The 56,659-nt window shown below is 68.7% G+C and carries 50 protein-coding genes and 2 pseudogenes (2 of these 52 cut by a window edge); 27 read left to right on the forward strand and 25 right to left on the reverse strand.

Annotated features, from left to right (window positions below):
- On the reverse strand, positions 1-904 hold the 5' portion of the coding sequence (locus ACXJKQ_RS04770; RefSeq protein WP_457104618.1) for a class I SAM-dependent methyltransferase. 506 nt of this gene lie to the left of the window's left edge; 904 of the gene's 1,410 nt are visible here — the first part of the coding sequence; it begins with the start codon at positions 902-904; its stop codon lies beyond the left edge, outside the window.
- Between the two features lie 562 nt (positions 905-1,466).
- On the opposite strand from ACXJKQ_RS04770, the gene mdcB reads away from it, so the two are divergent.
- Positions 1,467-2,309 carry a triphosphoribosyl-dephospho-CoA synthase MdcB gene (gene mdcB, locus ACXJKQ_RS04775; RefSeq protein ID WP_457104704.1) on the forward strand — a complete coding sequence of 281 codons (843 nt, stop codon included), beginning with the start codon at positions 1,467-1,469 and terminating at the stop codon, positions 2,307-2,309.
- Positions 2,310-2,398: 89 nt separating this feature from the next.
- The gene (locus ACXJKQ_RS04780; protein ID WP_457104619.1) at positions 2,399-3,133 is read left to right on the forward strand and encodes a DUF3750 domain-containing protein; all 735 of its coding nucleotides are present in this window, start codon (positions 2,399-2,401) and stop codon (positions 3,131-3,133) included.
- 195 nt (positions 3,134-3,328) lie between these two features.
- Here the strand turns inward: ACXJKQ_RS04780 and ACXJKQ_RS04785 are convergent, their stop codons facing one another.
- Positions 3,329-4,435: a tlde1 domain-containing protein gene (locus ACXJKQ_RS04785; RefSeq protein WP_457104620.1), complete on the reverse strand. Its 1,107-nt coding sequence runs from the start codon at positions 4,433-4,435 to the stop codon at positions 3,329-3,331.
- Between ACXJKQ_RS04785 and ACXJKQ_RS04790 the strand changes: the two genes are divergently transcribed.
- Entirely contained in the window at positions 4,434-4,661 is a 228-nt protein-coding gene (locus ACXJKQ_RS04790) for a hypothetical protein (RefSeq protein WP_457104621.1), read from the forward strand. The genes ACXJKQ_RS04785 and ACXJKQ_RS04790 overlap by 2 nt on opposite strands.
- A gap of 4 nt (positions 4,662-4,665) precedes the next feature.
- Here the strand turns inward: ACXJKQ_RS04790 and ACXJKQ_RS04795 are convergent, their stop codons facing one another.
- Positions 4,666-5,460: a lytic murein transglycosylase gene (locus ACXJKQ_RS04795; RefSeq protein WP_457104622.1), complete on the reverse strand. Its 795-nt coding sequence runs from the start codon at positions 5,458-5,460 to the stop codon at positions 4,666-4,668.
- A gap of 709 nt (positions 5,461-6,169) precedes the next feature.
- Between ACXJKQ_RS04795 and ACXJKQ_RS04800 the strand changes: the two genes are divergently transcribed.
- Positions 6,170-6,856: a class I SAM-dependent methyltransferase gene (locus ACXJKQ_RS04800; protein ID WP_457104623.1), complete on the forward strand. Its 687-nt coding sequence runs from the start codon at positions 6,170-6,172 to the stop codon at positions 6,854-6,856.
- 51 nt (positions 6,857-6,907) lie between these two features.
- Positions 6,908-7,519, forward strand: a complete 612-nt coding sequence (locus ACXJKQ_RS04805) for a hypothetical protein (RefSeq protein ID WP_457104624.1) — start codon at positions 6,908-6,910, stop codon at positions 7,517-7,519.
- A 38-nt stretch (positions 7,520-7,557) separates the two neighbouring features.
- Here the strand turns inward: ACXJKQ_RS04805 and ACXJKQ_RS04810 are convergent, their stop codons facing one another.
- Positions 7,558-9,246, reverse strand: coding sequence for an aminotransferase class III-fold pyridoxal phosphate-dependent enzyme (locus ACXJKQ_RS04810; RefSeq protein WP_457104625.1), 1,689 nt, complete (start codon positions 9,244-9,246; stop codon positions 7,558-7,560).
- 32 nt (positions 9,247-9,278) lie between these two features.
- Here ACXJKQ_RS04810 and asd point away from each other — a divergent pair, with 32 nt between their 5' ends.
- The 3 genes from asd (at position 9,279) to ACXJKQ_RS04825 (ending at position 14,807) form a co-directional block, all read left to right on the forward strand.
- Positions 9,279-10,190, forward strand: coding sequence for an archaetidylserine decarboxylase (asd, locus tag ACXJKQ_RS04815; protein WP_457104626.1), 912 nt, complete (start codon positions 9,279-9,281; stop codon positions 10,188-10,190).
- A 364-nt stretch (positions 10,191-10,554) separates the two neighbouring features.
- Positions 10,555-13,209 carry a magnesium-translocating P-type ATPase gene (gene mgtA, locus ACXJKQ_RS04820; RefSeq protein ID WP_457104627.1) on the forward strand — a complete coding sequence of 885 codons (2,655 nt, stop codon included), beginning with the start codon at positions 10,555-10,557 and terminating at the stop codon, positions 13,207-13,209.
- Positions 13,210-13,229: 20 nt separating this feature from the next.
- The gene (locus ACXJKQ_RS04825) at positions 13,230-14,807 is read left to right on the forward strand and encodes a bifunctional aminoglycoside phosphotransferase/ATP-binding protein (RefSeq protein WP_457104628.1); all 1,578 of its coding nucleotides are present in this window, start codon (positions 13,230-13,232) and stop codon (positions 14,805-14,807) included.
- Between the two features lie 5 nt (positions 14,808-14,812).
- Here ACXJKQ_RS04825 and ACXJKQ_RS04830 read toward each other — a convergent pair whose 3' ends face one another.
- Positions 14,813-16,210, reverse strand: coding sequence for a bifunctional enoyl-CoA hydratase/phosphate acetyltransferase (locus ACXJKQ_RS04830; RefSeq protein ID WP_457104629.1), 1,398 nt, complete (start codon positions 16,208-16,210; stop codon positions 14,813-14,815).
- A 12-nt stretch (positions 16,211-16,222) separates the two neighbouring features.
- A complete protein-coding gene (locus ACXJKQ_RS04835; protein ID WP_457104630.1) occupies positions 16,223-18,079 on the reverse strand; it encodes a PHA/PHB synthase family protein in 1,857 nt (618 codons plus the stop codon).
- A gap of 278 nt (positions 18,080-18,357) precedes the next feature.
- On the opposite strand from ACXJKQ_RS04835, the gene ACXJKQ_RS04840 reads away from it, so the two are divergent.
- The 4 genes and pseudogenes from ACXJKQ_RS04840 to ACXJKQ_RS04855 all read left to right on the forward strand — a co-directional run bounded on the left by ACXJKQ_RS04840 (position 18,358) and on the right by ACXJKQ_RS04855 (position 19,959).
- On the forward strand, positions 18,358-19,170 hold the full coding sequence (locus ACXJKQ_RS04840; RefSeq protein ID WP_457104631.1) for a universal stress protein: 813 nt from the start codon (positions 18,358-18,360) through the stop codon (positions 19,168-19,170).
- Positions 19,170-19,496 (forward strand): c-type cytochrome, encoded by a 327-nt coding sequence (locus tag ACXJKQ_RS04845; protein WP_457104632.1) that lies wholly within the window; start codon positions 19,170-19,172, stop codon positions 19,494-19,496. The genes ACXJKQ_RS04840 and ACXJKQ_RS04845 overlap by 1 nt, the downstream gene beginning before the upstream one ends.
- A gap of 65 nt (positions 19,497-19,561) precedes the next feature.
- A pseudogene (locus ACXJKQ_RS04850) lies at positions 19,562-19,708 on the forward strand (BLUF domain-containing protein); the annotation flags it as partial.
- Between the two features lie 65 nt (positions 19,709-19,773).
- Positions 19,774-19,959: a hypothetical protein gene (locus tag ACXJKQ_RS04855; protein ID WP_457104707.1), complete on the forward strand. Its 186-nt coding sequence runs from the start codon at positions 19,774-19,776 to the stop codon at positions 19,957-19,959.
- A 278-nt stretch (positions 19,960-20,237) separates the two neighbouring features.
- Here ACXJKQ_RS04855 and ACXJKQ_RS04860 read toward each other — a convergent pair whose 3' ends face one another.
- The 7 genes from ACXJKQ_RS04860 to ACXJKQ_RS04890 form a co-directional block, all read right to left on the reverse strand.
- Entirely contained in the window at positions 20,238-21,098 is an 861-nt protein-coding gene (locus tag ACXJKQ_RS04860; RefSeq protein WP_457104633.1) for a universal stress protein, read from the reverse strand.
- Positions 21,099-21,304: 206 nt separating this feature from the next.
- Positions 21,305-21,826: a hypothetical protein gene (locus tag ACXJKQ_RS04865; RefSeq protein ID WP_457104634.1), complete on the reverse strand. Its 522-nt coding sequence runs from the start codon at positions 21,824-21,826 to the stop codon at positions 21,305-21,307.
- Between the two features lie 204 nt (positions 21,827-22,030).
- Positions 22,031-22,426: a response regulator transcription factor gene (locus tag ACXJKQ_RS04870; RefSeq protein ID WP_457104635.1), complete on the reverse strand. Its 396-nt coding sequence runs from the start codon at positions 22,424-22,426 to the stop codon at positions 22,031-22,033.
- Between the two features lie 470 nt (positions 22,427-22,896).
- Positions 22,897-23,937, reverse strand: a complete 1,041-nt coding sequence (locus tag ACXJKQ_RS04875) for an ABC transporter ATP-binding protein (protein ID WP_457104636.1) — start codon at positions 23,935-23,937, stop codon at positions 22,897-22,899.
- Between the two features lie 432 nt (positions 23,938-24,369).
- Positions 24,370-24,699, reverse strand: coding sequence for a hypothetical protein (locus ACXJKQ_RS04880; RefSeq protein WP_457104637.1), 330 nt, complete (start codon positions 24,697-24,699; stop codon positions 24,370-24,372).
- A 312-nt stretch (positions 24,700-25,011) separates the two neighbouring features.
- Entirely contained in the window at positions 25,012-25,458 is a 447-nt protein-coding gene (locus tag ACXJKQ_RS04885) for a host attachment protein (protein WP_457104638.1), read from the reverse strand.
- A 21-nt stretch (positions 25,459-25,479) separates the two neighbouring features.
- Positions 25,480-26,289 carry a universal stress protein gene (locus ACXJKQ_RS04890; RefSeq protein WP_457104639.1) on the reverse strand — a complete coding sequence of 270 codons (810 nt, stop codon included), beginning with the start codon at positions 26,287-26,289 and terminating at the stop codon, positions 25,480-25,482.
- 599 nt (positions 26,290-26,888) lie between these two features.
- Between ACXJKQ_RS04890 and ACXJKQ_RS04895 the strand changes: the two genes are divergently transcribed.
- From ACXJKQ_RS04895 to ACXJKQ_RS04905, 3 genes are all read left to right on the forward strand, one after another.
- Complete coding sequence (locus tag ACXJKQ_RS04895; protein WP_457104640.1) at positions 26,889-27,128, forward strand: biotin/lipoyl-containing protein; 240 nt, start codon at positions 26,889-26,891, stop codon at positions 27,126-27,128.
- A gap of 71 nt (positions 27,129-27,199) precedes the next feature.
- Complete coding sequence (locus ACXJKQ_RS04900; RefSeq protein ID WP_457104641.1) at positions 27,200-27,574, forward strand: SPW repeat protein; 375 nt, start codon at positions 27,200-27,202, stop codon at positions 27,572-27,574.
- Positions 27,571-27,921: a c-type cytochrome gene (locus tag ACXJKQ_RS04905; protein WP_457104642.1), complete on the forward strand. Its 351-nt coding sequence runs from the start codon at positions 27,571-27,573 to the stop codon at positions 27,919-27,921. Before ACXJKQ_RS04900 ends, ACXJKQ_RS04905 begins: the two co-directional genes overlap by 4 nt.
- Before the next feature lie 19 nt (positions 27,922-27,940).
- On the opposite strand, the gene gyrB is transcribed toward ACXJKQ_RS04905, so the two are convergent.
- From gyrB to ACXJKQ_RS04930, 5 genes are all read right to left on the reverse strand, one after another.
- The gene (gene gyrB, locus ACXJKQ_RS04910) at positions 27,941-30,385 is read right to left on the reverse strand and encodes a DNA topoisomerase (ATP-hydrolyzing) subunit B (RefSeq protein WP_457104643.1); all 2,445 of its coding nucleotides are present in this window, start codon (positions 30,383-30,385) and stop codon (positions 27,941-27,943) included.
- A 179-nt stretch (positions 30,386-30,564) separates the two neighbouring features.
- Positions 30,565-31,527, reverse strand: coding sequence for an aldo/keto reductase (locus tag ACXJKQ_RS04915; protein ID WP_457104644.1), 963 nt, complete (start codon positions 31,525-31,527; stop codon positions 30,565-30,567).
- A gap of 4 nt (positions 31,528-31,531) precedes the next feature.
- Positions 31,532-32,176: an MBL fold metallo-hydrolase gene (locus ACXJKQ_RS04920; protein WP_457104645.1), complete on the reverse strand. Its 645-nt coding sequence runs from the start codon at positions 32,174-32,176 to the stop codon at positions 31,532-31,534.
- Between the two features lie 89 nt (positions 32,177-32,265).
- Entirely contained in the window at positions 32,266-32,649 is a 384-nt protein-coding gene (locus ACXJKQ_RS04925; protein ID WP_457104646.1) for a hypothetical protein, read from the reverse strand.
- A 66-nt stretch (positions 32,650-32,715) separates the two neighbouring features.
- On the reverse strand, positions 32,716-34,383 hold the full coding sequence (locus ACXJKQ_RS04930; RefSeq protein ID WP_457104647.1) for an alpha-amylase family protein: 1,668 nt from the start codon (positions 34,381-34,383) through the stop codon (positions 32,716-32,718).
- Positions 34,384-34,538: 155 nt separating this feature from the next.
- Between ACXJKQ_RS04930 and ACXJKQ_RS04935 the strand changes: the two genes are divergently transcribed.
- Positions 34,539-37,574 carry a penicillin-binding protein 1A gene (locus tag ACXJKQ_RS04935; RefSeq protein WP_457104648.1) on the forward strand — a complete coding sequence of 1,012 codons (3,036 nt, stop codon included), beginning with the start codon at positions 34,539-34,541 and terminating at the stop codon, positions 37,572-37,574.
- 28 nt (positions 37,575-37,602) lie between these two features.
- Positions 37,603-38,664, forward strand: coding sequence for a hypothetical protein (locus tag ACXJKQ_RS04940; RefSeq protein ID WP_457104649.1), 1,062 nt, complete (start codon positions 37,603-37,605; stop codon positions 38,662-38,664).
- Between the two features lie 19 nt (positions 38,665-38,683).
- Here ACXJKQ_RS04940 and ACXJKQ_RS04945 read toward each other — a convergent pair whose 3' ends face one another.
- Entirely contained in the window at positions 38,684-38,902 is a 219-nt protein-coding gene (locus ACXJKQ_RS04945) for a hypothetical protein (protein WP_457104650.1), read from the reverse strand.
- Between the two features lie 270 nt (positions 38,903-39,172).
- On the opposite strand from ACXJKQ_RS04945, the gene ACXJKQ_RS04950 reads away from it, so the two are divergent.
- Positions 39,173-39,421, forward strand: a complete 249-nt coding sequence (locus tag ACXJKQ_RS04950) for a hypothetical protein (protein ID WP_457104651.1) — start codon at positions 39,173-39,175, stop codon at positions 39,419-39,421.
- Positions 39,422-39,607: 186 nt separating this feature from the next.
- Positions 39,608-40,246: a hypothetical protein gene (locus ACXJKQ_RS04955; RefSeq protein ID WP_457104652.1), complete on the forward strand. Its 639-nt coding sequence runs from the start codon at positions 39,608-39,610 to the stop codon at positions 40,244-40,246.
- Between the two features lie 16 nt (positions 40,247-40,262).
- On the opposite strand, the gene ACXJKQ_RS04960 is transcribed toward ACXJKQ_RS04955, so the two are convergent.
- Complete coding sequence (locus ACXJKQ_RS04960; RefSeq protein ID WP_457104653.1) at positions 40,263-40,841, reverse strand: polysaccharide biosynthesis/export family protein; 579 nt, start codon at positions 40,839-40,841, stop codon at positions 40,263-40,265.
- Between the two features lie 189 nt (positions 40,842-41,030).
- On the opposite strand from ACXJKQ_RS04960, the gene ACXJKQ_RS04965 reads away from it, so the two are divergent.
- Entirely contained in the window at positions 41,031-43,250 is a 2,220-nt protein-coding gene (locus ACXJKQ_RS04965; protein ID WP_457104654.1) for a GumC family protein, read from the forward strand.
- A 43-nt stretch (positions 43,251-43,293) separates the two neighbouring features.
- On the opposite strand, the gene ACXJKQ_RS04970 is transcribed toward ACXJKQ_RS04965, so the two are convergent.
- Complete coding sequence (locus ACXJKQ_RS04970; protein WP_457104655.1) at positions 43,294-44,478, reverse strand: GNAT family N-acetyltransferase; 1,185 nt, start codon at positions 44,476-44,478, stop codon at positions 43,294-43,296.
- Positions 44,479-44,722: 244 nt separating this feature from the next.
- Here ACXJKQ_RS04970 and ACXJKQ_RS04975 point away from each other — a divergent pair, with 244 nt between their 5' ends.
- Positions 44,723-45,784, forward strand: coding sequence for a polysaccharide deacetylase family protein (locus tag ACXJKQ_RS04975; RefSeq protein WP_457104656.1), 1,062 nt, complete (start codon positions 44,723-44,725; stop codon positions 45,782-45,784).
- An 84-nt stretch (positions 45,785-45,868) separates the two neighbouring features.
- On the opposite strand, the gene ACXJKQ_RS04980 is transcribed toward ACXJKQ_RS04975, so the two are convergent.
- Both ACXJKQ_RS04980 and ACXJKQ_RS04985 read right to left on the reverse strand, forming a co-directional pair.
- Complete coding sequence (locus ACXJKQ_RS04980; protein WP_457104657.1) at positions 45,869-46,525, reverse strand: DUF2155 domain-containing protein; 657 nt, start codon at positions 46,523-46,525, stop codon at positions 45,869-45,871.
- A 148-nt stretch (positions 46,526-46,673) separates the two neighbouring features.
- Positions 46,674-47,090 carry an NADH:ubiquinone oxidoreductase subunit NDUFA12 gene (locus tag ACXJKQ_RS04985; protein WP_457104658.1) on the reverse strand — a complete coding sequence of 139 codons (417 nt, stop codon included), beginning with the start codon at positions 47,088-47,090 and terminating at the stop codon, positions 46,674-46,676.
- A gap of 513 nt (positions 47,091-47,603) precedes the next feature.
- Here ACXJKQ_RS04985 and ACXJKQ_RS04990 point away from each other — a divergent pair.
- Positions 47,604-51,335 carry a vitamin B12-dependent ribonucleotide reductase gene (locus ACXJKQ_RS04990; RefSeq protein ID WP_457104659.1) on the forward strand — a complete coding sequence of 1,244 codons (3,732 nt, stop codon included), beginning with the start codon at positions 47,604-47,606 and terminating at the stop codon, positions 51,333-51,335.
- A gap of 353 nt (positions 51,336-51,688) precedes the next feature.
- A complete protein-coding gene (locus ACXJKQ_RS04995; RefSeq protein ID WP_457104660.1) occupies positions 51,689-51,988 on the forward strand; it encodes a hypothetical protein in 300 nt (99 codons plus the stop codon).
- A 310-nt stretch (positions 51,989-52,298) separates the two neighbouring features.
- On the opposite strand, the gene ACXJKQ_RS05000 is transcribed toward ACXJKQ_RS04995, so the two are convergent.
- Positions 52,299-53,207, reverse strand: coding sequence for a zinc-dependent alcohol dehydrogenase family protein (locus tag ACXJKQ_RS05000; protein WP_457104661.1), 909 nt, complete (start codon positions 53,205-53,207; stop codon positions 52,299-52,301).
- 312 nt (positions 53,208-53,519) lie between these two features.
- On the opposite strand from ACXJKQ_RS05000, the gene ACXJKQ_RS05005 reads away from it, so the two are divergent.
- The gene (locus ACXJKQ_RS05005) at positions 53,520-53,966 is read left to right on the forward strand and encodes a MarR family winged helix-turn-helix transcriptional regulator (RefSeq protein ID WP_457104662.1); all 447 of its coding nucleotides are present in this window, start codon (positions 53,520-53,522) and stop codon (positions 53,964-53,966) included.
- 156 nt (positions 53,967-54,122) lie between these two features.
- Here the strand turns inward: ACXJKQ_RS05005 and ACXJKQ_RS05010 are convergent, their stop codons facing one another.
- The gene (locus ACXJKQ_RS05010; protein WP_457104663.1) at positions 54,123-54,587 is read right to left on the reverse strand and encodes a winged helix-turn-helix transcriptional regulator; all 465 of its coding nucleotides are present in this window, start codon (positions 54,585-54,587) and stop codon (positions 54,123-54,125) included.
- Between the two features lie 249 nt (positions 54,588-54,836).
- Between ACXJKQ_RS05010 and ACXJKQ_RS05015 the strand changes: the two genes are divergently transcribed.
- From ACXJKQ_RS05015 to ACXJKQ_RS05025, 3 genes and pseudogenes are all read left to right on the forward strand, one after another.
- Entirely contained in the window at positions 54,837-55,397 is a 561-nt protein-coding gene (locus ACXJKQ_RS05015) for an NmrA family NAD(P)-binding protein (RefSeq protein WP_457104664.1), read from the forward strand.
- A gap of 126 nt (positions 55,398-55,523) precedes the next feature.
- Entirely contained in the window at positions 55,524-56,060 is a 537-nt protein-coding gene (locus tag ACXJKQ_RS05020) for a hypothetical protein (RefSeq protein WP_457104665.1), read from the forward strand.
- Positions 56,057-56,659, forward strand: a pseudogene (locus ACXJKQ_RS05025) (thiolase family protein); it runs 582 nt beyond the window's last position. The gene ACXJKQ_RS05020 and the pseudogene ACXJKQ_RS05025 overlap by 4 nt, the downstream one beginning before the upstream one ends.

Below are 56,659 nucleotides of genomic sequence, written 5' to 3' on the forward strand. Positions count from 1 at the left end.
AGGCCGCCTCCAGGATCTGGTCCCGCAATCCGGCCGCCGAGGCCAATTGGAGAAACGCATCGTCCGGCAATTGCCGCTTTTGATCCGCCAGCTCGACGATCACCCGATGCATGAGGGTCGACCGCCGGCTGCGGGTCTGGTCCGGCGGAAGGCGCCGGGCTCCCTTGCGGAGCCAGACGAAGAATTCCGTCGCTTCCATTTCGAGGGAATCTTCGACGCGCAGGTCGAGATAGCCGAGCTGTGACAGCTCGAGGATCATGAGAGAGAAGCTCGACGGCACGAACACCCAGGCATGCGCATCGACGTAATCGGGCGCCTGCGCGGCAGCACGCCATTGCGCCTCGTCGGTGAGCGGGTTCACCGGAATCGCCGGGCGCCTGTCGGCACCCGACCAAGCTCCGGCGGATCCATCCTTGAGCGCCATGTTCAGGCCGTAGTCGATCTGCGTGCGAAGCGAGTGACGGTCCCGCTTCTCCAGGAAGGCCGCGATGGCGTCGGCCGTACCGGTAAGGCTGCGGAAGACGTCGAAACATTTGCGCTTGTCGGGCACCGCCAGGATCACGACGCCGTCCGGTCGCAACAGGGTTTCGGCGGCACGCAGGAACGAGACGATGTCGGGCGTGTGCTCGATGACGTGGCTGGCAATGAACGCATCGAAACTGCCGTGCCGGTCCACCGGAACGGCATCGGCGATCGACCCGCCCGTCCAGACGCAATCGACCGCCTCGATCCGGTCGATCGTCTGGTCATGGTACTTCCTGATCAGCTCTTCGCGGGGGACGTGATCGATGACGAAGGTCTTCCAGCCGTCACGCTTGGGTGCAAGCGGACTGAAGCTCGGGCCGATCTCGACGATACGGGCGTCCTTGGACAGCGACCGGAGAAGTTGCTGCGCTCGGTTCATTCCATCTCGACTCCATGCACGTGCTTCGCGAATGCGATCACTGTCGGAACGAAGTGAAGTATTTAAAACTTTCAGTCGTCAAATTTGTAAATAAAAGCCGATCAATAATAAGTTCAAGCGGCGTCCGCCGGGCCGCCTGATCTGCGATTGCGCGAATGCCCGATCGTTCCCGAAGACGTTCGGATCCCGAAGCCAGGGTCCGCCTATTTCATGCACGAGTACGCGCCGTCGTTTGCGGCCGCAGCAATCGGCCTCCCCACGCGTCGGGATATCCGGGCGTGTTCAATCAAACTCAAATATGGTCTCCCTGAGGTGTCCGAGCATCGATAGGCCGATCGAAGTCGCGGCGCGCCCAACGATGCGCCATGGCGCCTGCCGCTGACGCCCCTCATCCCCGTTCGCGACGCCCCAGCCTGCCCCCGCCCACGCGGCACTGCTCCGGCACCTGTGGATCCGCAGCCGCCGTCCAGTATACGTCGGCCCCTCGACGCTGTCCCGGCATCGCCGGCCAAACCCAAGGCGAGGCCCCATCCTGCGCGACGATCCGATTTCCACTGCGTCGATTGCCGGGTCGGGCGGCGCCGAGACCTCCTGGGCCGAGCGTGTTGCGGATCTCGCCCACGCGGCGCTCATCGACGAACTGGAAACCTGGCCCAAGCCCGGTCTCGTCAGTCCGGTCGATTCTGGCAGTCACGATGACATGGACGCGGAGTCGCTCCGCCGCAGCGCGGCGGCGATCCGGCCGTTCTTCGCCGACCTGGTCGCGGCCGGCGGCCGGCGAGCGGAGATGGCGGAACTCCGCGCCATCGGAGTTCGGGCCGAGGCCGCGATGATGCGGGCGACCGACGGCGTGAACGCGCATCGCGGCGCCATCTTCTCCCTCGGCCTGATCTGCGCGGCTGCCGGCGTCCCCGGTGCTGGATGTGCCACCGCCGAGGCGCAGGCCGAACGCGTCGGCCAACTCTGGGGCGCGGCCATTGCCCAATCCCCGGCCTCGCCGGTGAGCCATGGCGGTCGCGCGGCGCGCCGGTTCGGTGTCGGGGGGGCCAGCGCCGAAGCGGCGGCCGGCTTCCCGACGATCCGCACGGTCGGACTGCCGGCGCTGCGGTATGGCCGCGCCTGTCTGCCTGAGGATCCCGAGGCGGCACGCGTGCATTGCTTCTTCGCTCTCCTGGCGGTCGTCGACGATACCAACCTCCTCCACCGCGGCGGGGCGCAAGGTCTCATCGGCGCGCGGGGGGAAGCGGCGTCGTTTCTCGAGTCCGGTGGGATCGCCGGGCCGGGCTGGCGGGACCGCGCGGCCGCGATCCATCACGCCTTCGTGGCCGCGCGCCTCAGTCCGGGCGGATGTGCCGATCTCCTCGCCGCAACGCTGCTTCTCGACGCGCTCGCCGTCGCGAGTTGAGGCCTGGGGGCCGGTCGGTTCGGCCGCATTCTCCTCGGCATACCGCATGCTTACATCCGGACCGTCTCCCCTCCGGATCTGGCCCACCCGTGACCCTGTTCAGGATCGCTGTCGTCGCGTTCGCCGTGCTGTTCCTTGTGCCGGTGGCGATTTCCGCTCTGCTCTACGCGACGCGCGCGCGCGGCGACTGGCGTCTCGCGGACCGCTCCAGCGTCGGTCTGCTGCCGCCGGCGGATGCCCATCCCGGGGCCGTGATGCGCGTCTTCTCGGCGCGGACCGTGAGTTGGCGCGGCATCGTGGCCACGCATAGCTGGATCGTCATCAAGGATCGCGACGCGCGCGCCTACAACCGGTTCGACTACACCGCTTGGGGCCAGCCGATCTGGGTCGACCGCTTCGTCCCGGACGGGCGGTGGTTCGGTAATGCGCCGACGATCGTGTTCGCGGCGGACGGGCCGGAGGCGGAAGCCATGCTCCCGCGGATCCGAGAGGCTGTGGCCGGGTACCGCTATGGTCGACCGGGCGACTATGTCGTCTGGCCCGGTCCGAACTCCAACACCTTCGTGGCCGCTGTCATGGCGGCGGTTCCGGAGATCCGGGCCAGCCTCCCGACGACAGCGATCGGCAAGGATTTTCCCTACGATGGCCGCTGGGTCGGCCGGACACCCTCGCGCACCGGCATCCGGTTCAATCTCGGTGGCTACGCCGGGCTCACGCTCGGCTGGGTCGAGGGCATCGAGCTGAACCTTCTCGGTGGCGTCGCGGGGATCGATCTGCGTCGACCGGCGATCAAGCTCCCGGCGCTCGGCCGCGTCGGACTCTGAGCGTCCCGGCGTGACCGGCAGCGCGCGATGCCAGTCACTTTGGCATCATGTGCAGGCCAGGGCACGAGGTCGTGGACAGGCTCCTTCGCCGTCGCGATGCTGCTGTTCAGCCCGGTGCTGCCAGTCAAGACCGGCTTCAGAACGGCCCGATCGATCTGCGACGTGCTGCTGCCTGTCGTCGCAAGCGGGACGGCGTCAGCCGCCGTTGCGGGCCATCCGGGTGGTCACGGTGCCGGCGGCAAGGCTCGGCAACGGGTCCTGGGTACCGCTCACGACCACGAGGCGCTGGACTTCGCCGCGGAGGTAGGCCTGAAGGAACCGGTCGTAGTCGCGGAACGATACGCAGCCGTTCGAATCACCCCGCGGACCCAGCATGTAGGTGTGCGCCAGTAGGCCGACGCGGCCGTAGACCGCCTCGTTGCCGCCGACCGGCGTGAGCCGGATCGCCCGGACGCCGTGGAACGGCTGCTCACGCTCGGTGAGGTCATAGGTGCCGGGCGGCGTCGGCCCGCGCATCCGCACGTTGACGAGGCGGGGATCGTCCAGGCCTTCGCCGAGGCCGGAATGCGCCTCCAGGCGCTCGCCGTTCGGCAGCGTCACGCTCTTGGCGGCGATGTTGTAGACGGCGATCCCGGCCGTGGCACTCGGCTCCCGGGCCGGCGCGAGCGGCGGTGAGATGCGCCGCTGCGGCGCCACGTCGGCGGGTCTGCTCTCCAGCGCCGTGTAGGCCAGGGCCGGCGCGTGCTCGATGCCGAAGAGCTTTTCCAGGAACGAGCGCTCGTCAGGCTTCGGCAGGGTCTGGGCCGCAGGCGGCACCTCGCGCCGCGCCATGCGCCGCTCCGACCGACGGCCAAGGCCGGCGCCAGCGGAGTTCCGGAATTCGGGCGGGCGCGGCATGGGCAGCGGGACGACCATCGGGACCCGCGGCGGCTCGGCGATCTGCGCGCCGGGCTCGGAATTGGTTTCCGGGGCGGCTTCGGGCGTGAGGGCGGGCGGTTCGATCTGGTTCCAGGCCCACCGCGACAGGGATCCACCGATCACCTCGGGCGCGGGTTCGCGATCCGGGATCCCGGTGGCGCTGGCCTCGGTGGCGGGCGCCTCGGCCGGCACCTCCGCGATCGGCGCCGGGGCCGGCATGTCCGGCCGGGCGATCACGGTCCCGGGGGACGGGATGCGATGCAGGGTGACAGCGCCGACGGCGGCCAGCCCGATGGCGCCGCTCATCACGATGAAGGGCGCCACCCAGGCGCGCCGCGCAGTGCGGATGTTGAGGCCGTCCGGCGATACGGATTCGACAGCCATGCGGATGCCCATGCTCCTCGTCTCGGAACGGGGCACGCCGACCGCCGGCCTCCGGATCATCAGGAGGAATCGCGACGGGCGGACCGGCCTCGCTCAAACGGAAACAGCGGGGTCGGGCCGGCTTTTCTGGGGCGATGCGATGGTCGATCTTGGACCGATCGAGACCATTTTTGGGCGGATCGCCATCGATCGATTGCAGTCTTCGTCGGCCAATCGATGCCGATGAGCGACTAATCGTTGTCGATCTGGCGTCCGAGCAGCGCGATTGCCTTCTCGTAAACCGGGGCGGCATTCCAGCCCTGGATCGCCGCGAAGTTAGGCTCGCCGGGCTGGTAGCCCGCGCCGGCGCGCCAGCCATGAGCCTTCAGGAAGTTGGCCGTGGACGACAGGGCGGCCCCGACGTTGTTGAGATCGCCGGTGCCGTAGGCGAGCACGTTCTTCGGCAGGAACTGCGTGTGGCCGACCTCGCCATGCGCCGCGCCACGGGTGTTCGCGGTCAGCAGACCGCGGTCGACGAGGGTCAGGGCCGCGTATAGCTGATCCGTGAAGTATTCGGAGCGGCGGCAATCGTAGGCGAGCGTGGCCACCGCGGACAGCGTGTTGACGTTGCCGCGCACGGCGCCGAACCCGGTCTCCATGCCCCAGATCGCCAGGAGCGGACCCGGCGGCACGCCGTAGCGCTGCTCGATCGACTCGAACAGGGCCGCGTTCTGCCGCTTCAAAGCGCGTCCCCGCGAGACGATGGTCGGGCCGCCGCGCTTGGCAAGGAACTGGTCCAGCGACAGCTTGAAGCTGTGCTGCCCCCGGTCCGCCGAGATGGTGGCGGTGGAGTAGGCGGTGGTCTGCAGCGCCGCGAGGCTGGTCGCACTGGCCCGGCCGCGCGCCTCCTCGGCGAACTGACGCTTCCACGCCTCGAAACCGCCTGCCGTGTTCCCGCATTGCGCGGCCTGCGCCTGCCCGGCGCTGAGGGCGATTCCGGCGATGGCCGCCACCGCGAAGGTCTGACGCAGCAAATTCTCGATCACGCGAAATACTCCTCCGGCGCGTCCTCGCGCCCTGTCCCGCTGGGGATACCGGGTCACAACTCGTCGATATCAGGGCGAGAAGATGTCGAAGCAGCGACCTTCAGGCTTCTCGCCCTCACAACATCGCGCATTCGCGGATCCACGACGAGACCGCAAGGGCATCGGGATGCGGGCATCGTGAACGGGGCATGATCGACCGGGTGCATGGCGCCGGCTGCGTGGTGTGGCAGCAAAGCAAAACCTGCACCCCTGATCGCGCGTCTCACCATCTTCCCAGAAGTTCTGCGCTGCAAATTGATGATTTGCCAACGAAACGAATACATCGATCGGGATGCAATGGACTTGTCACAACCTTGTCAAACGATCGACATAGCTTTGCCGGCGGAAAGATTTGTCCGGAGAGGCGGCGTGGGGTCGATGATGGTCCAGGCGGCTTGGTGCGCCCCGAGATCCCGCCTCTCGCACGCCCGCCTGTTTTGATCGGCCCGCGGCGCCCCACGATGCCAGCGATCGCACCGGCCGTCCCCCGGCCATCGCGGGTGGCGCGGGCAGGCCGGTCCCTGGAGACGGCCTCGGCCGGGCCGGGCCGCGACGGCCTCCCCTTCTCGCGGGACCCGGCCTGATCCGGGACGCCCGACCGAGACCCGCAGCCGGCGGCAGGAAGAATCCGCCGGCCTTCCGACCTTGCCGACAACGAGACAGGACACCCATGGCCATCGGAATGCACGACACCGGTCCGTCGCGCGCGGGCGCTCTCAGCGCCGATCTCGACCGCGACGGCGTCGCCAGGGCCTACGGCCGCTGGGCGCCGGTCTACGACCTCGTCTTCGGGCCGGTCTTTGCGCAGGGCCGGACCCTGGCGGCCGCGGCAGCGGAACGGATCGGCGGTCGGATCCTGGAGGTCGGCGTCGGCACCGGACTGTCCCTTCCGGCGTATCGACGCGCCCACAGCGTCGTCGGGATCGACATCTCGGCACCCATGCTGGAGAAGGCGCGCCAGCGCGTGGCGCGGATGCGCCTGCCCAACGTCGAGCGCCTCGCCGTCATGGATGCCGAGCACCTCGACTTCGCCGACGCCTCCTTCGACGTGGTCGTTGCCCAATACGTCGTCACGGCGGTCCCCAATCCAGAGACGGCCCTCGACGAATTTGCTCGCGTGCTGCGCCCCGGCGGCGAGATCGTCATCACGACGCGGATCGGTGCCGAGGCGGGCCTGCGTCGCACCGTGGAGCACGCCCTCGCGCCGGTGACGAGCCGCCTCGGCTGGCGGACAGAATTCGCCTGGAATCGCTATGCCGCCTGGGCCGCGGGGGCTCCCGTGGAGATCGTCGAGCGCCGGGCGCTGCCGCCCCTCGGCCACTTCTCCCTCCTGCGCCTGCGCAAGCGCGACGCCTGAGCGCGGATCACCGTCGACCAGCCCACAACCTTTCGATCGGGGAAGCACACCATGGCGAGCTTTCTGGAGGCGCTGCGCTTACAGCGCTGGGACGACCACCGGTACTATCACCACAACCGCGTCAATCAGAGTTTGCATGTTGTCAGCGCCATCAGCTTCCTGGTGGCCTACGCGCTGGCGTTCAAGGACCCGGCCACGGCGGCCCTGATCGGCTGGCTCGTGGCGATGACCTCCCGTCAGGCGGGCCACCTGTTCTTCGAGCCCAAGGGCTACGACCACGTCAACGACGCCACGCACGAGCACAAGGAAGAGATCAAGGTCGGCTACAACCTCCAGAGGAAGGTCGTGCTCCTGGCGATCTGGGCGCTGTCACCCCTGCCGCTCTACTTCGACCCGAGCCTGTTCGGGTTGATCTCGCCCCATCAGACGACCGCGGACCTGATCCGCAATGTCGGCTGGATCTGGCTGTGGCTGGCGCTCGCGGGCCTGCTGTTCCGGATGATCCAACTTTTCTTGCAGCGTGACCTGCAGACCGGCCTCGTCTGGGTCACCAAGATCCTCACGGATCCGTTCCACGACATCAAGCTCTACCACAGGGCGCCCCTGGCCCTCCTGCACGGCGAGCTGGTCGAGGAGCAGGAGCCGCACGAGCGGGGCGCCTGAGACCCGGGCCACGCGTGCCGGGCCGCCCTCCGCCCGGCTCAGCCCTGCTCAGGCGCGTGCAGGCCCAGGCGCGCGCCGAGCTTTCCGAGCCGGATGGCGGCGACCTCCCGCAGGATAGACCGGCGGATCGCCCTGTCGCTCGGCGCCCCTGCCTCCCACCAGCCGTCCGCCTGCATCGCCCGCGCCGCCGCCACGAAGCGTGCCGCTACGGCCTCGAAGGCCGCGTCGTCGTAGGCGAGGTTGAAGATCAGGCGTCCGGTCCCGACCCACGACAGAGCCAGCCCCTCCGCGCGCAGGTAGAATTGCAGCATCCAGTTGTAGCGCGACGGCTTGGTGTACAGGACCGTCCAGACCGTCGACATGGCGGCGACCCGCACCGGCAGGCCGGCCTCCGCCAGGAGAACGTTCAGGCGCCGCGCGCGTCCGTCCCAGGTCGCGTCGAGGCCGGCGTAGAGGGCGGTGACCGCTGGGCTGTCGAGCCGGTCCAGGAACGCGGCCATCGCGCCCATCACGTAGGGGTGGGCGTTGAAGGTCCCGCGGGCGAAGCAGATGTCGACCGGGCGGTCCTCGCGATAACGCCGCATCAGGTCGGCGCGTCCGCACAGGACGCCGACGGGCAGGCCGCCGCCGAGCGTTTTGCCGTAGGTGACCATGTCGGCGCGCAGGCCGAAATACGCCTGCGCCCCGCCCCGGGCGAGGCGGAAGCCGAGGAACACCTCGTCCAGGATCAGCACGATGCCGCGGGCGCTGCACACCGCCCGCAACGCCTGCAGCCAGCGGGTGTAGGCCGCACGGTCGAAGCTCGCCCTGCGGCCACTGTCGACCAGGGCGGAATCGGCCGGCGCCCCGGCATTGGGGTGCATCGCCTGAAGTGGGTTGACCAGCACGCAGGCGACGTCCCGGCGGTTCGCCAGGACCCTCAGGGTCCGTTCGGACATGTCGGCGAGGGTCAGCGTGTCGCGGGTGGGCACGGGATTGCCGATGCCGGGCTGAACCTCGCCCCACCAGCCGTGATAGGCGCCGCAGAGCCGGACGATCCGGCGGCGGCCGGTGTGGTAGCGGGCCAGCCGCACCGCCTGCATGACCGCCTCGGTGCCGGACATGTGGAACGAGACCTCGTCGAGGCCCGAGATCGCCCTGAGCCGGGTGACGTTGCCGGTGACGACCGGGTGCAGTGGCCCGAGCACCGGGCCGAGGGCCGAGACCCGCGCGCTCCCTTCCTCCAGGCAGGCGCGGTAGAAATCCACGCCGAACAGGTTCACCCCGTAGGAGCCGGCGAGGTCGTAGAAGACGTTGCCATCGAGATCCGTGATCGTCACGCCCTCTGCGGAGGCCGCGAAGGCGCCGGTGCCCAGATGCGCACGCACGTGCCGGGCGTACTGGAACGGCACCCGGTAGAGCCCGGTGAACTGGAGGTCCGAGAGCCCGTCGCGAACCGCCTCGGTCTCGGCCCGGGTCCGCGGGAAGCGCGTCCGGAACAGATCGGACAAGCGCGCGAATCCCGCCTCCCGCCGGAGGGCCACCGCCTCGTCCGGACCATCGGCGCGGAAGAACGCGTGCTCGGAATAGGCGTAGTGCGGGATCAGCCCGGCGACACGCCGCGCCATTCGGGCGTGGCCGGTCAGCGAGCGGTGTTTCGCCCGCGACAGTTGCAGGCGCTCCGCGGCCAGCGGCAGGGCGAGCGCTGCGGCGGCGGTGGCGGACAGGGTGATGAGGAGCGCGGACATCGTCCCGCGCCCTATCGGAGGCGGTTTGCGGCATGATGACGGTGTCCCGATCCCGGCTGCGGACTGTTCTGGCGCGGGTCGGCGCTCAGGAGAATCTCAACTTCCTGCTGACGAACCGACTGCCGCGCCGCCTCGCCACCCGGTTCATGGGCAGGTTCAGCCGGATCGAGCAGCCGCTGGTGCGCGACCTCTCGATCGCGACATGGCGGCTGTTCTGCGACGTCGACCTCCGCGACGCGCAGGTGACTCGCTTCCCCAGCCTGCACGCCGCCTTCGTCCGTGCCCTGTGCCCCGGCGCTCGGCCGATCGCGAGCGATCCCGCACTCCTCACGAGCCCCAGCGACGCCATCCTGGGCGCCCATGGCCGGATCGAGGCCGGGCGCCTGTTCCAGATCAAGGGCCTGTCCTACCGGCTCGGCGATCTCCTGGGCGGGGACGAGGAACTGGCGCATGATCACGAGGGAGGCTGCTACGCTACCCTGCGGCTGACCGCCGGGATGTATCACCGCTTCCACGCGCCCCATGACCTGCAGGTCGAATCGGTCCGGCACATCTGGGGCGACACCTGGAACGTGAACCCGATCGCGCTCAAGCGCGTAGAGGCGCTGTTCTGCCGCAACGAGCGCGCGGTCCTTCGGCTGCGTCTGGCGGCGGGCCACCATGCGGTCACCCTGGTGCCAGTGGCCGCGATCCTGGTGGCGGGCCTGCGTCTCGGCTTCCTGCCCGAGGGGGGTGCCCTGCGCGCGACCGGCGGCCGGACGCTGCCCTGCCGGGCGCGCCTCGCCAAGGGCGACGAGATGGGCTGGTTCGAGCATGGCTCGACCATCCTGGTTCTGGCGCCGGCGGGTTTCGCGCTCTGCCCGTCTCTCCACGAGGGCGCGCGCCTGCGCGTCGGCGAGCCCCTGATGCGCCTGCCCGATCCGTCCGGCTCGCCGATATTCTGACGGCGCGTGTCCCGGGCGGCTGCAACGCGGCCGGGAATACGATGACGCCGGCGCCTCTTTCCTCGGGCTTGCATCGAGAGGCCGCCGGTGATCGCCGCACCCCCCGTCGAACCGGAGTCCGAGCCTTCCAGCGTACCGTCCTGCGACGGCCCTCGGATGCGCGCCAAGCCCTGGGCCGAAATCCGGGTCCGGCTTTGACCCGGCCGATCTGAAGGGGGGCCGACGCCCTTGAGGTGGATCAAGGTGCCGGGGCTCGTCGCCGCACCAGAATGAACGGGGCGGCGAGGGCCGAACGGGTCGCGCTGGACCTTCGATGTCCTCGATCCCGCTGGCACCTGCCCGAGACCGACGACCGAGGCTCCCGATGATTGTCGCCCCCGCCGGCTCAGAGCCTGCCAAGTCGCCGGTGCCGCGCCACGGTTGGCGACCCGGTACGGGCCGGCGACGCGATCAGCCCCTCGTACCCAGGGCCGCGGATTTCTGGACCCGGACCCCGGCCGCCCTCGCATCGACGCTCGCCTGTGACCTCGGCGGCCTGTCATCCGACGAGGCCGCCCGCCGCCTCGCGCGCTACGGGACCAATGCCGACGCTCCGGCCGCCCTCGACAGCAGCCTGCGCGCCATCCTCCGGCGCCTTCTCGAGCCCCTTGCGCTGATCCTTCTGGTGGCGGCCTTGGTTTCAGGCCTATCCGGCGACTGGATCGGCGGCGCGATCATCGCGGTCATCCTGGCGCTGTCGATCGGGCTCGACACCGTACAGGAGGGGCACGCCCTCAAGGCCGCGGACGCCCTGCGCCGCTCGGTAGCCCTCAAGGCGGAGGTACGCCGGGACGGCGCCTTCACGACGATCCCGGTCGAAGGCGTGGTGCCGGGCGATCTCGTCCGGGTCCGGGCCGGCGACATCGTCCCAGCGGACGCCCTGATCGTCGAGAGCAACGCCTTCACGGCGGCGGAGGCGGCGCTCACCGGCGAGCCGTATCCCGTCGAGAAGGCGCCCGGCCTCGTCACGGCCACCGACCCCGCGGAAGCCTCCAACGCGCTGTTCCGCGGCGCGGTGGCACAGACCGGGGAAGCCGTCGCACTGGTCGCCGCCACCGGCCGGGCCACGATGTTCGGCGCCGCCGCCGCATCCCTCGAGGAGACCCAGAATGCGTCGCCGTTTCAGCGGGATCTGCGTGAGTTCGGTCTGGTGGTCGCCCGTCTGACGATCGCCCTCGTCATCGCCGTGCTGGCGCTGCGGGTGGCCTTCGGCCGGCCCCTCCTCGATTCGCTGCTGTTCGCCGTCGCGCTGGCGGTGGGACTCACCCCCGAACTCCTGCCGATGATCACAACGGTGACGCTGGCGCGGGGGGCGATGCGCATGGCCCAGCGGAAGGTCATCGTGAAGCGGCTCGCCGCGATCCACGACCTTGGCGCGATGACGATCCTGTGCACCGACAAGACCGGCACCCTGACCGCTGCGGAAATCGCGCTCAGCCGCAGTCTCGATGGAGCCGGCCACGACGATCCGCGGGCAGCCCGGCTCGCAGCCATCGCGGCCGATCTCGGCGGAGACCGCGGCTCCCTCGACGCCGCCCTCATCCGCGCAGTCCCAGAGGCGGCCGCCGGCTGGCATCTCGCTGGCCGGCGCGCCTTCGATTTCGCCCGGCGCACCGGCACCGTTCTGGCGGATGGCCCCGAAGGGCCGCTCCTGATCGTGAAGGGAGCACCGGAGGCGGTACTGGCTCTGTGCACGCGCCGACGCGATGGCGAAGGGTGCGTGACCATGACGGAGGCGGCGCGCGCGGAGGCGCTCGACCGCGTCCGTGCACTCGCCTGCGACGGCATGCGCAGCATCGCGGTGGCTTCACGCGACGGCTCGGTCGGCGCTGCGGCCATGGAGGAGACCGATCTGGTCCTGGAGGGCTTCAGTGCCTTCGCGGATCCGCCCAAGGCGACCGCGGCCGCGGCGGTGGCCCGCCTCGCGGCGGCGGGCGTACGCGTGAAGATCCTGTCCGGCGACGATCCGATCGTGGTGCACCGCCTCGCGGGCCTCGTCGGACTCGCCGATCAGACGACGCTGTCCGGGTCCGAACTCGCGGCGCTGAGTGACGAGGCCCTGGCCGTGCGCGTGCGCGCGGTCGACGCGTTCGGACGCCTCACGCCCGATCAGAAGGTGCGGGTGGTCCGCGCCCTGAAGGCCGACGGCGCGGTCGTGGGCTTCCTGGGCGACGGCATCAACGACGCCCCGGCCCTGCGGCAGGCCGATATCGGCCTGTCGGTGGAGGGCGCCACCGGCGTCGCGCAGGCGGCGGCCGACATGATCCTGCTGGCTCCCGATCTGGAAGTCGTGGCCGACGGCGTCGCGGAGGGGCGACGGACCTTCGCCAACATCCTGAAATACGTCCGCATGGGCGCGAGTTCGAACTTCGGCAACATGCTGTCCATGGCCGCCGCCTCGGTGGCCCTGCCGTTCCTGCCGATGCTCCCGACGCAGATCCTGCTCAACAACCTGCTCTACGACCTGTCCGAGGTCGGTATCCCCTTCGACGGGGTCAGGCCCGAGGCCACTGCCGAACCGCAGCTCTGGGACATGGGTCGCCTCGTCCGCTTCGCCTCGGTGATGGGACCATTGTCCTCCGTGTTCGATCTCCTGACTTTCGGATTGCTGCTGATTGTCTTCGGGGCCACGCCGGAGATTTTCCGTACGGCCTGGTTTCTCGAATCGATGGCAACGCAGATCCTCGTGATCTTCGTCATCCGCACGAGCAGTCGGCCTTGGCGCGATCGACCGGGCACCGCCCTCGCGGTCTCGTCGCTCGCCGCCCTCACGGTCGCCCTCGCGCTGCCGTTCACGCCGATGGGCGCCTGGTTCGGCTTCGTGCCGCCCCCTGCCCCGGTCCTCCTGGCGATCCTGGCGATCACGGTCACCTATCTGGCGCTGGCCGAACTGGTGAAGCCCTTCGTTCTCGGCACCCACGGCGCGTCCGGGCCGGGCTGGGTCCCGGTGCGGTGGCGGCACCGGTCCAGCCCGGCCTGATGTCGCAACGGACCGATCCGATGCCGCCCGAGGACCAGAACCCGATCGCGACGTTCCTGAGGCAGGCGCTGGCGGGTTCGGGGGCGGTCGAGACCATATCGACCCACATCTCCCACCTCTTCCTGGCGGGCGATCGCGTGTTCAAGTTGAAGCGCGCCGTTCGCTTCCCCTATCTCGATTTCACGAGTCCGGAGCGGCGCCTCGCCGCCTGTGCGGCGGAAGTGGCGCTCAACCGCCGCACCGCGCCCACGCTCTACGTCGGAGCACGCCGGATCACCCGCGAACCGGACGGGGCGCTGGTCTTCGACGGGTCCGGGGACCTCGTGGATGCCGTCGTCGAGATGCGCCGCTTCCCCGACGCGGACCTGCTCGACGCGATGGCGCAGGATGGGCGTCTCAGGCCGAGCCACATTGACGATCTCGCGCAGGCGCTGGCGGCCTTCCACGCCGAGGCGGAGATCTGCCGCCCATGCGGCGGGGCCGACGCCATGGCGGCCGTGATCGACATGAACGATTCCGCGCTGCGGGCGACCGGTCTGGTCCCGGCCGAGGCGGCGCAGGGTCTCGCGGCGCGGTTCAAGGCCATCCTGGCGCGCCATGCCCCGCTGCTCGATGTCCGCCGCGCCGCCGGAAAGGTCCGCCGCTGCCACGGCGATCTCACCCTACGCAACATCTGCCTGTTCGAGGGCAAGCCGATGCCGTTCGACGGTGTCGAGTTCAGCGACACCATCGCGACGACCGACGTCCTCTACGACCTCGCCTTCCTGCTGATGGATCTCTGGCACCGCGAACGCCCCGACCTCGCGAACCTGCTGCTCAACCGTTACCTCGACGCGGCGGACGAGACCGATGGGATCGGCCTGCTGCCGTTCCTGATGGCCATCCGTGCCGTGATCCGCGCCCATGTGACGGCAGCCCAGTCGGAGGGTGCGGGGGGAGCGGAGGCCGCGGAAGCGCGGGCCTATCTCGACCTCGCGACGGATCTGCTCGCGGACGCTTCCCCCACCCTGCTGGCCGTGGGTGGCTTCAGCGGGTCGGGCAAATCCAGCGTCGCTGCGGCGGCCGCGCCCTGGATCGGGCCGGCCCCGGGCGCCCGCGTCCTGTCGAGCGACCGCATCCGCAAGCGTCTGCACGGGGTCGGCGCCCTCACCCGTCTGCCTGACTCCGCCTACGGCCCCGCCACGTCGGACCGGGTCTACGCGACCTTGCGCCACGAGGCCGGCCGCATCCTGGCTGCGGGCCACGGCGCCGTGGCGGACGCGGTGTTCGATCGTCCCGAGGAACGGGCGCGGATCGAGGCCGTCGCCCGGGACCGCGGCGCACCGTTCTACGGCTTCTGGCTGGAGGCGCCCGCCGCGACCCTCGCGCATCGTCTCGCCGTGCGCGAAGGTGATCCCTCAGACGCGACGGTTGCGGTCCTGGCCGCGCAGATCAGGCGGGGTTGCGGTCCGCTCGCGTCATGGCGCCGCCTCGCGGCCGACCGGCCGCTGGCGGTCCTGCGTGCGGAGATCCTGTCCTTCTGCAGGCCCCTCTGCGTGACGGCGAAGCCGACCTCAGCGGTCAGGCCGACGCCGGTCCGCCAGGAACCGTTCGACTGACCGCCTCACGGCGTCCCAGTGCGGTGCGCGAAGAGTTGCGCGAGGGCGCAGGAGGCCAACCGCGCCGCCGTGCTGTCGGAGCGGCTCGTCAGGATGACCGAGACGCGCGCGCCGAGCAGGAGACCCGCGGCGTCGGCGCCCGCGAGATGAATCAGCTGCTTGGCGAGCATGTTGCCCGACACGAGGTCCGGCACCACAAGGATGTCGGCATCGCCCGCGACCGGCGATACGAGGGCCTTGGCGTCAGCGGCGGCGCGGGAGATGGCGGTGTCGAAGGCCAGCGGCCCGTCGACCAGGCCGCCCGCGATCTGCCCGCGCTCGGCCATCTTGCAGAGGGCCGCCGCGTCGAGGGTCGAGCCGAGTTTGGTCGAGACCGTCTCGACGGCGGAGAGGATCGCGACCTTGGGCTGCGCGATGCCGAGCGCCCGGACGAGGTCGACGGCGTTCTGCACGATGTCGCGCTTCTGCTCCAGGCTCGGCGCGATGTTGACGGCGGCATCCGTCAGGAACAGCGGCTTGGGGTAGGTCGGCACGTCGAGAGCGTAGACGTGGCTCATGCGCCGCTCGGTCCGCAGGCCTGTCGCCCGGGACATGGCGGCCGCCAGGATCTCGTCGGTGTGGAGCGCCCCCTTCATCAAGGCTGCCACTTGCCCCGCGCGGGCGAGGGAAACCGCCTTCTCCGCCGCGGCGTGGCTGTGGGGCGCCTCGACGATCTCGATGCCGTTCAGGTCGACACCCGCCGCCTGCGCCGCGGACTCGATCTTCGGCCGCGGCCCCACGAGAACCGGCACGATCAGCCCGGCCTCCCGCGCGGCGCGCAGACCTTCGAGGGAGGCCACATCGCAGGGATGGACGACGGCCGTCCGTGCCGGGGCGAAGCGGCGCGCCGCCTCGATCAGGCGAGCCCAGTGCAGGCCCCGCTCGTGCAGGTGGACCTCCGGCAGCAGGACGCGCGGCCGACGCACCTTCTCGATGGGCGCCAGCACCTCGGCTTCGCCGGTGATGACCGCTTCGCCCTGCCCGTTCAGGCAGACGCAATCGAGGCGGACCCGGTGATCGGAGGCATCCTTCTCGCGCACGGTGACGCGCGCCGTCACGGTGTCGCCGATCCGGACCGGGCGCAGGAACTTCAGGGATTGCCCGAGATAGACCGTCCCAGGTCCCGGCAACTCCGTGCCGAGCACGGCGGAGATCAGGGATCCGCCCCAGAAGCCGTGTGCGATTAACCCGTGGAAACGGTCCGTCGCGGCATAGTCCCGGTCGAGATGGGCGGGGTTCACGTCGCCAGATGCCAGGGCGAGCAGGCTGATGTCCTGTGCCCGCAGGGTGCGGGCGAGACTGGCGGTGTCGCCCACCGCGATCTCTGAGAAGGTGCGGTTCTCGATGAAGCGGAGCGGTTCCATCGGGCCGTCCCCTCAGGCCTCCAGCACGTAGGCGCCGGGGGCATCCCCGAGCACCCCGTAGCCCGAGGCCGGCGCGCCCATCGCCGGCGGCGAGACGAGTGGACCCGACCGCTCGGCCAGCCACGCGGCCCAGGCCGGCCACCAGGAGCCAATGGCCTGCGGCGTCTGCGCGATCCAGGTGTCGGGATCCCGGTAACGCTCGCTCGCCCCCGTGGTCCGGATCCGGTAACGGCCGTGCGGCCGGCCGGGCGGCGCGACGATCCCGGCATTGTGTCCGCCGCTGGCGAGGACGAAGGTCACGTCGGTATCGGCGAGGGGGTGGATCTTGAACACCGATCGCCAGGGTGCGACGTGGTCGCGCTCGGTACCCACCGCGAAGATCGGGGCGCGGATGTCGGTGACCGAGACCGGCCGTCCCGCCGCCTCGAAACGCCCCTCCGCGAGATCGTTGCCGAGGAACAGGTTCCGCAGATATTCGGCGTGCATGCGCGCCGGCAGGCGGGTCGCGTCAGCGTTCCAGGCCATCAGGTCGGTCATCGTCTGCCGCCGTCCCAGGAGATAATCGCGGACGAGCCGGGACCAGATCAGGTCGTTCGAACGCAGGAGCTGAAAGGCGCCGGCCATCTGCCGGGCATCGAGGGTGCCCTGACTCCGCATCAGACTTTCCAGGAAGCTGATCTGGCTCTCGCCGATGAACAGCGTCAGCTCTCCGGCTTCGGTGAAGTCGAGCTGCGCGGCGAAGAGGCTGAGCGAAGCGAGGCGGGCGTCGCCGTCCCGGCTCATCGCGGCGGCCGCGATGGCGAGCAGCGTGCCGCCCAGGCAATACCCGGCCGCGTGGATCGGGTGGCCGGGAACGATGGCCGAGACGGCATCGAGGGCCGCCATCACGCCGAGCCGGCGATAATCGTCGAAGGAGACGTCCCGGTCCTCCGGACCGGGGTTGCGCCAGGAGATCATGAAGACGGTGTGGCCCCGGGCCGTGAGGTACCGGACCAGGGAGTTTTCGGGCGACAGGTCGAGGATGTAGAATTTCATGATCCAGGCCGGCACGATCAGCACCGGTTCCGGCCTGACCGCAGCCACGCTCGGCGCATACTGGATCAGCTCGATCAGCCGGTTGCGGAACACGACCTTGCCGGGCGAGACCGCCACCGCGCTGCCGACCGGGAAGGCGTCGGCACCCACCGGCCGCAGAGCTTGGGCCATGCGCACCGCGTCCTCGGCGGCGTTGAGCAGGCCCGTCACGAGGTTTCCGCCGCCGGTCCGCAAGGTCTCGCCCAGCACGACCGGGTTGGTCCAGAACAGGTTCGCGGGCGAGGCGGCATCCAGAAACTGACGCGCCACGAAGGCGACGAGGTTCTCGTGGGCGCGCGAAACGCCGGGCACGCCGGTCGTGGCGTTGTGCCACCATTGCTGGGTCAGCAGGAACGACTGGCAGGCGAGGCTGAACGGCCAGACCTGCCAGGCCGGATCGTCGAAGCGGTGATCTTGGGGCAGCGGATCGATGCACGGCGCCGCGTGGCCCTGCAGCACGGCGCTCCGGGCCGCGAACTGCGCGAGCCGCATCTGCTTCCGCAGGAGCTTCATGACGAGCGTCGCCTGCTTGCCCGGCGAGAAGGCCGCGTGGATCGCCCAGTCGAACCATGCCTCGGCCAGGGCCGCGGGCGAAAGGCCGGCTGTCATCCGGGCGACGGAGGCATGCACGCTCTGATCGATCGCACGCCGGACCGGCGCGAGATCGTCCTCCTCCTCGGGGGGATCGGACCGGGTGGCCGGGCCGCGGACCTCTGCGGCCGGGAGCAACCGCAACCCGGGCCGCGGCGGCTCGACGGCAACCCCGGCCGGGTCTCTCACTTCCGCGTCCAGCATGCACGATCTCCGGCAACGCCGTGCAGGTTACGGTGCGCGCTTTCCCGTGCCGGTGATCCAGATCAAGGCACCGTCCGAAAGCGCGATCGCCGTGCGGAGCCATCAGCGGCCGCAACGGCATACGCGGGTCGCGCGCGGTAACACCGGTCGGATGCGGTCGGACCCGCGCCCCTGGGCGACCGGGAGCGCTCCGCCTCCGCGTTGCGCTGGATCAAGGCGACGGAGCCTCACCGGGACGAGCATCGCTCCAACGGTCTCGACGGATCCCGGAGGCGGCCTTGGACTACGCGAATATCCTCGTTTCCGCCGATCTCGGCGAAGCCGCTCCGGACCGGATCAGGCTCGCCGCCGGACTCGCGCGACGCTTCGAGGCGACCTTGACGGGTGCGGCCGCCCACGAGGTCCCGGCCCCCATCCTGGTCCGCGACGTCTACGACGCCATCGAGCGGGAGGGACGGAACAAGGAGCAGATCCAGGCCATCCTCGATCAGGTGCACGCGTCCTTCGAGCGCTGCGCCGGCACCGGGATCCGCACCGACTGGCATTCGTGCTTCGCCGATTCCGTGACGCATCTCGTCGAGATGGCGCGCGCCGCGGACCTCGTGGTCGTCAGCCGACAGGGACCGGGCGACGAGGATCCGGGACCCCTGGGCGTATCCCCCGGACCCGTCGTGATGGAGGCCGGCCGGCCCGTCCTCGTCGTACCGCCACGGACCGCACACCTCGCGGCCGCCCGCATCGTCGTCGCCTGGAAGGATGGTCCGGAGGCCCGGCGTGCAGTGTTGGCCGCGCTGCCCTTTCTGCGCAAGGCGGACCAGGTCTGGGTCGCGACGGTCGGCGCGCACGCGCAGCAGGAGGGTGCAGAGGACGTGGCCGGCCACCTCGCCCGGCATGGCGCCCATGCCACCGCGCATCTGCTCCATACGGCAGACGACGACGGATCGGAGATCCTGCGCTTTGCCCTTCTTCAGGACGCGGATCTGATCGTCATGGGGGCCTACGGCCATTCCCGCGTGCGCGAATGGCTGTTCGGCGGCGTCACGCGCGACATCTTCGACCGCACACCCATCGCAAGCCTCATGAGTCACTGATGTTCACCAGGAACATCCTCATCGGCACGACTGCCGCGCTGTGCGGGCTCGCCATGCCCGCCACAGCGCAGGATGCCTCTCCGGCGCGCGGCCGTGCCATCGCGCGCGCGGTCTGCGCACGCTGTCACGCCGTCCAAGCGCACGGCGCGAGCCCGATGCGCGCGGCGCCCCCCTTCCGCACCCTCGCCGCGCGCTTCCCCATCGACGACCTCGCCGATGTCCTGATCGAAGGCGTGGCGCGGCGCCACCCCGCGATGCCCGACTTCCGGCTCGCGCCGGGTGACGCTGCCAACCTCACGGCCTACCTGAAGGCGCTGCGGCCATGATCGGCGGTCAGGTCGCGGCCGCCGGTGTCGCCACGATAGGACGGGCGACCGCGCGGAGGTGGAACATGGACGGTTCGCTGCTCTACGTCAGCCGCCGGACGTGTTCCGATGACGACGTTCGCAACATCGTCGAGACGTCCCTGTCGTGGAACGCACGCCTTCACATCACGGGTGCGCTCGTCGCGTCGCGGAATCGTTTCGCGCAGATCCTCGAAGGATCCCGCGCCGGTGTGGACGAACCGATGGAGGGCATCCGCCGCGACCCGCGGGGATTGACATGTTGTCGTACGAGAACGTCGCGCAGCGCCGGTTTCCCGAGCGGACGCTGGCCTCTTCCGGCGCGTCCAACGACGTCGACGGTGTGGTCGGATCGTTGACCGATCGATCAGCTCCTCGACCGCATCCGGCCGATGTGCGCCGCCTGATCCGTGCCATCGCGGAAGTCGCGCGGGCGCGGCTCTGATCGGTTGTGGTCACGAGGCGCGGCGTCCCCCGCTCGGGCCTGTCGTTCCACGCAGGTGCGGCCGGCCGCCAAGGTGCGCAACCGCGTTGTGTTCAGCGGGTCCGCAAGGTCGGACCGGTTCGCGGTACGGCGCAGGGCCGGGCGCGCCGCCACGATCGGCCGCCCCCGCAGCTGGGGTAAACGACGTCCGCCGCTACGGCAGGCGGCCCCTGCGCGTCAGGCTGACGGTCGCGACCGTCCGGCAGGAGCTGAGTCCGGGCATCGTGAGCGTCTGTCGCTCAGTGGGACAGGAACAGCGGCACCGGGCTGCTCCGCAGGAGCGCGCGGGTGACGCCACCGAACAGGAACTCCCGCGCCCGTGAATGCCGGTAGGCCCCCATGACGATCAGGTCGGCCTGGAAGAGGCCGGCCTGGGCGCGCAGCCGGTCCGCGACGCCTCCCGAATCGGGCAGGTCGTTGACGGTCACGTTCACGCCGTGCCGCGCGAGGTGGGGAGCGAACTCGGCGCCCGGCACCGAGGCCTCGATCTCCGACTCGTCGCCCACGACTACGATTTCGACGGTTTCGGCCGCGCGCAGAATCGGCATGGCATCGTTGGCGGCGCGTGCGGCCTGGGCGCTGCCATCCCAGGCGACGATAACCTTCCGCGCCTCGAAAGGGCCATGTCCGGTCGGCACGGCGATGACCGGGCGGCCGCTCAGCAACAGCGCCTTCTCGATCATCTCGTGGTCGATGTCGAACGATTGCGGTCCGGCATCCAGGACGACCAGGTCGTGCAGGCGTGCCCGGAGGGCCAACCGGCTGACGAGGTCGGGGTAAGACAAGCTTCCCGCCTCCGTCGTGCAGATCACGCCCGCCTGTTTCGCGTCCCCGGCGGTGCGATCCGCGAGGCCGCGTGCCAACGCGTCGAGACGGTGGTCGATCCTCGCGAAACCCTCGTCGTCGAAGTCGCCGAGCCAAGCATCATCGCCCGTGAAGCGCCATGAAGCCGACTGGACCGTCAGGTGCGCGCCTGCGGCCTTGGCAAGCGTCAGGCCATAGCCGAGCGCGGACGACGGCTCCGTGTGCTCGCCTTCGATGGCGACGCCGACGAGGACATCGCGGATGGCCCCCAATGGCGATGGGGCTAGCTGGGACATGGGTCGTCTCCCGTCTGGACCGGTCCCATGGTCGTGGCCATCCGAGGGGACAGCCTTGATCCATCTCAAGGGAGGCCCCGGGCGACCGCCGGCGGCTGAGACGACGCGATCGCAGGGTGCGCTCGCGATCGCGTACCCCTGCGCGCGATCCAGCCAAGGCCTGGCCGGACGCGCAGAGCCTGGCGCTCAGATGATTCGAAGCGCGCTCACGAGAGGGCGCGGGTGGGAACGCGAGGCGCACCGCATCCGCTTGTCGTCGTCATGGCGCAGCGATCGACCATGCCGGTCAGCGTCGCGATGCCGGTGGCGAGGGCAACACCGGCCCAGTTCGAATCGAAGCGCGGCAGCCACACCCTGGCGGCAAGCCTGCGGCGGTGGAGGCCCGCATCCGGCATCCGGCCATTCGCGTCACCCCTCACGTCTGCGCGGGACCCGGCCGCCGTCTCGGTTGCCCGACGTAGCACGCGGCGGACGTGGCGGCGGATCGAGGACTCGCAATCGGGTTGGCCACCGTTTGGCGAGGGTGCGGAAGAGGGGTTCAGGACCGGCACCGGTATATCCTCTTCGTCATTGCGGGCTGCGGACGCTCCGATGGGCGTGGGTGAAAGTGCAGTGTCGCCGAGCCGGACCATGATGCAGCACCCTCTTGAAGGTGCTGCGTCCTGACCGAGCCTCGCGACCGCCTCGACCTTGGCGCCGCGTTGGCCCAGAACCTTGACGTGGATCAAACGCGGCGGTCGACGCTGGTCCGGTGTCGGCGCGAAAAGCGCAGGACCGCTCGCGACAGATCAAGGCGCGCGTGCGACGACCCGATCAGGCTGGATGTTCAGCCGGAATGGGGTAAGCGCACGCAGTCCCCTCAGCGTGCGCCTGGGGCCGCTCCGCGTGAGCCGCCGCGCCCACGAGTCCCGCGGCGGGCTGGCCGAGGACCGTCAGGCACCGTATTGCGGAACACGGGTTGTCCGACCGCCTTTGCAGGCGAGCATGCCCAGGACGACCTCCCACGCCAGAGGCTTCTCGACCAGCGGCACGCCGGCCGCGCGGGCGCGCGCACGGATGCCGGGGTCGGGATGACCGGTGATCAGAACGACGGGGACGCGGACATCGAGTTGGCGCAGCCGGCCGAGCACCTCAAGGCCATCCATCCCCGGCATGACGTGGTCGAGGAGCACGAAAGCCGGCTCCGGCCCGGGAAACGCCGCCAGCAGTTCTCGACCGCCCGAGAAGGTCTCGACGCAGTGCCCCTCGCTCTCGAGGAGAAAGCGGGTGGAGTGCAAGACGGCGTGGTCGTCGTCCACCACGTAAATGGTCGGCTCGCTCGGTGACATGATGCAGGCCTGGAAACGTTGGTTTGGATCCTCCGACCCTTGAACATCGCCAGGTATGCTCCGGGCCGCCTTGACCTATCTCAACCGACGCTCGCCCGTCGGGAAACCGTGATCGCGCGCGTGGCGCCGACGACGATGCGGGCCTCGACGGGGGTGGCGTGTACCGCCGCCGGGTTCCGGATGACGGCCGGACCGCGGACGCTCTGTTGCCAGCCGGCGAACGCGGTGGCCTGAGGCCGATCGGGGCAGCGGCGTCGCTTTTATCGTCTTCCGCTGGCCCGATGCTGGCGCCAGCGCGTGCCATCGGCCGGCGCACGATGGGCGCGTCTCGAAGTGGCCGGCAGAACCCGGCAAGACACGCATACGCTCGGGCGGTGATGTACGTTCATTCGACAGGGCCGGCGGCATCGGCAACCGTATGCAGGCGGCGACGCCTCAGCCCAAGACGTCTCGCAGTTCGGTCCGGTGCTTCACGATCCGAGCGCCGGATCGGCGACCTCCGCAACGGGACTTCGTCTCGGGTGTCTCCGGGACAGCGTGTCGAGGGCCTGCCGGAGCAGGGCATACTTGGCCTGGGTGACGCGTAGCTCACGGAACCAGTCAATCAGACCCTTCCACGGGTCGTTGAGCTGTTTCAGACCGGCGACGACGGCGACGACGGTGCCGAGTTCCGTCGCGCCCTTCACGACGAGGTAGCCGCCGACGCCGAGGGTCAGTCCGATGCCGAGGTGATGCATCAGGTTCATCAGGAAATTCATCGAGAACTTCAGCTGAAAGATGCCCATGTTGAGCTGGAACACCCGGTCGATGCGCGCGGCCTGAAGCCTGGACGGCTTGAGATGGTGGTTGCCGATGATGCCGCCGCTGATGCGGCGCAAGGCGCCGGTCCTGGTGACGACGCGCTGGTTGATGGCCCGCTGCATCAGCGGCACGAAGATCATCTGAGGCGTGAAGACGGCGAGCGCCAGGAGCGCCATCAGCGGGTTGAGGTACAGCATGTACGCGAAGGTCCCGGCGACGATGCCGCCCTGCAGCACCGGTTCCGACACGCTGATCCCGACGAACGCGCCGACCGGCTCCGCCTCCGCCAGGATGAGCGAGACTTCGACGCCTTCGACTTCGGCACGATGTTCCGGGGCGAGGTATCCGAAATCCCCGAGCAGCATCTTGCGGAGGCGGCGGACGGCGCTCTCGCTGACATAGCTGCGGTAGACGTTGAGCCCGAGCTTCAGGGCGCCCATCGCCAGGGCGGCAACGATATACAGCATCGCGAGCGCGGCGATGGACCGGACGCTCCCGCCAGGAAAGGCCGCGTTGACGATCCGCCGCTGCAACTCGAGGGGCGCAAGATCGGCGACGAAGAGCACCATCGCGATCAGCACCAAGGTGGGCTGATGGGATCGGCTCGCATCGGTGATGAACGCCGCGAGTGTCGGCGGCGTCGTAATCCGATCGGGCATCAGCCCGATGCTGGATGCACCGGGCGCCGGGATCGCGGACGCGGACGTCATGAAGCCTCCATGACGCCGTCTATGTCCCCATCCGGCAACGGCCGGCATTGCTCCTGATCAACCGGGCCTGGGCCGTCCCTCGCCGATGGATGCGACGGCGTTGCGGTGACTGCGTGAACCAGTAACGGGCGCCCCCGGCGAGATCTTCAGCCCCGCTTAGTGGGGAAACACCGACCTTGTCGTCATGGGCGGCTAACTCCTCGTGGGCGATCACGGTCACAGCCGGCTGCGGGACTGGATCTGCGGTGGTGCGGCCCGGGATATGCCGCAGACCGCGCCCGTCTGCTGCCTGATAGTCCACTGAGGCGGGTCATGGTCGTGCACGCCGGAGGACCGTGTGCCTCGACGAGGCGTGGGCCACAGGGCCGGTGCAGCGATAGCCGGGAGAACTGCGTCTCGGCCCGCGGGCACGAATGCCCGGTCCAAGCCCGCTCAATCCGCCCGACCGCCGTCGAGAATGTGCAGGGCCTGGATCCGCCCCGTTTCGACGTACGGATGGTCCAGGCTGTCGAGCAGGTCCGCGATGATGTCGTCCAGTTCGGACGCCGCTGTGCCGTAGAGCTGGAATGCGCATTGCCGGCATGCGCGCTCACCCGAATCGATGGATCCGCCCATCGCGGCGATCTCGTCCCACCCTCTTTGGCGCAGGGCCAACGCGAGTTGGCGATACTGTGCCAGGATGTCGGCGCCAACCTTGGCAGCTGTGGCCTGGATCGCCGCTTCGCCCGCATCTGCGATGGATGGGATGTCTTTGCCTACCATCGTCATTCTCCAGGATGGATCCGAGCCGATTGCCGCCGCGCCCGCTGCCGGCCATCCGACGCGCGCCGATGGATCGGGCGGGAAGGAAGCGAATGGCGGGACACCGTCAGCGCACCAAGCCTGGGTCCTCGCCATATTCGAACGCCCTGTCTGACGAGCATGACCGACGACGTCGGGCCGCCGGGAGGCGAGGCGCCGGCTCGTGCCCCGGGAGGGCCGGAGCAAGTACCGGACGGAGCCAAGGAATCGCGCGTCGGCGCGGGCGCGACATTGACGTGGGTCAACAGCTCGAAGGGGCGCGTGCGACACGACTCAGGCCGCCCGAAGATGCCGCTGGATCTCGCTGACCGTATGCTTGGTGAGATCTTGGTCGATCTCCGCGATGACCGAGCGCCGGAGCCGTTCCGGCAGAGCGATTCGCAACTCCGCGAGCGTCCGTTGCGGTGCGACGACGACCAGGGCGGGGACCGGTTCGAGACGGTCCAATGCCTGCGCCACCTCATCGGTGAATCGGCGTTCGGCCAACTCGTGCCAGTCCGTCTGCTCGATGGCGCTCCGACGGTCGCCGAGCCTGACCCGGGGCGGCTTGTCCGTACCCTGGTCGCGCGTCGGGGGGTTCGGCGGCGCCTCGAAGACCCGTCGGACCTGTAGGTCCAGTTGCAACGGGTGACCTTCGTTGAGAAGCACCAGGACTTTGCGGCCGTCGGCCACGATGACGTAGCCGCCGTGTGGGATCATGAGGTTGCGCTTGCCGGCCATGTGATCCTCCCTGCCTGCCACTCAGTGGCTCATCAGGCAGCAAACTGGGGTTCGGGCGAGCAGGGTGCGGGTGACACCCCCGAAGGCCCACTCGCGCAGGCGACCATGGCCGTAGCCACCCGTGACGATGAGGTCGGCGCCGTGCTCGGCGGCCGCGTCGACGAGCGCCGCCGCGGCCGAGGTGCCATGCGCTTCCGTCCGTACTGGGGTGCTGCGGACGTCATGGGCCTGGAGGAACGCGACGACGTCCCGCGTCTCGGCGGAGCCCCCTCCCTCGTCGATGGCCACCACCACCGTCTGGATCGCTCGCTTCAGGAACGGCAGGGCATCCCGGACGGCGCGGCGCGCCTCGCGCGTATTCTTCCAGCCGATCGCCACCCGTTTCGCGTCGAGACGGCTGACCTTGGGCGGGACCACCAGCACCGGTCGACCGACGCGCATCAGGACATCCCCCGGGTCGACCGAGAGGCGCGAGTTTCCGTCACCCTCCCGACCGAGGACGACGAGGTCGGCGACGGCGACTTGCGACGTCAGAAAGGCCAGCGGGAAGTCGAGGTTCGAGCGCCATTCGGTCCGGCTGCGCCCGCCGGTCGCCTCCCGGAACGTCGCCTGGGCGCGTCTGAGATCGTCCRGGACGCTCTCCTGGATCGCCGGGATGCCGTACGCGCCTCCCGGCGTCGGGCCGACAGGGGCGCCCCCATAATCCGGCATCTCTGCCGCAATGCCGATCAGGCCGGCGTGAAAATCGTCAGCGAGATACGCGGCGAGGTGGATGCGATCGCGTGCAGACTCACCGAGGTCGACCGCGACCATGATGTTCGCGATGGTCATGGCAGCACTCCGATAGGCAGGGGCGGGCTATGAGGACTGCGGCGGTCCGGCTGCCCGCCGTCGGGTCAGCGTCAGTCAGCCGGTCCGCACCTCCACCGGCACTGCGACTGCGGGCACAGTCGCGGACCGGTCCAACGCCTGGATGGCACGCTGCGTCCGACAGATCCGTTCGATCCCACGCGGCGGTTCCCGGCTGCGGCGCCGATCTGAGCCGCATCGACGCTCGGCACGAATGCAAGGTCGGCGATGACGATCCGGTGGGTCAGCGTGTGGTTCATCGCGGTGCCGCTCGAAGGCGTCCCGTTCAAATCGGGTCGGGGCCGACGCTAGATCCGGCCAGCGGTTCGACATTGATCCAGCGCAAAGGCGCCGGCTGCCCGGTCTGCCGCGTCGGGTTCACGGGCGTTGGCCGTCCGCCGGCCGATGACGGGCATCCGGGCAAGGCGTGTGGCCCCGGTCCCGGCAGGATTACCCACGGGTGCGCCAACGGCCAGACACCGGACGGACGCGGCGCCGCGCACCGGCGCCATGCCTTGAGCCAGATCAAGGCGCCCTGACGCTCGTCGGCGTTCTTTTCCGATCTGCGAAGGGAGGCAACCATGGCTGACGTTCACGTGGCCGAGCAGCTCTGGTCCACGGGCATGCTGCCCGAGGGCATTCTTGAGCGGTGGCTGGTCGAAGACGGGGCTCTGGTCCGGACCGGCGACGCGGTGGCCGCCGTCCGAATCGGCGAGGCCCTCCACGACATCGTCTCGCCAGCGGGAGGCCGCCTTATGGTCCTGGCTGCGCCCCGCGACGTCGTCGATCCCGGATGCATCATCGCCGAGGTCCACGCCTGACGGCCAGATTGCGGCGGCACGCGCGATCCGGTCGCGGCGCAGAGCCGGACCGGGCAGACGGGAGGCAGATCATGGACCGAACAGACACGACCGTCGCTCGGCCGCCGACCTGGCGGACGGACGAGATCCTCCTCGGCATCCTTCAGCACACGGCCGGGATCGCGCTGGTCCTGACCGCCTGGGTGTTGGTCTTCACCGACCAGACGCGCGCGGCCGCCTCGGCCCTCCTGCCGGGCTTGCTGATCGTGGCGCTCTACGGCGCCAACCAGATCCATTTCCGGGCCGTGCTCGAACGGACAGTGTTGCTCGTTGGGGCATGGACCCTCGTCGCGCCGTGGGTGCTCGGATTCGCCGCGAACGACGGCGCAACCTGGGCGCACGTGGTTCTCGGCGGCGTGGCCATCGGATCCGCGGCGACGTGGCTGCGGATCGCGGGGCGGCCATGATGTTGCCGTCCCGCAGTGCCCGCGCGGCTGTCGTCGCCGGGCTCCTGGCCGCCGGGATCGGACCCGTGACCCGCGTTCACGCGGAGGACCGTCATGTCGGAGGCCGGACCGTGGCCGAGCAGCTCTGCAGCCAGTGCCATGTCATCGGCCGCGAGCCGCAAGCGGGCGAGTTCGCCGGGCCGGCCTTTCTCCGGGTCGCCAACATGACCTCGACGACTGCTTTGTCCCTGGACGTGTTCCTGCAGAGTCACCATCAGCGCATGCCGAGCCTGCGGCTCGACCGGCACGAGATGGATGCCGTCATCGACTACATCCTCAGTCTCAAGACCGTGCCGCCGAGCGACTGAGGAAGCGCCCCGCTCGGGTTTACACGTCGAGATTGGCGACGCTGAGCGCGTTTTCCTGGATGAATTCGCGCCGCGGCTCCACGACGTCGCCCATCAGCTTGACGAACAAGTCGTCCGCGTCGGTGACATCCTTGACCTTGACCTGCAACAACGAGCGCACGTCCCGGTCGAGGGTCGTCTCCCAGAGCTGCTGCGCGGTCATCTCGCCGAGGCCCTTGTAGCGCTGGAGCTGCAGGCCCTTCCGGCCGAAGGCCATCACCGCCTCGAACAACGCCACCGGCCCGTGGAGCACGGTCTCGTCGGATTTGCGCATGAGCGTGGCGGGCTCGCCGTAGATTTCCCGGAAGGCGTCGGCCCGCTCGGACAGGCGACGCGCCTCCTGCGAGGCGATCAGCCCGGCGTCCAGGTTCGCGACCTGACGGACTCCGCGCAGCGTCCGGCTCAGGCGGTAACCGCCCTCGAACGCTTCGCCCGACCACCCCTGCTCGATCTCGTCCGCGATGGCGTCGAGGCGGCGTGCGGTCGAGTCGGCCAGCACCTCGGCCTCACCCGGCCGGGAGGCCGCTTCGGCGTCCAGAGCCCCGGCCAGCACCGCCTGCTCGACGACGGCGCGATCGTAGCGGGTATGGAGACCCTGCAGGATGCTCCGGAAAGTCCGCGCCTCCTCGACCAGGCTCTTGAGCTGCGCTCCGGCGAATTCGGCCCCCGTGGAGAGGCGCAGGATCGCCCCGTCCGTGCCCTGGTCGATCAGGTAATCCTCGAGGGCGCGTTCGTCCTTAAGGTAGATCGCCCGGCGGCCGCGCTCGGCTTTGTAGAGCGGGGGCTGAGCGATGTAGAGATGGCCGCGATCAATGAGTTCCGGCATCTGCCTGAAGAAGAAGGTCAGCAACAGCGTTCGGATGTGCGAGCCGTCCACGTCCGCGTCGGTCATGATGATGATGCGGTGGTAGCGCAGCTTCTCCGGATTGAAGCCCTCGCGGTCCGTGGACGACCGTCCGATCCCGGCACCGAGGGCGGTGATCAGCGTGCCGATCTCCGCGGAGGACAGCATCCGGTCGGCGCGGACGCGCTCGACGTTCAGGATCTTGCCGCGCAGCGGCAGCACCGCCTGGAAGGCGCGGTCGCGGCCCTGCTTGGCCGAACCACCGGCGGAGTCGCCCTCCACCAGCAGGATCTCGCATTTGCTCGGATCGCGCTCCTGGCAGTCGGCGAGCTTGCCGGGCAGTGAGGCGATGTCGAGGGCGCCCTTGCGGGTGACGGTCTCGCGCGCCTTGCGGGCTGCCTCGCGGGCCGAGGCTGCCAGCACGACCTTGGCCATCACGGAGCGGGCCTGGCTCGGATTCTCTTCGAGCCAGGTCGACAGGCCCTCGCTGAGGACGTTCTCCACCGCCGGCCGCACCTCGGAGGAGACGAGCTTGTCCTTCGTCTGCGACGAGAATTTCGGATCGGGCACCTGCACGGAAATCACCGCCGTCAGGCCTTCCCGGCAATCCTCGCCGGTGAGCGACACCTTCTCCCTCTTGGAGACGCCGGAGGAATCCGCGTAGCCGGTGATCTGGCGGGTCAGGGCGGCGCGGAAGCCCGCCATGTGGGTGCCGCCGTCCCGCTGCGGGATGTTGTTCGTGAAGGGCAGGACCGTCTCGTTGAACGAGTCGTTCCACCAGAACGCCACTTCGACGCGGATGCCGTCGCGCTCCGCGCGGACCACCACCGGGCTCGTGATGCCGTCGATCGGTTTGCGCGAACGATCGAGGTAGCGGACGAATGCCTCGATGCCGCCCTCGTAGTACAGTTCCTCGCGCTTCTTCTCGGCGTGGCGCGCGTCGGTCAGGACGATGCGCACGCCGGAATTAAGGAAGGCAAGCTCGCGCAGGCGCTTCTCCAGCGTCCCGTAGTCGAACTCGATCATCGTGAAGGTGTCGGTCGACGGGAGGAAGGTGACTTCCGTCCCGCGGCGGCCGTTGCCGGGTGCGACGACTTCGAGGGGTGCCACGGCGTCGCCGTGGCGGAACTCCATCGCGTGCTCCTTGTCATTGCGCCAGATGCGCAACTTGAGGAACGACGACAGGGCGTTCACCACCGAGACGCCGACGCCGTGCAGGCCGCCGGACACCTTGTAGGAGTTCTGGTCGAACTTTCCGCCGGCGTGCAGCTGGGTCATGATGACCTCGGCCGCCGACACGCCCTCCTCCTTGTGTATGTCCACGGGAATGCCGCGCCCGTTATCCGAGACGGTGCAGGAGCCGTCGGCGTTGAGGGTGACGGTCACGAGGTCGGCGTGACCCGCCAGGGCCTCATCGATGGCGTTGTCCACGACCTCGTACACCATGTGGTGGAGGCCGGAGCCGTCGTCGGTATCGCCGATATACATGCCGGGCCGCTTGCGGACGGCGTCGAGGCCCTTCAACACGCGGATCGATTCCGCGCCGTAATCGGCGTGCTCGCTCTGGGGGGTGTCGGACATGAACTTCCTCGGGCAGGCGGGCCTTGACGCGACGGAGCGACTCGCGCCGTCGGGCGCCCACGCCTGCGCTCTCGCCTGATCCGCCTGATATAAGGGTTCCGCGTTGAGATTGCACGATTTTACGGGCTTGCGGCGTGCCCATCCCAACGCATTTGTGACGCCCGCCGCTTAACGCTGCGTTAGCCTTCGAGCCCGCCGGCGCTCGCCTCATCGAGACGGGCGACCGCGTCCCGCGGAAGGGTCAGGCGGACGGCGCCGAGCAGCTCGTCGAGCTGCGCCACCGAGGTCGCGCTCGCGATAGGTGCGGTGATGCCGGGACGGGCGATGATCCAGGCGAGCGCCACCTGCGCGGGATTCGCGCCCTGCGCCTGAGCGATCGAATCCAGTACGTCCAGCAGCGCGAGACCGCGCGGATTGAGGTACTTGGCGACGCGATTCTCGCGGGCGCGACCCGCAGCATCCCCGGCCGAGCGGTATTTGCCGGTGAGGAATCCGGCCGCGAGGGAGAAGTAGCCGATCACCCCGATCTGCTCGGCCCGGCAGAGGGGTTCCAGCTCAGCCTCGTAACCCCGCTCGGCGAGGCTGTAATCCGGCTGGAGGCATTCGTACCGCGGCAGGCCCGCGGCGGCTGCGGTCCGAAGCGCCTCCGTGAGCCGCGCGGCGGTGTAGTTGGAGGCGCCGATGGTGCGCACCTTGCCGGCAGCGATCAGGCGCTCGTGAGCCCGGAGAGTCTCCTCCAGGGGTACCTCGGAATCGTCGAGATGCGACTGGTACAGGTCGATCCGGTCGGTCCCGAGACGCCGCAGCGACGCCTCGCAAGCCCGCTCGATATGGCCCGCGGACAGGCCCTTTCCGGCCTCGCCCATGTCCATGCCGACCTTGGTCGCCAGCACGATCCGCTCCCGCATGCCGGGGCGGCTGGCAAGCCAGCGTCCGATCACCGTTTCGGATTCTCCGCCGACGTGGCCGGGCGCCCAGCGCGAATAGACGTCGGCGGTGTCGATGAAGTCGAAGCCACTGTCCACGAACCGATCGAGGATCGCGAAGGAGGTTGCCTCGTCGGCGGTCCATCCGAAGACGTTGCCGCCGAGACAGAACGGCGCGACCGTGAGGTCGGAGCGGCCGATTCGGCGCTTGTCCATGGTGTCAGTCCTGCAGGAAGGGGTTGGAGACGCGTTCCTCGCCGAGCGTGCTGGTCGGACCATGGCCCGGGATGAAGGCGATGTCGTCGCCAAGCGGCAGGACCTTCTCCTTGATCGCGCGGATCAGTTGGTCGTGGTTGCCACCGGGCAGATCGGTGCGTCCGACCGAGCCCTTGAACACCACGTCGCCGACGAGCGCGAACCGCGCGTCGCGGCTCACGAACACGACGCTGCCCGGGGAGTGGCCGGGACAGTGCAGAATGTCGAAGCCGAGGGCGCCCACCGTCACCGCGTCGCCCTCCTCGAGCCAGCGGTCCGGCGTCACGGGCCGGGCGGCACCGAGGCCGTAATTCGCCGCCGTCTCGGGCAGGGAATCGAGGAGGAACTTGTCGGCTCGGTGCGGACCTTCGACCGGCACGCCCAGGCGCTCGCGCAACTCGTCGGCGCCGGCGGCATGGTCGACATGGCCGTGGGTCAGCAGGATCTTCTCGACCGTGACGCCCTGCTCGCGGATGGCCGCCTCGATCCGGTCGAGGTCGCCGCCGGGATCGACCACCGCGCCGACCTTGGTGGCGTCGTCCCAGATCAGGGTGCAGTTCTGCTGGAAGGGCGTGACCGGGATGATCCCGGCGCGTGGCGTACCTGGCATGTCGTCCCGCATGTTGGCAGCGCCGCTCCGGACGCCCTCCGCCTGAGTTTAGCGCAGAACGTGGGTAGGCGGCACCCTGCGCTGCGCACTCAGGCCGTGTCGCCCCGGGGGCGGCGCAGGCCGTCGTGAAGCGCCAGCATGTCGGCCATGCCGAGCGCCCGAGAGCTCCAGCGGGTTTCCGCGGCGTTGACCTGCGTGAACCGATCATGGGACCGTCCACCATAGGCCCCGAACAGAGTCCAGCCCGCCTCGACGGCACCGTCGCCGCGCGCCGTCTCATCCGGCCGGTCGATCCGGTAGGACGGCGTCGGCGATCGGCCGGTCACGCCGATCCGCACCCAGGCGTCGCCGTAATGCTTCTGGCACATCCGCATCGTGACCAGCACTTGGCGCAGGTAGTCCTCGCCGTCGGCGAGATCTGGCAGGATGTCGGCGATCGTCGCGTCAGGAGGATAATGCTTCGTTCGCGCCATGTTACACCTTGCTCAGGCGTGTCCTATCGTCTTGAACCGCCGAGAGCGAGCCGGACTCCGGTTTCCTCACGCCGGCCGCCGCTTCAGCAGCGCGTCGAGACCGCCGACCCGGAACCAGTGATACCCGTAGCCCTCTAGGAACAGGCAGTGCCGGCCGTCCTCGCCAACCTTGCTGCGGGCGCCGGTGAGCAGGTCGACGAGAATGTCGTGTCCGGGATCCTCCGCGCCCGACGCCATGGCGACCTCGACGGGCTCCGGTGCGAGATTGTGGACACAGAGCACGGCGTTGCCCCGCCAGTCGTAGCGGAGCGCCAGCACCGACGGACTGCCGGTCTCCATCGCGATGACGTCGCCCCAGCCGATCTCCGGCGCCTCCTTGCGCTGCCGGATGATGCTCTGCATCCAGTTGAGCAGGGAGCCCTCCTCGTGGCGCTGGTCGGCCACGTTCACGTGGGCGTAGCCGTAGGGGCCGTGATCGATCACCGGCAGGACCGTGCGGGCAGCGGTGGAGAAGCCGCCCTGATGCTCGCTGGTCCATTGCATCGGCGTGCGGGCGCAGTCCCGCTCCTTCAGCGACAGCTCGTCGCCCATGCCGATCTCGTCGCCGTAGCGCAGCACCGGCGTCCCTGGCAGGGTGAACATCAGCGAATAGGCGAGGCGGATGCGGCGGGGGTCGCCGGCCAGCATCGGCGCGAAGCGGCGGCGGATGCCGCGGTCGTAGAGCTCCATGCCCTTCTCGGGGCCGAACGCCTCGAAGACGGCCTGTCGCTGCTTTCCCGTCAGGCGTCCCAGATCCAGTTCGTCGTGATTCCGCAGGAAGATGCCCCACTGACAGGAAAGCGGGCGCGGCTTCGTCCGCTCGATCGCCTTGACCAGCGGCCGCGCGTCATGGGCCGCCAGGGCGTAGAAGGTCGCCTGATTGACCTGGAAGTTGAACATCATGTGCATGCGGTCGGCATCGTCGCCGAAATAGTCGAGGTCCTGGTTCGGCAGGATGTTGGCTTCGGCCAGGATGATGGCGTCGCCCTGGCGCCATTGCAGGAACTCGCGCAGGTCGCGCAGCATCTCGAACTGCTCGCGCGGCTTGCCGCCGACATCGGCCCCCTTCTCGGCGATGACGAACGGAACAGCGTCCATGCGGAAGCCGGAGACGCCGAGCTGGATCCAGAAGCCCATGATCTTCAGGATCTCGGCCAGAACCTCGGGATTGGCGGTGTTGAGATCCGGCTGGAAGTTGAAGAAGCGGTGGAAGTACCAGGCCTTCGCCTGCGTATCGTAGGTCCAGGTGGATTTCTGCACGCCGGGGAAGACCATGCCCTCATCGGCGGTGGCCGGCCGTTCCTTCGACCAGACGTACCAGTCGCGATGGGGCGAATCCGGGTCGGACCGGGCCGACTGGAACCACGGATGCTGATCCGAGGTGTGGTTGACCACGAGGTCGATCAGGACGCGCAACCCCCGCTGCTTGGCCGCGTGGGTGAAGGCGACGAAATCGCCCAGCGAGCCGTAATCCGGATCGACGCCATAATAGTCGGCGATGTCGTAGCCGCCGTCCTTCTTGGGCGAGGGCTGGAACGGCATCAGCCAGATCGCTGTGGCACCCAGCCCCTGGATGTAGTCGAGCCGACGCTCGAGCCCGGCGAAGTCACCGATGCCGTCGCCGTTGGCATCCATGAAGGTGCCCACCGACAGGCAGTAGATGACGGCGTTCTTGTACCAAAGGTCGTTGATCATCGCTGCCCCGGCCGCGTCGCGCCTCACGAACGTGGGACGCGGTCAAAGCGTTGCCGTGCGCGGCGTCCTTAAATCAGCCGCGTTGTGCACGCCCTGTCCGTGCGCGTGCCCGGAAGGCCCGCGCRCGCCCCGTCGCGTCCACGAACCTGGCCCGTATGAACGCCATCCTGATCAAGCTGTTCGCGACCGCCCTGACCCTGAGCCAGGTCACGACCCGGCCGGACGCGGTCCGGACGCAGTTCGATCCTGCGACCGACGGACCCGAGGTGATCCGGCTGTTGCGGGACGGCTGCGCCCACATGCGCAAGGCGTTCGACATCGAGGACATCAACCTCGACGAGCTCATCACCACCGCCATGGAGGACCCCTCGACGGTCGCAGGGCCGGCGGCGCCGAAGATCCTGCACGGGCTCGACCTGAACGAGCTGAACACGAGCTACAAGCAGTTCTGTAAGGGCGAGAATCCGGCGAACTCGCCCTTCGACGCCAGGGCGGTGATCGAGTTCTACGACAACGCCACCAAGGATCTGCCGAGCGCGGAGGCCCTGCGCGACAAGACGCTGCCGGGCATGACCCGGATCCTCGACGGCGCCGGCAAGCCCTTCGCCGAAGCCTCCGAGCCGAACGGCCGCCGCATCGTGGTGCCGATCACGACGGTTCCGACCCTCGTGCAGAAGGCGTTCATCGCCGCCGAGGATAAGCGCTTCGAGAGCCATCACGGCATCGACGAGCGCGGGGTGATCCGCGCCTTCATCGGCAACCTCGCCTCCCCGGGGCGGCCGGCCGGCGGCTCGACCATCACCCAGCAGGTCGTCAAGAACCTCTCGGTGGGCGACGACGTCACCTACGAGCGCAAGATCCGCGAGATGATCGTGGCCTCGCGCCTGGAGCGGATCCTCACCAAGCCGCAGATCCTCGGGCTCTACCTCAACGGCATCTATCTCGGCCGCGGTGCCTACGGGATCGAGATGGCGGCGCAGAGCTATTTCGGGAAGCCGGTCGGGCAGCTTACCCTGCCGGAGGCGGCGCTACTCGCCGGCATGCCCAAGGGGCCGAACTTTTACAGTCCCGACAAGTACCCCGATCGGGCGCGGGAGCGGCGCGCCTACGTGCTCGCCCGTCTCAAGGAGGAGGGAACGATCACCGAGGCCGAGATGAACGCGGCCATCAAGGCCGATCTCGGGCTCAAGCCGATCGAGACCGCCCGGCGGGATTCGGGCTTCTACGTGGTGGATTTCCTCAGCCGGGAGGCGCGCACCTTCGCGGGCGTCGATTCGCTGACATCCGGCTCGCTGACCGTCCGGTCGACGATCAATGCCGGATTGCAGCGCGCCGTTGAGGAGGCGCTCCAGGACGGGCTCGCCAACTACGAGCGCGCCACCGGGCGACAGACCTTCACCGGGCCGGAACTCAACCTCGCCGACAGCGTCCGCCGGATCCAGGCCGCCAGTCCGGCGCCCGAGGGCTCGCCCCAGGCGGCGCCGGGCGTGACCGGCGCGCACACCGATGCCGGCCGGCCCGACCCGAAGGCGCGCCGCGCCGAGAAGGCGGTGGCCGCGCCCCAGAAGAAGCCGGCCTGGCTGCTGGCGCTGGAGAGCGCCCGCCCGGTTCTCTACGATGTCCGCTGGCCGATGGCGGTTGTCATCGAGACCGGCCGCGGCGGTCTGAAGGTCGGCCTGTCCGACGGCCGGATCGCCAGCCTTGATCCCGGCATCGCCCGCGGCCGGCTGCAACTCTACGACGTTGTCCGCGTGAAGCTGACCGCCGGCAAGGGCAGCCCGCGCGCGCAGATCCGCGTCCGGCCCACCGTTCAGGGTGCCGCCGTCGTGATCGAGAACCAGACCGGCCGGATCCTCGCGATGTCCGGCGGCTTCTCGTACCCGTTAAGCCAGCTGAACCGGGTCACCCAGACGGTGCGCCAGCCGGGCTCGACCCTGAAGCCGCTGACCTATCTCGCCGCGCTCAATGCCGGCCTGCAGCCGAACACGCTGGTGATGGATTCCGCCGTCACCCTGCCGCCGATCGGCGGGTCGGGCGATTCCTGGTCGCCGAAGAATTACGAAGGGGGCGGCTCGGGTCCGACCACCCTGCGGCGCGGCCTGGAATTCTCCAAGAACCTCGTCACCGCGCGCCTGCTCCAGGGCGGAATCGCCCCCAAGGCGCCGGCCAGCCTGAAGCGGGTCTGCGACATCGCCCTGGAGGCGCAGATCTACGCCGAGTGCGAGCCCTATTACCCCTTCGTGCTGGGCGCCCAGCCAGTTCGGATGCTCGACCTCGCGGGCTTCTACGCGTCGGTGGCCAACGAGGGCGCCCGTCCGGCACCCTACGCCCTGGAATCCGTCGAGCGGGACGGGAAGGCGCTCTACACGCACGCAGCCAAGGAGCCGGTGCGGCTCGCCTCCGCCGACCGAGTGTCCTTCTACCAGCTCAAGACGATGCTGCAGGGCGTGACCCAGCACGGCACGGCGGCGGCGCTGTCGAAGGTCTCGGCCTACGTGGCCGGCAAGACCGGCACCTCGGAAAACGAGAACGACGCCTGGTTCGCCGGCCTCACCAACGAGGTCTCGGTGGTGGTCTGGGTCGGCTACGACAATGCCGACGGAAGCCGCAAGACCCTCGGCCGCGGGCAGACCGGCGGCCATGTCTCGGTGCCGATCGCCTCGGCCATCCTGCAGGCGGCCTGGGCCAACGGCATCGCCAAGACGCCGCTGCGAGGCCCCTCCCCCGAGACGCGCCCGTTCATCGCGGACCTGCCGATCGATCCACGCAGCGGCGTGCGGGTCGCGGGTGGCGGCTATCTCGAGCATTTCCGCACGAGCGGCGACGGGAGGATGGCCGACACGCAATACCGCTTGGTGCCGCGCGAGACGCTCTACGCCATGCGGCCCGACGCCGAGGATGGCGATCTCGCCGGTGCCGAGGACGGCGCCAACGTGGCGGGCGACTACTACGGCAACATGACCGGCGAACGGTCGCGGGGCGATCTTCTGGATCCGTTCGGCGAGCGACCGTCGCCGCGCAGCCGCCGTGCACAGGGCGACGTGGATCCCCCCGCCCAAGACCCGTACAGGGATCCCTACAGGCCTTGGCCTGGCCAGACGGCCCGCTCGCCGTTCGGCGGGGACGACGAGGCGCGCCGGCCGCGGCGCCGCGATCCGGACTACCTGTTCGGCGAAGACCCCGGTTACTGACCGCCCTACTCCAAGGATGAGAGTCCCGTTGCGAACGCAGCTCCCTGCCGCCCTCGCGGCCGCCCTCACGGTCGCCCTTCCGGCGCTCCCGGTCCGCGCCCAGACGCCCGCCGCCAACACCGCGCCGGCACCGGGATCCGAGCGGATCAAGGAGGTGCCCTCGGTCGGGGCCGTCGATCCGTCGACGATCAAGCCGGGGCAGATCCTGTTCACGGACCATCGCGACAACCCGTCGGTGCCGGAGAACGGGCTGATCCCCTATCTCGACTGGCTGAAGGCGCGCCCGGCCGAGGCCGCGGCGCTTGCTCCCTACCCTGGCTACAAGGAGCCGGACTACACGGTCACGGTGAACGGCGTGACCAAGCCCCGGCACGAGACCCTCAAGGTCTACGTGGCCGAGGGGCGCTTCGTGGTCCCGCGGCCGCCCGAGGCGATCGACCTCCAGGCCTTCGCCAACCTCGCCTTCGTCCAGAAGATGGATCCGGCGATCAAGCACCGCGCCATCGCGGCCGCCGAAGTGACACCCAACAAGGATCCGGCCGCCGCCTTCGCCAAGCGTCCGGACCGCCCCTGGTGCGAGGGTGCTGGGGCCTGCATCGAGTCGCGCTACGACCTCGAGGGCAAGCTGCCGCTCGGCGTGAAGCTCGCCAACAAGCTGGAAGACGGCTCGGCCAAGAAGATCGCCGAGTTCGTGTCGTTCCAGAGCGAGTTGCGCGTGCTCGGTCCGGACCAGGGCGCGCCGCTTCAGGCACTCACCAAGATCGATACGTCGGTCACCGGCGGCCTCGAGCAGACGATCTTCTGGGTCAACCAGATCCTCCGGTTCGGCAAGTTCCTGGCCGTGTTCCAGCCGATGCCGAACGATCCCACCAAGACGGTGGTCAGCACCTACATGGCGCTCGCCATCAAGGGAGACGTCCTCGACCGGAAGGCCGAGTATGCCCGCGTGCCGGTCCTGAAGAACCTGCTGCCCGCGCAGGTGCTGATGGGCAATTCCAGCTTCAACACCGGCAACTCCATCAGCGCCGGCCTGCCGGTCTACGCCCGCAACCGGATCGCCGCCTTCGCGGATGCGCTCGCCAAGCGCTGACCCGCGCCGGCTTTCGCCCTCACATCCCGCGGTTGCCGATCGTCGGCAGCGTCGGCTGGGTGTAGGCGCGGTTCACGTCCCGACGGGTCTGGGTGCCGTTGGTGTTGCTGGAGGCCCGATAATTGTCGAGGTTGAAGCTCTCGCTGAGTCCGCTGCGGGAGTCCGGCCCCTCGCTGGTGGAGCAGGCGCACAGGCCGCCGATGGCCAGCGCGGAGAGGGCGAGAAGGATCAAGCGCATCGTGAATCCTGAAGCGTAGCAAGGCCGAGCCTCGACCCGGCATCGACCGGACTAAGCCCGAAACGTGAGGTCTCGCGGCATGGTCAGGGCGGAGGCGCGTCCGTCAAGGTCGCGCGCAACGTGTAAATCCGTTCTGCCGCCTCCGATGCGCAGCGGCCACGGAAAATCCACCACACCCCCCGTTTCCGGCGGATACGGGCGGCCAATCGTGTTGAGTGCGGTCCCTCCCCCCTGGCGAAACCAAGCCGTTTCGGGCGAAAACCCTCCGCAATGAGCAATGTCGTGCCCTTCCGTCCCCGCTCGACCGTCACGCGCCTCGCCCGCTGCGAGGTCGTGGCCGTAGCCGGCGATCTCCTCGCCCTGCTGGAGCAGCTCGAGGATGTCAGCGCCCGCGCCGCCGCGATGGGACGCCCCGCGCTCGAAGTCGAGCGCACGGTTCAGCATCTCTTGGATGCCGTAAGCGCCGTGGAACGGGCTCTCGATTGCATCGGTGAGGGCGAGCAATCGGCTCCGGGCTGAGGTTCGCCACACGACCGTGAGCGTGCGCCGATCCCGGCCCACCTCAACCCATCGACTCGCCGATTATCACACCGCCACGGAAACTGGCGTTCTCGCCCCACAGGCCGTCGCGCGTCCGGAACCCTCCAGTACGCCTTGCGGTTGAGGGATGGACGCTCGTAGCGGGCGTCGCTTCCGGAGGATGCCATGAGGCTTCGCGTGCGCAGATTGCTGGCCGTCACGGTCTTCGGCGGCCTTCTCGCGGGCACCGCGTTCCAGGCTCAGGCGGCCGAGGTGGGTTTTCTCGAGATGCTGTTCGGTGTCCGGCCGGCGCCACAGGCTCAGCCGGCACCGACGCAGGCCGCGCCCGTCGCGGCCTCCGTCTTCGGCCGACGACGCGCGACCCCTCGGCTCGGCGCCGCCCGCCGGCGCTTCCAGACCCGCTACGCCGCGCTGCCGTTGAAGATCCGCGTCAAGGAACGCGATATCAGCGAGCGCCAGACGCCCATCGACATGAAGGCCGGCGCGACGGCGGCGCTCCTCAAGGACGAGACGCTGCGTCCCGGCGATATCGTGGTGCTGAATACCGGCGCCCGGGTCTTCACCGGAAATCCCGACAAGCGCCACGCGATCCGGGATTTCGAGCCGGTCCAGAATTCGCACTACGTTAGCCGGGGCACCCGCAAGGTGCTGGCCGGTCTCTTCACCCCGGTAGGCGCCCTGCCCGCGCAGGAAGCGCGCCGCATGGTGGCGCGCGCCGCGAAACCGGTGCCCGAGATCGCGACACCGATCCCGACGGAGAAGACGGCCATGCGGGTGATCAACCCGTGGCAGGGCGCTCAGTGAGCGGCTGCGAGATCGCTCAGAAGAAGCGTTCTTTGACCACGATCGTGTCGCCGGGACGGACCGCGTAGGTCATCGGCACGATGCCCGAGACGAGCGATCCGCCCGCATCGCGGGTGAGGACGGCATAGTCCCGCGCCGCCCGGGGGCCGAAGCCCGCAGCGATCGCCACCGCCGTCTCGACGGTCATCCCGTTCACGAATGGATACTGACCCGAGGTGGTCACCTCGCCGAGAATGTAGAAGGGCCGGTAGGCGTCGACCTCCACGGTTACGTGGGGTTCGCGCACGAAGCCGGAGGCGAGCTTGGCCTCGACCGCCTTGGCGGCCTGAGCCGTGGTCTGGCCGCCGACCTGCACGGTCCCGATCAGCGGCATGGCGATGCGGCCGGCGCCGTCGACCGCGTAGATGTTCGACAGATTGTCCTGGCCGAAGACGATCACGCGCAGCTTGTCGCCCGCCGCCAGCGTGTAGCGGGCCGCGATCGAGCCGGTGCCGGTGGCATCGAGCTGGTCGGTGCGGAAGCTCGGCCTCAGGCAGCCGCCCAGTGCCATCGTCGAGCCAAGTGCGAGGAGCAGAGCGCGCCGGTTCATCACCATCGCCGTCATTGATGCCGTTGCGGCCTGATCTAGGCGGTTAAGGTTAATGAAACTTGATCGCCCCCGGCCCGGCCGCCGCGCGGAAGCACTTCGCGCGCTCTTTAACCCTTGAGCAACCTTAACATCCACTAATGGGCGCGGGACGGCAGTCATGCCCACCCGGTCTGTCTCCGCGTTCAGAGCGTCCGCATGTCCTCAATACGTCAACGCTCGACCTCCGCCGCGCCCGGGCCGCAGCCGCGCGCCGAGGAAGGCCTCAGCCTGGCGCAGCTGCCGCGGATCCTGCGGCGCTCGATCGGCTGGATCGTCGGCCCGACCCTGGTGGTCGCGCTGGGCGCGACCGTCTTCGTCAACGTGGTCAGCCCCCGCTACACCGGTGAGGCGAAAATCCTCTTGGAGAGCCGCGATCCCGCCTTCGCTCGCACCGCGCAGGAGCGCACGGACCAGCTCGCTCCGATCGACGAGCAGGCTGTGGCGAGCCAGGTGCAGGTTGTCATGTCGCGGGACCTCGCCCGGGAGGCGATCCGCCGACTCAAGCTCGTGGGCAACGCCGAATTCGATCCCGGCGCCGGCAGTATCGGCCCGGTGCAGCGCCTGATGATGATGCTCGGCATCGGCGCCAATCCCCTGGATCGCCCGGCAGAGGACCGGGTGCTCGATGCCTATTTCGACCACCTGCTGGTTTATCCGGCCGGCAAGTCTCGTATCCTGACCATCGAATTCCGGTCGAAAGACGCGAGGCTAGCCGCAGAGGCAGCCAATACGATCGCGAAGCTCTACATCGGCTCGCTGGAGGCCGATAAGGTCGACACCGCCCGCTATGCCTCGACATGGCTCGGGGGCAATATCGACGGCCTGCGCAAGCGCGTCGCGGAGGCTGAGGCGAAGGTCGAGGCGTTCCGGGCCAAGAACGGACTCGTGGGCAGTGCCGGCGCGACCGGCCGGCCACTGAATGCCCAGCAGCTCGGCGAATTGTCGAGCCAGCTCTCCGCGGCGCGGATCCTCAGGGCCGATCTCGACGGCAAGGTGAAGGCCATCAAGGGCCTGATCAAGGACGGGCGCGCTTACGAGATTCCGGATGTCGCCAATAATGAGGTGATTCGGCGGATCGTCGAGAACCGGATCACGGTGCGCGCGCAACTCGCCCTCGAGTCGCGCACGCTCTTGCCGGCCCATCCGCGGATCAAGGAGATCAACGCCCAGCTCGAGGATCTCGACGCGCAGATCAAGGCCTCGGCCGAGCGCGTCGTGCGCACCATGGAGAACGACGCCAAGATCGCAGGCGCCAGGGTCGAGAGTCTGCAGGCCGCCGTCGACGGCCAGCAGGACGTGGTCGTGCGTGGGAATGCCAGCGAGATCCAGCTCCGGGCGCTGGAGCGTGAGGCCAAGGCCCAGCGCGACCAGCTCGAATCCTACCTGTCGCGCTACCGCGAGGCCGCGGCGCGCGATGGCGAGGCCGCCACGCCCGCCGACGCCCGCATCGTATCCCGGGCCGTGACGCCCGAAGTGCCGTCCTTCCCCAAGAAGCTGCCGATCGTCGCCTTCGCAACGCTGCTGACCCTCATGCTGTCGGCCGGCGGCGTCATCGCCAGCGCGCTCCTCGCCGAGCCCCGCCGCGCCGCGGCCGAGCGCGATGGCGACCCAACGGACGATCACCATCGCCGCGAACCGGTCCTTGACCGGCCGGCCTTCGCGTTTCCGGAGGCGATGCCGTCGGTGCGCTGGACTGGGCCTGCCGACGCGGTCGCGGCTGCCGCACCGGCGCCGTTCCCCGCACACTCCGGCACCTTCGCCGAGGGCTTCGACCTGGCCCCGCTCGTCGCGCGCATCGCCGGTGCGCCCCGCGCCCCGGGGGGGCAGACCGGCCGGCGGATCCTGATCGTCGAGACCGAGGATCAGCGCGGGGCGGCGGCGCTTCCCGAGGCGCTCACCCGAACCCTGGGTCGCGAGGGAAGCCTCGTCGCCGTGGACCTGAACGTACCGGGCGACGGGTCCGCCCGGCTCGGCTTCTCCGACCTGGTCGCCGGCGAGGCCGCCTTCCTCGACGTGATTGATGCCCGGGGCAGCACCGGCCTGCATCGGATCGAGGCCGGACTGGCGGCATCGACGGTCCTGTTCGACGAGGAGGATGCCCTGGCGCTCACCTTCGAAGCCATGGCGGAAGCCTATGACTGGGTGGTCTGCCGGCTCTACGCCGCACCCGGCGCCGTCGACCTGCTCGAACTCGTCGCCGGCTTCATGGACAGCGTCGTGATCGCATCCAATGCGGATGCCGAAGATCCGGCTCTGGCCGATCTCTACGCCCTCGCGGAGGACGCCGGTGCCGGTCAGATCCTGGTGGCCCAGGACCGTCCGGCGGGCGCGGATGTCGCGGATCCGCGCGCCGAGCTTCGCCTGAACGCCGCTTAGGCGACGCGTCGCAGACGCGGTCCCGGCGCGCGGAAACCGCCCGTCACGGCTTGCGGAACGACCGCAGCCGCTTGAGGACGGCATAGAGGCGCGGATCGCGCTTGATGCGCCGCTTCGCGCGCGTCAGGCTCCTCCGCAGGGTCCCGTAGGTCCGCCCCCGTAGAGTCACCGGAACGATCGTTTCCACAAGCCCGATCGTCTCGTCGCAGATGCTGGCCTTGTAGCGGGCCTCGCCGACTCCGAGATCGAAACCCTGGCGGCCCCGCGCCGTCTGATCGCGGACCAGATGCTGCAGCAGCAGGTCGCCCGGGCTGAACCGGGCGATCTCTGGATCGGCATCGAACGCGGTCATCATGCCGCTGAAACGCCGGTCGCTCACTGCGCCGCCGAAGGTCGCCAGAACGCGGCCGCTCTCGGTCAGGCAGAGGGCGTGAATCTCCAGTGTTGGAGCGGCACCGCTCGAAGCCGTCGTGAGGAAGCTTCGGATCGCAGGGTCGGCATAGGGATCGGAGATTCCCATCCCGGCGAAGCGGACCGATTTCTGCGCGTAGAACGCCGCCAGCAGACGCGCGGCCTCCTCGGGGGTCTCGGCCATGCGGTAGCGGATGGCGCCGTGCCCCTGCACGAGTCGCTTCTCTTTCGAGCGCAGCTTCTTGCGGGCATCGGCGCTGAAGACCCTCTGTACGGTCGCGTCCGGGTCCGGTCCGAGCATGAGGCCGTAGGCGTCGCTGGCCTCGGGCTCACCTCCCACGGCGAGGGGGTTTGCCGCTCCCTCCCACATCCGCGGCTGATGCATGAGCGCGTAGGCATCGATACCGGCCGCGCGCCCTGCCCGGATCAGCGCCGCGACGATCTCGCCGTGGGGGATCGCCGCGGCATCGCGGGTGGCGAAGAGCGGCATGTGGTAGTTCGCGTGCGTATCGCCGACCGTCCGCGCGACACGGAGACCGGATTCCCGCTGCACCGTGAGCGGTATGAGGATGCGCGCCCGCCCATCCACGTCCCGCAGGATCGCGATGCGCGCGTTCCCGGCCTGCTGCGTCGCGTGCAGGTACGCGCTCACCCAGTCGAATCGCTGGTACGGGGTGCTGAGGCTGGCGGGGTCGGTCTCCAGACGGCGCCAGAGCGCCTCGGCCTGCGCGAGGTCGGAGGCGATCTCCGCGACGAGCCCCTCTGCGGTTCGCGAGCCGACCATGTCCCTTCCCGCTAGCTGGACGCCGACCGCCATGTTCCGATCTCCCGGGGACCGTCTGCGATCCCACGCAGCTCACACCCTGGCGCTGGGGACTGAACAGCCCGTGTCCTCAACCGTTGAAGTGGCGATCGCGGAGCAAGAGGATCACGCAAAGAGCGGCCGTGGCTAACACTCCGTTGCCGGTCGTCGCCCCCGGCGCGGATGCTTTCGACTTTGTTTACCGAGCCGCCGCAATCCTGCCCGGGCACGGGTCCTGCGGCCCGAACGGTTCAGGGACATGCTGTCGTCGCGTGCCAAGCAACGGGTTTTCGCGTCCGGGTTCCGCGCCATCCAGGCCGTCGGTGCCGATCGCTGGCTGAGCCCCGCGGCCCGCGGCCTGGGCGTGATCCTCACCTTCCACCATGTCAGCCCCGAGCCGGTGCCGGCCTTCGCGCCGAACCGCCTGCTCGGCATCACGCCCGAGTTCCTCGACCTGACCCTGCGCGAACTCGACGCCCGCGGCTTCGAGATCGTCGGCCTGGACGCCGTGCCGGAGCGCCTGGCCGAGCCCGATTACGGGCCGCCCTTCGCCGTCCTGACCTTCGATGACGGCTACCGGGACAACGTCGTGCACGCGCGCCCCGTCCTGGCCCGGTACGGCGCACCGTGGACGCTCTTCGTCACCAGCGGCTTCGCCGATCAGGCCGGTCGGCTCTGGTGGATCGAGCTGGAACGGGCCATCGCGCGCCTGGATCGGGTGCGGATCGGCATCGGTGCTCGAAGCCTCGACCTGCCGGCGCGCAGCCCGCAGGAGAAGGCGCTCGCCTTCGAGGCGCTCTACCGCGACCTGCGCGGCGGCGGCGAAGGCGACCTCCTCGACCAGATTGCGGCGCTCTGTCGGCAAGCCGGCTTTGAACCCGGCCGGGTTGCCTCGGAACTGTGCCTGTCCTGGGCGGAACTGCGCGACCTCGCCTCCGACCCGGCCGTCACGATCGGCGCCCACACGGTCAGCCATCCCATGCTGGCGAAACACGACGCTGCCACCGCTGCCCGGGAGATCGCCGACGGGCGCGCCCGGATCGAGGCGGAGCTCGGTCGCCCCGTGCGGCACCTCTCCTACCCGGTCGGCGACCCGACTTCGGCAGGTCCGCGGGAATTCGCCTTCGCGCGGGACATGGGCTTCGCGACCGCGGTCACCACACGGCCCGGGCACCTGTTCGCGGAGCATGCCGGACATCTCCAGGCCCTGCCCCGGGTGTCGGTCAACGGATGCCATCAGAACCGCGCGGCCCTGGCCGGATTGCTCTCCGGCGTGCCGTTCCTCGCCTGGAACCGGGGGCGGCGCGTCAACGTCGCTTGAAGCGCACGTGCGTCCGGTGGCCGCTACGTCCCCCACGCCGTGGGTCGCGGCCACCGGAGTCGCGCAGCCCGCTCGGGCGCTATCCTAGCGGAACAGCGCGTCGAACAAGTTCTGGGGCTGCTGCGGCGGCGGCGGAGCAGGCGCCGGGCCTTCGTTCGATGGGAAGAACTTGCGCGACGGCTTCTGCCGCGGCTGGACCGGTACGCCGCGCGGCGCCTCCACGTCCACCTGGCCGGCCGCGTTGATCTGCTGCGCGGTCTTGGTCGCATCCTTGCCCGGACGCTTGGCCTTCTCGGGCTTGGCCGCGACGGCCGGAACGTCCTCCTGCTCCTTGGCCTCGGCGATCACGTCGCTGCCGCCTTTGCAGTCGACCAGCCACACGTCGTAGATCGGGTGCTCGATCGCGTGCAGGCCTGGGCTCGACGCGAACATCCATCCGGTGAAGATCCGGCGGTACTTGTTGTCGAGGGTCACCTCGTCGACCTCAAGGAACGCCGTGGTCTTGGCGCTCTCTGTGGGCGGCCGCGTGTAGCAAACCCGCGGCGTGAGCTGCAGGGCGCCGAACTGCACGGTCTCGTCGACCGCCACCTCGAACGACACGATTCGGCCGGTGATCTTGTCGAGGCCGGAGAACACCGCAGTCGGGTTCTTGATCTTGTCGGCGGCGGCGGGACCGACGCAGAGAGCGAGCGCCAGGCTCGGGGCGAGCGCGCGGCGTACGAGGGCTGTGATGCGGCTCAAGGCTCGGACCCCTAGACGAGGGTGGCCGGCCGCGCCGTCAGATGCGCGGCGGACGGTCGGGATTGGCCGGCCATGAACACCGGAACGGTGGCGGCAAAAGGGCGCCGGGCGGCCGCGGGGTGGCTTCTCCCCGCGCCCTGGGTCCGGTCTACTCGCCCGGGGTCCAAGAGACGTAGTCGCCCGTCGCAGCCGGACGGGAGCCCCAGGACAGCTGCGAGCCCTGCGGCCGGTAGGCGTTCGCCGTACCGGTCTGGTTCTCGACATGCGGCTTCTGCCACGCACGCGGCTGATACGTCTCCTGGCTCGGAGCGAGGTCGACGTTGTGGCAGAGCCAGCCGCGCCAGCCCGGCGGTACCTTCGAGGCGTCGGCATAGCCATTATAGACCACCCACCGCCGCTCCGAGCCGACCGACCGATCGATCAGCGCGCCCTCAGCCTTGTAGTACTTGTTCCCGAATTCGTCCTCGCCGACGAAGATCCCGGTACGCGCCGTCTGCATCGCCAGGGAGACGGTCTGGCCGTTCCACCACGTGAAGACGCGCAGCAAAGTGTCCTTCAGCGCCATCGCCGGTCCCGGTGTCGTGCCGCGCCGCAGGGGCGCTTCTCGGCGCCGTTATGGTGACCGCGCGCGTGCGAGTCCAGCCGCAAGACCGAACTGTCGCTACGCGGCAACGCTCCGCAGCCGCGTCCGGCCGCCGACGCGATGAGATCGCCGGCGCTTACAACTTCGGGTGTGAATGCAAAATTTTCCCGATCCGATTCTGGAAAGCAGGAAGGACACTTATCCCGGGCGGGGATGATATCCACAGGCTTTTGCGAGCCGGCACAACATCTAGCGGGGAACAAGCCCATCGAACACCACTTGTTGACGTGAGAGCGAAGGCGGCGGTATTCTCCCTCCATCGGTGGCGCCCGTTGAAGTGGTGCGTTGGGCAGAGCCGACCGTTCCTAGATTTCATTCGCGATGCCGAGGCGCACCTGTCCGTGGGTGCGGTCGGGTCCGAATCCCATCATCGGGCAAAGACCCCGCGTCGCGCGGGGCCGGGGCCGTCGCGTCCCGTCGGGAGAGGTGTGTTTCATGCGGTTCGATCGTCGCTACACAACGGCCGGACAATCGCCCTACGCCGGCATCCCCTTCCGCAAGACCCTGAGCGAGATCCGCAACCCGGACGGGTCGGTGGTGTTCCGCCTCGACGGCATCGACGTTCCGGAGAGCTGGAGCCAGGTGGCGAGCGACGTGCTCGCGCAGAAGTACTTCCGCAAGGCCGGTGTGCCGGCCCGCCTCCGCAAGGTCGAAGAGAACGCGGTCCCCTCCTTCCTCTGGCGCTCGGTTCCGGACGACGCAGCCCTGGCCGAGCTGCCCGAGGACGAGCGATTCATCTCCGAATCCTCTGCCACGCAGGTGTTCGACCGGCTCGCCGGCTGCTGGACCTACTGGGGCTGGAAGGGCGGCTACTTCTCGTCGGAGGAAGATGCCTCGGCCTTCATGGACGAGTTGCGCTCCATGCTGGCCCGCCAGATGGTGGCGCCGAATTCGCCGCAATGGTTCAACACCGGCCTGCACTGGGCCTACGGTATCGATGGCCCGAGCCAGGGCCATTATTATTGCGATCCGAAGACCGGAGCGCTGACCAAGTCGGCCTCGGCCTACGAGCACCCGCAGCCCCACGCCTGCTTCATCCAGTCGGTCCAGGACGACCTCGTGAACGAGGGCGGCATCATGGACCTGTGGGTGCGTGAGGCGCGCCTGTTCAAGTATGGCTCCGGCACCGGCTCCAACTTCTCGATGCTGCGCGGCGAGAACGAGAAGCTCGGTGGCGGCGGCAAGTCGTCGGGCCTGATGAGCTTCCTCAAGATCGGTGACCGGGCGGCCGGCGCGATCAAGTCGGGCGGCACCACGCGGCGAGCCGCCAAGATGGTGATCGTCGACATCGACCATCCGGACATCGAGTCCTTCATCGACTGGAAGGTGAAGGAGGAGCAGAAGGTCGCCGCCCTGGTGACCGGCTCGAAGGTGGTCTCCAAGCACCTCAACCTCGTGATGAAGGCCTGCACCCAGTGCGAGGCGGAGGGCGATGCCTGCTTCGATCCGGAGCGGAACCCGGCCCTCAAGCGCGAGATCAAGGCCGCCCGCCGCGCCTCCGTTCCGGATGCCTACATCAAGCGCGTCGTGCAGTTCGCCCGGCAGGGCTTCACCAAGATCGACTTCCCCGTCTACGACACCGACTGGGATTCGGAGGCCTACCTCACGGTCGCAGGCCAGAACTCAAACAACTCGGTCTCGCTGACCGACGACTTCCTGCGCGCCGTCGAGGCGGACGCCGACTGGACTCTCCAGGCGCGCACCACCGGCAAGGTGACCAAGACCCTGAAGGCCCGCGACCTCTGGGAGCGGATCGGCGAGGCGGCCTGGGCCTCGGCGGATCCGGGCCTGCACTTCAACACCACGATGAACGATTGGCACACCTGCCCGGCCGGCGGGCGGATCCGGGCCTCGAATCCGTGCTCCGAGTACATGTTCCTCGACGACACCGCCTGCAATCTCGCCTCGGCGAACCTGCTGACGATGTACGACCGTGAGACCAAGCGCTTCGACGTGGAGGCGTTCGAGCACCTCAACCGCCTCTGGACGGTGGTGCTCGAGATCTCCGTGATGATGGCGCAGTTCCCGTCCAAGGAGATCGCGGAGCTCTCCTACCGCTACCGCACCCTCGGTCTCGGCTACGCCAATATCGGCGGCCTGCTGATGACCATGGGCCTGCCTTACGATTCCGACGCGGGCCGCGCGCTCGCCGGCGCGCTCACCGCCATCATGACCGGAGTCGCTTACGCCACGTCCGCCGAGATGGCCGCCGAACTCGGGACCTTCCCGGCCTACGACGAGAATGCCGACGCGATGCTGCGGGTGATCCGCAACCATCGCCGGGCGGCCCACGGCGAGGCGGAGGGCTACGAGTTCCTGAACGTCGCGCCGGTCGCCCTCGACCATGCCAACATCCCGCAGGCGGACCTCGGCGACCATGCCCGGGCCGCCTGGGACCGGGCGCTGAAACTCGGCGAGGAGCACGGCTACCGGAACGCGCAGGCCACGGTGATCGCGCCGACCGGCACGATCGGCCTCGTGATGGATTGCGACACCACCGGCATTGAGCCCGACTTCGCCCTGGTGAAGTTCAAGAAGCTCGCCGGCGGCGGCTACTTCAAGATCATCAACCAGGCCGCGCCGGACGCCCTGCGGGCGCTGGGCTACCGCGAGTCCGAGATCGCCGAGATCGAGGCCTACGCGGTCGGCCACGGCTCCATGGGACAGGCGCCGGGCGTCAACCCGACGACCCTCCGGGCGAAGGGCTTCACCGACGACAAGATCGCCGCGGTGGAGAAGGGTCTCAAGTCGGCCTTCGACATCAAGTTCGTCTTCAACCGCTGGACTCTCGGCGACGACTTCCTGATCCAGACGCTCAAGGTCCCGGCCGAGAAGCTGGCGGATCCGACCTTCGAGCTGCTGCCCTTCCTCGGTTTCTCGAAGAAGGAGATTGAGGCCGCCAACACGCATATCTGCGGGGCGATGACGCTGGAGGGCGCGCCCTTCCTCAAGCTCGAGCACTACGCGGTCTTCGATTGCGCCAACCCCTGCGGCCGCATCGGCAAGCGCTACCTCTCGGTCGAGAGCCACATCCGCATGATGGCCGCGGCGCAGCCCTTCATCTCGGGAGCGATCTCCAAGACCATCAACATGCCCAACGACGCCACGGTGGAGGATTGCAAGGCGGCCTACCTGCTGTCCTGGCGCCTCGCCCTCAAGGCGAACGCCCTTTACCGCGACGGCTCGAAGCTGTCGCAGCCGCTGAACGCCGCCCTCATCTCGGAGGAGGACGACGAGGCGGACGAGGGCATCGAGGCGCTGCTCCAGGCTCCGGCGGCCGCCAAGGCCGCGGCGGTGGCGGAGAAGATCGTCGAGCGGGTGATCGAGCGCGTCGAGCGGATCCGGTCCCGCGAGAAGCTCCCGACGCGCCGGAAGGGCTACACCCAGAAGGCGGTGGTGGGAGGCCACAAGGTCTACCTGCGCACCGGCGAGTACGACGACGGCCGCCTCGGCGAGATCTTCATCGACATGCACAAGGAGGGCGCGACCTTCCGGAGCCTGATGAACAACTTCGCCATCGCGATCTCGCTGGGCCTCCAGTACGGCGTGCCGCTGGAGGAATATGTGGAGGCCTTCACCTTCACGCGGTTCGAGCCGGCGGGCTTCGTGCAGGGCAACGACGCGATCAAGAACGCGACCTCGCTCCTCGACTACGTGTTCCGGGAGCTGGCGGTCTCGTATCTCGGCCGCGCCGACCTCGCCCATGTCAGCCCCGCCGAGATCGGCGGCACGGTGATCGGCGGCGGCGAGAGCGGCGACACGACCCGCGAGGGTCCCAAGCCCGCGCCAGCCTCCTCGGTGGTCTCCCGCGGCCTGCTGCGCGGCTCAGCTGACCGGCTGACCCTGATTCAGGGCGGGCCGGCCGGGGGGAGCCTCGGCGTCGGAGCGGCGAATGCCGGTCAGACGGCGCCGGCCGGCGGCACGGTCCACGCGATCCGCGGCAGCACGGCGTTGAAGGCGGAGCCGGCGATTGCCGGCCAGGCCGAGACGATCGCCGACTCCCTCCCCTTCGCCAAGGCGGAGCGGAGCGTCGCCGACCGCCGCGCCGAGGCGAAGATGAAGGGCTATGTCGGCGAGGCCTGCCCGGAATGCGCGAACTTCACGCTGGTCCGGAATGGCACCTGCCTGAAGTGCGACACCTGCGGGTCCACGACGGGCTGCTCTTGAAAGATCGGGGCGGCATTCGTGTCGTCCGGAAAAAGATGATCAGTTTTGCTTCGTGGTAGGTCACTACCGAAAGGCATAATTTTCGGAAACAGTACCAAGGCGTGGTGAGACCCGCAGTATGCTCGCAAGGGCGCGAAGATTGCCCACAAGCGGACGTATGATGTTCTCGCCAAAGTTTCGGAGATTATGACTGTTTTGCCACGAATGAAGAATCGTAGATAAAACGAGACGTAGCAAATCACAGCACCGGATCGTCATTCCTGCGAAAAATCCAGTGATGGGCTCGAAGCTCGTCACTGGAAATACCTAGGCGAACGAAACGGGATCAAGCTACAATTGTCGGCAGCGGCTTGATGGCAACGAATTCGAATGGGATCCGAGCTTTCCTGCATCAGTATTGCTCTGATCCAAGCGCACTGATCGCAAGCTTCGAGGTCGCGCACCGACTCGAGACCCTGCACGCCGACCAACGGTTGTGCTCGGCCAACGAGGAGGCGGATTGCATCTGGATCGTCGAGGACGGCCAGCCCAAGGTTCTGGCCGGAGCATCCGTCATCTGGCGGGGGCCAGACGAGATAGTGAGGGAAATGGCTTTCCGGCTCGGCCGGTCCGGGGAGGTGCCGCTGCGGGGCAACGAGGTGCTCGCGGCCTGACGGACCAGGGTGTGGAGGGTCGACCAGGCGACCCTCAATGGTTTGGAACCCAGCACCTAGTTCGCTGATAAAAAAGCAGATCTAAGCTTTTTGTTGAGGTCACGGTCGGCACTGATCGTGGCCCCGCCACTCAAGGCGATTTGGTCCATTGCACAATGGCTTAAGCAGAGACGCGGGCGGGGGCATGCTCGAAAGCCGATCTACAGCTTGCCCACCCTGGCAACCCCACCCGTCCCGGCCCAAACCCGTGATCGTGACGGTACTCAAAAAGCTGCATCGCGTTAACGGATGCGACCAGGGTCGGCCTTAACTACCAGGAAAGGCAGATCTTCCCGACCTGCGACCCCGCCTCCTGGTAACCGAACGCCGTCGCCATCTCGTCGAACGGAAACACGCGGTCGATCACCGGCTTCAGCCCGTTGGCGTCGATCGCGCGGACCATCCCCTTCTGCTGCTCGCGGCTGCCGACCGACAGGCCGATGATCCGGCGATTGCCGAGCATGATGCCCATCGGCGGAACCTCGATCGGCTTCTGGCTGAGCATCCCGATCATGTAGATGCTGGCGCCGACCTTGGACGACTTCATCACCTGCGTCAGCTCGCCGCCGACGACCTCGACGACGTGATCGACGCCGTCGCCGCCCGACAATTCGAGCACCCGCGGCCCCCATTCGGGCGTCTCTTTGTAGTTGACGACATGGTCCGCGCCGAGATCACGCAACTTGGCCATCTTTTCGGCGCTGGAGGTGATAGCGATGACCGTCGCCCCTGCCATCTTGGCGAATTGGAGCGCGAAGATCGAGACGCCGCCGGTGCCTTCGATCAGCACGGTGTCGCCGGGCTTCACATCACCCTCGACCATTAGGGCTCGCCAAGCGGTCAGACCGGCGCAGGGCAGCGTCGCGGCTTCCTCATCGGTCATACTCGCCGGCATCTTTGTGAAGGCATGCACGGGCATTGCGACATATTCGCTGGCGAACCCGTCGACCTGATTGCCGCGCATCGTCTGCATCCGTGCGGCGGTCGGCGGCCCTTCCAGCCAAGCGGCATGGAGCGTGCCGATTACACGGTCGCCGACTGCGAACTCGGTGACGTCTGCCCCAACCTCGACCACCTCACCGGCCCCATCGGACATCAGCACGCGCTCGACGGGTACCGGAAGATAACCAATCGCGACCATACAATCGTGAAAGTTGATCGAGTTCGCACCGATTTTCATCAGAACTTCACCGACACCCGGCGTCGGACGTTAGACATCGGTGACATTCAGCCCGTCGATGGTCGAGAGGAACTGGTTGTGATCCGTTTCATCTGGTTCTCCGGGCGCGTTGAAGGATGGACTTGTTGAAGCACGGACTTGCCGCCATCGCTGAGGCACCTCATCTGGGCGTTGCTTCCCGTGCAGGAGGCGGACGGCGGAAACACCCAGGGACGCTTGAGAAAAGGCGCCGTCCGACTTATTGAGGTTGCGCGCTTTCTATAGGCCGAACCGTCAAACTGGCGCAAATCCATATTTTGAGGTCACACCGCAATGAGTGCGATCGACAGGGTTGCCAGCGAGTTCGGCGAGGTCGGTCAGCGGCTTCACCGTCTGCTTGACGCGCGCATGACCAAACAGGGGGCCTCGCTGGCGCAGAATAAATTGCTGTGCTTCTTGCAGCGGGCCGAACAGGACGTCTGCGCAACGGACATCGCGGGCTATTACGGCCTCGCACCCCGCACCGTGACACAAGCGCTCGACCTGCTCGAGCGCGACGGGTTGGTGACGCGCCGGCCCGATCCGAGCGACCGCAGGGTGAAGCGAGTTTCAATCACCGCGGCCGGTCTCAGAGCGATGCGGGCCTCCGAGCCGATGCGCCGCGAATTTGTCGAACAGATTTTCGGCGTCCTCAATCAGGACGAGATGACCGGTTTCTCACACGCGCTCTCGCGCCTGTCTCAGGCGTTGAACGAAGCCGAGCGAACCGAGCCGAGATGACGTACGGTCCGCCTCGAGAAGGCCAGCGGCCGGGGTCCGGACCCCAGCCGCACTGCTCATGGAGCAGGTGGAAGGGTCCCGCGCCATCGATCATCGACGACCGCGCATGCGGCTTTTGGGTCTCGATCGTGGCCCTTCTTCGCGGGAGCGCGTTCTTCAGTCCGGCGCGGGCACTTTCGCAGCCGCGCCGCGCTCCAGCCGCCAGTGCATTACGTCATCTGCGCCGCTCCCCGCTTCGACCGCCACGTTCCGCCTGCTGACGGGCTCCCGGGTTTTCGCATCGACGAGCGCCAGCGCGACGCGGTGGCCGGTTCGCGTATCGACGAAGCGCAGCGGGGGGCCTTCGCGACCCGCCAGATTCCATTTGTCGCCGATCTGCACCATCGCGGCCAAGAGCAACTCGATGTCCCGCCCCCGCGCCGTGGGCAGGTACTCGTAGCGGTCCGGCCGGACCTGATAGAGCCGCCGCTCCACGAGCCCGTTTTCCTCAAGCTCCTTCAGACGACCTGACAACGTGGTGTTCGTCGCTCCCGTCGACTGGAGCAGGTCCTCGTAGCGGGTGAGCCCGAGGATCAGGTCACGCATGATAAGCGTGCCCCAACGGTCGCCGAGGGCGCTCATGACGTCGGCTGCCGAACAGACCATCCCCTCGAAGCGCCTCAATCGCATCGTTCGCACGTCCCCCGTTCGCCGGTCCAATTCCAAAATCTCGACCGCCGTTGCATCCCGTTTACTGCAATCCGCCGTTCCGAGCCTAGGAGGTCCCGAGCGATGCGCGGCGGCACCACTCCGTTGCCGTCAAAAATATCGTTCTTGCTTTACTCCGATTATCAGAGTTAACACTATATAAATTGAATCGGAGCGTGTGCCGTGTCATCACAGAAAACCTCGCGGATTTTTGTTGTCGGCGCGACCAGCGCTCAAGGGTTGCCTGTCGTGAAGGGGCTCGTCGGCGATGGGGCATACTCTGTTCTGGCGCTCACGCGGGACTGCGGATCGGCCCGAGCGCGGTCGTTGCTGGGCCTCGGCAACGTCGAGATCCTGGAAGGGACATTCGCCGACGAAAGCACGCTGCGGACAGGATTCCGCGCATGCGACGGCGCATTCATAAACATCGACGGCTTCAACGCCGGTGAGAAGACGGAAACATACTGGGCGATCCGCGCTTACGAGATCGCCTTGGAAGAGCGTGTGAAGTTCTTCGTCTATGGAAACCTCGATTACACGTTGAAGAAATCGGGATACGACTCCCGGTTCCGGACCGGGCACTACGACGGCAAGGGCCGCATCGGCGAGTGGATCCTGTCCCAGAACGTGGACAACGGCGGCAGGATGGGAGCGGCCCGGTTCACGACGGGTCCTTACTTGGAGATGGCGTTCTCCTCGCGAACGCCGATGACGCCCCGGATCGAGGACGGCGTGGTGACGTAGCGGGTGCCGCTCGGTCACGGCGCCGTCGTGCACGTGGCCCTTGAAGATTGCGCCTATTACGTCGGCTGGCTCTTCGACCATCCGGCGCGCGCGAACGGCATGGATCTCTAAGTCGCCAGCGAGCACGTGAGGTACGATGCCCTCGCCGCCGCGTTCACGCGCGTGACCGGACATCCCGCCCGCTACGTCGACGTCGATGCCGATACCTACTTCGCGCGCGCCTTCAGCCACGTCGCCGACATGCCGGCCGGCTACAACGCGGACCCGGCCGACAAGAGCACGATGAGCTTCCGGGACAACTTCACCGGCTTCTGGAATCAGTGGAAGCATAACGTCATCCAGCGCGACTATGGCCTGCTGGACGAGATCCATCCCCATCGCATCCGAAGCGTCGAGCAGTGGGTGCATCGGCAGGAGCAACTCGAACGCGCGGCCGGCCGCGGGGGATTGTGGGAGAGGCTGCAGCCCGAGAACCGTGCAGGGCACTCCATCCTGAAGCTCGGCGAGGATCAGAGGCGCGGCAAGCTCCAGCTGCTGTCGGGAAATACGCCCCGAATCCCCCCATCGAGGTGGCGGTCCGGCAGGCCCCACTCGGTGCAGGCCACCGCGCGCATCAACGCGCTGCGCTCGTCCCCAAAGCCAGTCCGGAGATCAAGTCCATGACCCACCGCGAGATCGTTCTGTGCCATCCCGTCCGCACGGCCATTGGAGCGTACGGCGGCAGCCTCAAGGGCATCGCGGCGACCGACCTCGGCGCGACCGCAATCCGCGAGACCCTGCGCCGCGCAAACCTCGACGCGAGCGCGCTCGGCAGCGTCACGATGGGCAACGTGGTCCAGGCCGGCAATCGGATGAACCCCGCCCGGCAGGCGGCCTTCAACGGCGGCGTGCCGGTCTCGGTTCCCGCGCTCACGGTCAACCGCGTCTGCGGCTCGGGCGCCCAGGCCATCGCCACGGCGGCCGACGAAATCCGCCTCGGACACCATGACGTCGCCTTGGCCGGCGGCATGGAGAACATGGACCCTGCCCCGTACCTGATGGAGGGCGGGCGCTGGGGCCACAGAATGGGCCATGCCCAGATCCTCGACAGCATGTTACACGACGGGCTCAACGACGCCTTCTCGGGCGAGCATTCCGGGTGGCACACCGAGGATCTCGCTGCGAAGTCACAGATCGGTCGCGAGGCGCAGGATGCCTAGGCGGCCCGGTCCCAGGCCCGGTTCGCGGCGGCCCAGGCCGCCAGCGCGTTCGACGCCGAAATC

Source organism: Methylobacterium sp. P5_C11, from assembly GCF_054049775.1.

Coding starts and splice junctions, on each gene's coding strand:
- ACXJKQ_RS04905 (WP_457104642.1), top strand. CDS start 27,571: ATGATGTTGCCGTCCCGCAGTGCCCGCGCGGCTGTCGTCGCCGGGCTC.
- mgtA (WP_457104627.1), top strand. CDS start 10,555: ATGATTGTCGCCCCCGCCGGCTCAGAGCCTGCCAAGTCGCCGGTGCCG.
- ACXJKQ_RS04900 (WP_457104641.1), top strand. CDS start 27,200: ATGGACCGAACAGACACGACCGTCGCTCGGCCGCCGACCTGGCGGACG.
- ACXJKQ_RS04835 (WP_457104630.1), bottom strand. CDS start 18,079: ATGCTGGACGCGGAAGTGAGAGACCCGGCCGGGGTTGCCGTCGAGCCG.
- ACXJKQ_RS04805 (WP_457104624.1), top strand. CDS start 6,908: ATGGCGAGCTTTCTGGAGGCGCTGCGCTTACAGCGCTGGGACGACCAC.
- ACXJKQ_RS04960 (WP_457104653.1), bottom strand. CDS start 40,841: ATGGTGATGAACCGGCGCGCTCTGCTCCTCGCACTTGGCTCGACGATG.
- ACXJKQ_RS04830 (WP_457104629.1), bottom strand. CDS start 16,210: ATGGAACCGCTCCGCTTCATCGAGAACCGCACCTTCTCAGAGATCGCG.
- ACXJKQ_RS04845 (WP_457104632.1), top strand. CDS start 19,170: ATGTTCACCAGGAACATCCTCATCGGCACGACTGCCGCGCTGTGCGGG.
- ACXJKQ_RS04930 (WP_457104647.1), bottom strand. CDS start 34,383: ATGATCAACGACCTTTGGTACAAGAACGCCGTCATCTACTGCCTGTCG.
- ACXJKQ_RS04790 (WP_457104621.1), top strand. CDS start 4,434: ATGCGGATGCCCATGCTCCTCGTCTCGGAACGGGGCACGCCGACCGCC.
- ACXJKQ_RS04880 (WP_457104637.1), bottom strand. CDS start 24,699: ATGGTAGGCAAAGACATCCCATCCATCGCAGATGCGGGCGAAGCGGCG.
- ACXJKQ_RS04915 (WP_457104644.1), bottom strand. CDS start 31,527: ATGGACAAGCGCCGAATCGGCCGCTCCGACCTCACGGTCGCGCCGTTC.
- ACXJKQ_RS04860 (WP_457104633.1), bottom strand. CDS start 21,098: ATGTCCCAGCTAGCCCCATCGCCATTGGGGGCCATCCGCGATGTCCTC.
- ACXJKQ_RS04855 (WP_457104707.1), top strand. CDS start 19,774: ATGTTGTCGTACGAGAACGTCGCGCAGCGCCGGTTTCCCGAGCGGACG.
- asd (WP_457104626.1), top strand. CDS start 9,279: ATGATGACGGTGTCCCGATCCCGGCTGCGGACTGTTCTGGCGCGGGTC.
- ACXJKQ_RS04870 (WP_457104635.1), bottom strand. CDS start 22,426: ATGTCACCGAGCGAGCCGACCATTTACGTGGTGGACGACGACCACGCC.
- ACXJKQ_RS04825 (WP_457104628.1), top strand. CDS start 13,230: ATGCCGCCCGAGGACCAGAACCCGATCGCGACGTTCCTGAGGCAGGCG.
- gyrB (WP_457104643.1), bottom strand. CDS start 30,385: ATGTCCGACACCCCCCAGAGCGAGCACGCCGATTACGGCGCGGAATCG.
- ACXJKQ_RS04945 (WP_457104650.1), bottom strand. CDS start 38,902: ATGCGCTTGATCCTTCTCGCCCTCTCCGCGCTGGCCATCGGCGGCCTG.
- ACXJKQ_RS04875 (WP_457104636.1), bottom strand. CDS start 23,937: ATGACGTCCGCGTCCGCGATCCCGGCGCCCGGTGCATCCAGCATCGGG.
- ACXJKQ_RS04785 (WP_457104620.1), bottom strand. CDS start 4,435: ATGGCTGTCGAATCCGTATCGCCGGACGGCCTCAACATCCGCACTGCG.
- ACXJKQ_RS04895 (WP_457104640.1), top strand. CDS start 26,889: ATGGCTGACGTTCACGTGGCCGAGCAGCTCTGGTCCACGGGCATGCTG.
- ACXJKQ_RS04975 (WP_457104656.1), top strand. CDS start 44,723: ATGCTGTCGTCGCGTGCCAAGCAACGGGTTTTCGCGTCCGGGTTCCGC.
- ACXJKQ_RS04965 (WP_457104654.1), top strand. CDS start 41,031: ATGTCCTCAATACGTCAACGCTCGACCTCCGCCGCGCCCGGGCCGCAG.
- ACXJKQ_RS04935 (WP_457104648.1), top strand. CDS start 34,539: ATGAACGCCATCCTGATCAAGCTGTTCGCGACCGCCCTGACCCTGAGC.
- ACXJKQ_RS04810 (WP_457104625.1), bottom strand. CDS start 9,246: ATGTCCGCGCTCCTCATCACCCTGTCCGCCACCGCCGCCGCAGCGCTC.
- ACXJKQ_RS04800 (WP_457104623.1), top strand. CDS start 6,170: ATGGCCATCGGAATGCACGACACCGGTCCGTCGCGCGCGGGCGCTCTC.
- ACXJKQ_RS04970 (WP_457104655.1), bottom strand. CDS start 44,478: ATGGCGGTCGGCGTCCAGCTAGCGGGAAGGGACATGGTCGGCTCGCGA.
- ACXJKQ_RS05010 (WP_457104663.1), bottom strand. CDS start 54,587: ATGAGCGCCCTCGGCGACCGTTGGGGCACGCTTATCATGCGTGACCTG.
- ACXJKQ_RS04925 (WP_457104646.1), bottom strand. CDS start 32,649: ATGGCGCGAACGAAGCATTATCCTCCTGACGCGACGATCGCCGACATC.
- ACXJKQ_RS04995 (WP_457104660.1), top strand. CDS start 51,689: ATGGCAACGAATTCGAATGGGATCCGAGCTTTCCTGCATCAGTATTGC.
- ACXJKQ_RS04920 (WP_457104645.1), bottom strand. CDS start 32,176: ATGCCAGGTACGCCACGCGCCGGGATCATCCCGGTCACGCCCTTCCAG.
- ACXJKQ_RS04990 (WP_457104659.1), top strand. CDS start 47,604: ATGCGGTTCGATCGTCGCTACACAACGGCCGGACAATCGCCCTACGCC.
- ACXJKQ_RS04950 (WP_457104651.1), top strand. CDS start 39,173: ATGAGCAATGTCGTGCCCTTCCGTCCCCGCTCGACCGTCACGCGCCTC.
- ACXJKQ_RS05000 (WP_457104661.1), bottom strand. CDS start 53,207: ATGAAAATCGGTGCGAACTCGATCAACTTTCACGATTGTATGGTCGCG.
- ACXJKQ_RS04885 (WP_457104638.1), bottom strand. CDS start 25,458: ATGGCCGGCAAGCGCAACCTCATGATCCCACACGGCGGCTACGTCATC.
- ACXJKQ_RS04955 (WP_457104652.1), top strand. CDS start 39,608: ATGAGGCTTCGCGTGCGCAGATTGCTGGCCGTCACGGTCTTCGGCGGC.
- ACXJKQ_RS04985 (WP_457104658.1), bottom strand. CDS start 47,090: ATGGCGCTGAAGGACACTTTGCTGCGCGTCTTCACGTGGTGGAACGGC.
- ACXJKQ_RS05005 (WP_457104662.1), top strand. CDS start 53,520: ATGAGTGCGATCGACAGGGTTGCCAGCGAGTTCGGCGAGGTCGGTCAG.